The organism is Marinospirillum minutulum DSM 6287 (genome assembly GCF_000422325.1).
Classification (GTDB): Bacteria; Pseudomonadota; Gammaproteobacteria; order Pseudomonadales; family Halomonadaceae; genus Marinospirillum; species Marinospirillum minutulum.
This window is the reverse complement of the sequence record NZ_AULO01000011.1, coordinates 1-57,671: the sequence shown is the minus strand read 5'-3', so window position 1 is coordinate 57,671 and position 57,671 is coordinate 1. Positions and strand designations below refer to the sequence as shown.

54 protein-coding genes and 2 tRNA genes (1 of these 56 running past the window's edge) are annotated in these 57,671 nt (G+C 43.5%); 18 read left to right on the top strand and 38 right to left on the bottom strand.

Annotated features, from left to right (window positions below; all coding sequences use genetic code 11):
• The 6 genes from H571_RS0105540 to H571_RS16180 all read left to right on the top strand — a co-directional run.
• Nucleotides 1-935, top strand: partial view of an isovaleryl-CoA dehydrogenase gene (locus H571_RS0105540; protein WP_027848445.1) — the 3' portion only. It extends 235 nt beyond the left edge of the window; only the last 935 of its 1,170 coding nucleotides appear in the window; the start codon falls outside the window, past its left edge; the stop codon is at nucleotides 933-935.
• 438 nt (nucleotides 936-1,373) lie between these two features.
• Nucleotides 1,374-2,981, top strand: a complete 1,608-nt coding sequence (locus H571_RS0105535; protein ID WP_027848444.1) for a carboxyl transferase domain-containing protein — start codon at nucleotides 1,374-1,376, stop codon at nucleotides 2,979-2,981.
• A gap of 21 nt (nucleotides 2,982-3,002) precedes the next feature.
• On the top strand, nucleotides 3,003-3,794 hold the full coding sequence (locus H571_RS0105530) for an enoyl-CoA hydratase-related protein (RefSeq protein ID WP_027848443.1): 792 nt from the start codon (nucleotides 3,003-3,005) through the stop codon (nucleotides 3,792-3,794).
• A gap of 182 nt (nucleotides 3,795-3,976) precedes the next feature.
• Nucleotides 3,977-5,998, top strand: a complete 2,022-nt coding sequence (locus H571_RS0105525; RefSeq protein ID WP_027848442.1) for an acetyl/propionyl/methylcrotonyl-CoA carboxylase subunit alpha — start codon at nucleotides 3,977-3,979, stop codon at nucleotides 5,996-5,998.
• Between the two features lie 171 nt (nucleotides 5,999-6,169).
• Nucleotides 6,170-7,069: a hydroxymethylglutaryl-CoA lyase gene (locus H571_RS0105520; RefSeq protein WP_027848441.1), complete on the top strand. Its 900-nt coding sequence runs from the start codon at nucleotides 6,170-6,172 to the stop codon at nucleotides 7,067-7,069.
• 71 nt (nucleotides 7,070-7,140) lie between these two features.
• The gene (locus H571_RS16180; RefSeq protein WP_342664333.1) at nucleotides 7,141-7,305 is read left to right on the top strand and encodes a CopG family antitoxin; all 165 of its coding nucleotides are present in this window, start codon (nucleotides 7,141-7,143) and stop codon (nucleotides 7,303-7,305) included.
• Nucleotides 7,306-7,391: 86 nt separating this feature from the next.
• On the opposite strand, the gene H571_RS0105515 is transcribed toward H571_RS16180, so the two are convergent.
• The 3 genes from H571_RS0105515 to H571_RS15995 form a co-directional block, all read right to left on the bottom strand.
• On the bottom strand, nucleotides 7,392-7,691 hold the full coding sequence (locus H571_RS0105515; protein ID WP_027848440.1) for a CcdB family protein: 300 nt from the start codon (nucleotides 7,689-7,691) through the stop codon (nucleotides 7,392-7,394).
• Nucleotides 7,691-7,903, bottom strand: coding sequence for a type II toxin-antitoxin system CcdA family antitoxin (locus H571_RS0105510; protein ID WP_027848439.1), 213 nt, complete (start codon nucleotides 7,901-7,903; stop codon nucleotides 7,691-7,693). The genes H571_RS0105515 and H571_RS0105510 overlap by 1 nt, the downstream gene beginning before the upstream one ends.
• Nucleotides 7,904-8,082: 179 nt before the next feature.
• A complete protein-coding gene (locus H571_RS15995; RefSeq protein WP_211219762.1) occupies nucleotides 8,083-8,364 on the bottom strand; it encodes a hypothetical protein in 282 nt (93 codons plus the stop codon).
• Between the two features lie 564 nt (nucleotides 8,365-8,928).
• On the opposite strand from H571_RS15995, the gene H571_RS0105495 reads away from it, so the two are divergent.
• The 3 genes from H571_RS0105495 to H571_RS0105480 all read left to right on the top strand — a co-directional run bounded on the left by H571_RS0105495 (nucleotide 8,929) and on the right by H571_RS0105480 (nucleotide 12,909).
• Nucleotides 8,929-10,554 carry a methyl-accepting chemotaxis protein gene (locus tag H571_RS0105495; protein WP_027848438.1) on the top strand — a complete coding sequence of 542 codons (1,626 nt, stop codon included), beginning with the start codon at nucleotides 8,929-8,931 and terminating at the stop codon, nucleotides 10,552-10,554.
• A 171-nt stretch (nucleotides 10,555-10,725) separates the two neighbouring features.
• On the top strand, nucleotides 10,726-11,727 hold the full coding sequence (locus tag H571_RS0105485) for a YecA family protein (RefSeq protein ID WP_027848437.1): 1,002 nt from the start codon (nucleotides 10,726-10,728) through the stop codon (nucleotides 11,725-11,727).
• A 12-nt stretch (nucleotides 11,728-11,739) separates the two neighbouring features.
• Nucleotides 11,740-12,909, top strand: coding sequence for an alpha-hydroxy acid oxidase (locus H571_RS0105480; protein WP_027848436.1), 1,170 nt, complete (start codon nucleotides 11,740-11,742; stop codon nucleotides 12,907-12,909).
• A gap of 3 nt (nucleotides 12,910-12,912) precedes the next feature.
• On the opposite strand, the gene H571_RS0105475 is transcribed toward H571_RS0105480, so the two are convergent.
• Genes H571_RS0105475 through H571_RS0105455 form a run of 5 tightly spaced genes read right to left on the bottom strand, consistent with a single transcriptional unit; the run spans nucleotide 12,913 to nucleotide 16,870 of the window.
• On the bottom strand, nucleotides 12,913-13,227 hold the full coding sequence (locus H571_RS0105475) for an AzlD domain-containing protein (protein WP_027848435.1): 315 nt from the start codon (nucleotides 13,225-13,227) through the stop codon (nucleotides 12,913-12,915).
• On the bottom strand, nucleotides 13,227-13,931 hold the full coding sequence (locus H571_RS0105470) for an AzlC family ABC transporter permease (protein WP_051168170.1): 705 nt from the start codon (nucleotides 13,929-13,931) through the stop codon (nucleotides 13,227-13,229). The genes H571_RS0105475 and H571_RS0105470 overlap by 1 nt, the downstream gene beginning before the upstream one ends.
• Nucleotides 13,924-14,931, bottom strand: coding sequence for a patatin-like phospholipase family protein (locus H571_RS14315; RefSeq protein ID WP_051168169.1), 1,008 nt, complete (start codon nucleotides 14,929-14,931; stop codon nucleotides 13,924-13,926). Before H571_RS14315 ends, H571_RS0105470 begins: the two co-directional genes overlap by 8 nt.
• 31 nt (nucleotides 14,932-14,962) lie before the next feature.
• Nucleotides 14,963-15,901, bottom strand: coding sequence for an alpha/beta fold hydrolase (locus H571_RS0105460; RefSeq protein WP_036217757.1), 939 nt, complete (start codon nucleotides 15,899-15,901; stop codon nucleotides 14,963-14,965).
• A 9-nt stretch (nucleotides 15,902-15,910) separates the two neighbouring features.
• Nucleotides 15,911-16,870: an AEC family transporter gene (locus H571_RS0105455; RefSeq protein WP_027848432.1), complete on the bottom strand. Its 960-nt coding sequence runs from the start codon at nucleotides 16,868-16,870 to the stop codon at nucleotides 15,911-15,913.
• Nucleotides 16,871-17,115: 245 nt separating this feature from the next.
• On the opposite strand from H571_RS0105455, the gene H571_RS0105440 reads away from it, so the two are divergent.
• On the top strand, nucleotides 17,116-17,907 hold the full coding sequence (locus H571_RS0105440) for an alpha/beta fold hydrolase (RefSeq protein ID WP_027848431.1): 792 nt from the start codon (nucleotides 17,116-17,118) through the stop codon (nucleotides 17,905-17,907).
• Here H571_RS0105440 and H571_RS14310 read toward each other — a convergent pair.
• The 9 genes from H571_RS14310 to H571_RS0105395 all read right to left on the bottom strand — a co-directional run bounded on the left by H571_RS14310 (nucleotide 17,890) and on the right by H571_RS0105395 (nucleotide 26,846).
• Complete coding sequence (locus H571_RS14310; RefSeq protein WP_051168168.1) at nucleotides 17,890-18,795, bottom strand: alpha/beta hydrolase; 906 nt, start codon at nucleotides 18,793-18,795, stop codon at nucleotides 17,890-17,892. The two genes, H571_RS0105440 and H571_RS14310, sit on opposite strands and share 18 nt — an antisense overlap.
• 38 nt (nucleotides 18,796-18,833) lie before the next feature.
• Complete coding sequence (locus tag H571_RS0105430) at nucleotides 18,834-19,178, bottom strand: DUF4389 domain-containing protein (RefSeq protein WP_027848429.1); 345 nt, start codon at nucleotides 19,176-19,178, stop codon at nucleotides 18,834-18,836.
• An 18-nt stretch (nucleotides 19,179-19,196) separates the two neighbouring features.
• Nucleotides 19,197-20,261 (bottom strand): NAD(P)H-dependent glycerol-3-phosphate dehydrogenase, encoded by a 1,065-nt coding sequence (locus H571_RS0105425; protein ID WP_027848428.1) that lies wholly within the window; start codon nucleotides 20,259-20,261, stop codon nucleotides 19,197-19,199.
• A gap of 89 nt (nucleotides 20,262-20,350) precedes the next feature.
• Entirely contained in the window at nucleotides 20,351-21,808 is a 1,458-nt protein-coding gene (locus tag H571_RS14305) for a protein adenylyltransferase SelO (protein ID WP_051168167.1), read from the bottom strand.
• Between the two features lie 78 nt (nucleotides 21,809-21,886).
• Entirely contained in the window at nucleotides 21,887-22,729 is an 843-nt protein-coding gene (locus H571_RS0105415) for a glucosaminidase domain-containing protein (RefSeq protein WP_036217756.1), read from the bottom strand.
• 89 nt (nucleotides 22,730-22,818) lie between these two features.
• Complete coding sequence (locus H571_RS0105410; protein WP_027848426.1) at nucleotides 22,819-23,781, bottom strand: D-alanyl-D-alanine carboxypeptidase family protein; 963 nt, start codon at nucleotides 23,779-23,781, stop codon at nucleotides 22,819-22,821.
• Between the two features lie 127 nt (nucleotides 23,782-23,908).
• The gene (htpG, locus tag H571_RS0105405; RefSeq protein WP_156887851.1) at nucleotides 23,909-25,822 is read right to left on the bottom strand and encodes a molecular chaperone HtpG; all 1,914 of its coding nucleotides are present in this window, start codon (nucleotides 25,820-25,822) and stop codon (nucleotides 23,909-23,911) included.
• Nucleotides 25,823-25,914: 92 nt separating this feature from the next.
• Nucleotides 25,915-26,367 (bottom strand): PaaI family thioesterase, encoded by a 453-nt coding sequence (locus H571_RS0105400; RefSeq protein ID WP_027848424.1) that lies wholly within the window; start codon nucleotides 26,365-26,367, stop codon nucleotides 25,915-25,917.
• Nucleotides 26,364-26,846 (bottom strand): PaaI family thioesterase, encoded by a 483-nt coding sequence (locus H571_RS0105395; protein WP_027848423.1) that lies wholly within the window; start codon nucleotides 26,844-26,846, stop codon nucleotides 26,364-26,366. Before H571_RS0105395 ends, H571_RS0105400 begins: the two co-directional genes overlap by 4 nt.
• A 121-nt stretch (nucleotides 26,847-26,967) precedes the next feature.
• Between H571_RS0105395 and H571_RS0105390 the strand changes: the two genes are divergently transcribed.
• Nucleotides 26,968-27,225: a DUF2798 domain-containing protein gene (locus H571_RS0105390; RefSeq protein ID WP_027848422.1), complete on the top strand. Its 258-nt coding sequence runs from the start codon at nucleotides 26,968-26,970 to the stop codon at nucleotides 27,223-27,225.
• A 78-nt stretch (nucleotides 27,226-27,303) separates the two neighbouring features.
• Here H571_RS0105390 and sucD read toward each other — a convergent pair whose 3' ends face one another.
• The 9 genes from sucD to sdhC all read right to left on the bottom strand — a co-directional run bounded on the left by sucD (nucleotide 27,304) and on the right by sdhC (nucleotide 38,573).
• Complete coding sequence (gene sucD / locus H571_RS0105385; RefSeq protein WP_027848421.1) at nucleotides 27,304-28,176, bottom strand: succinate--CoA ligase subunit alpha; 873 nt, start codon at nucleotides 28,174-28,176, stop codon at nucleotides 27,304-27,306.
• The gene (sucC, locus tag H571_RS0105380; RefSeq protein WP_027848420.1) at nucleotides 28,176-29,342 is read right to left on the bottom strand and encodes an ADP-forming succinate--CoA ligase subunit beta; all 1,167 of its coding nucleotides are present in this window, start codon (nucleotides 29,340-29,342) and stop codon (nucleotides 28,176-28,178) included. Before sucC ends, sucD begins: the two co-directional genes overlap by 1 nt.
• 137 nt (nucleotides 29,343-29,479) lie before the next feature.
• Nucleotides 29,480-30,916: a dihydrolipoyl dehydrogenase gene (gene lpdA / locus H571_RS0105375; protein ID WP_027848419.1), complete on the bottom strand. Its 1,437-nt coding sequence runs from the start codon at nucleotides 30,914-30,916 to the stop codon at nucleotides 29,480-29,482.
• Between the two features lie 48 nt (nucleotides 30,917-30,964).
• A complete protein-coding gene (gene odhB, locus H571_RS0105370) occupies nucleotides 30,965-32,164 on the bottom strand; it encodes a 2-oxoglutarate dehydrogenase complex dihydrolipoyllysine-residue succinyltransferase (protein ID WP_027848418.1) in 1,200 nt (399 codons plus the stop codon).
• A 71-nt stretch (nucleotides 32,165-32,235) separates the two neighbouring features.
• Nucleotides 32,236-35,073: a 2-oxoglutarate dehydrogenase E1 component gene (locus H571_RS0105365; protein WP_027848417.1), complete on the bottom strand. Its 2,838-nt coding sequence runs from the start codon at nucleotides 35,071-35,073 to the stop codon at nucleotides 32,236-32,238.
• Nucleotides 35,074-35,331: 258 nt separating this feature from the next.
• Entirely contained in the window at nucleotides 35,332-36,036 is a 705-nt protein-coding gene (locus H571_RS0105360; protein WP_027848416.1) for a succinate dehydrogenase iron-sulfur subunit, read from the bottom strand.
• A 27-nt stretch (nucleotides 36,037-36,063) separates the two neighbouring features.
• Nucleotides 36,064-37,851, bottom strand: coding sequence for a succinate dehydrogenase flavoprotein subunit (sdhA, locus tag H571_RS0105355; protein ID WP_027848415.1), 1,788 nt, complete (start codon nucleotides 37,849-37,851; stop codon nucleotides 36,064-36,066).
• 3 nt (nucleotides 37,852-37,854) lie between these two features.
• Nucleotides 37,855-38,202 carry a succinate dehydrogenase, hydrophobic membrane anchor protein gene (gene sdhD, locus H571_RS0105350; protein ID WP_027848414.1) on the bottom strand — a complete coding sequence of 116 codons (348 nt, stop codon included), beginning with the start codon at nucleotides 38,200-38,202 and terminating at the stop codon, nucleotides 37,855-37,857.
• Entirely contained in the window at nucleotides 38,196-38,573 is a 378-nt protein-coding gene (gene sdhC, locus H571_RS0105345; protein WP_027848413.1) for a succinate dehydrogenase, cytochrome b556 subunit, read from the bottom strand. The genes sdhD and sdhC overlap by 7 nt, the downstream gene beginning before the upstream one ends.
• Nucleotides 38,574-38,941: 368 nt before the next feature.
• Here sdhC and gltA point away from each other — a divergent pair, with 368 nt between their 5' ends.
• The 3 genes from gltA (at nucleotide 38,942) to H571_RS0105330 (ending at nucleotide 43,118) form a co-directional block, all read left to right on the top strand.
• A complete protein-coding gene (gene gltA / locus H571_RS0105340) occupies nucleotides 38,942-40,222 on the top strand; it encodes a citrate synthase (protein ID WP_027848412.1) in 1,281 nt (426 codons plus the stop codon).
• A 60-nt stretch (nucleotides 40,223-40,282) separates the two neighbouring features.
• On the top strand, nucleotides 40,283-41,179 hold the full coding sequence (locus tag H571_RS0105335) for an NAD(P)-dependent oxidoreductase (RefSeq protein ID WP_027848411.1): 897 nt from the start codon (nucleotides 40,283-40,285) through the stop codon (nucleotides 41,177-41,179).
• A 112-nt stretch (nucleotides 41,180-41,291) separates the two neighbouring features.
• Nucleotides 41,292-43,118, top strand: coding sequence for an HD domain-containing phosphohydrolase (locus H571_RS0105330; protein ID WP_156887840.1), 1,827 nt, complete (start codon nucleotides 41,292-41,294; stop codon nucleotides 43,116-43,118).
• Nucleotides 43,119-43,410: 292 nt separating this feature from the next.
• Here the strand turns inward: H571_RS0105330 and H571_RS0105325 are convergent.
• From H571_RS0105325 to gltX, 3 genes are all read right to left on the bottom strand, one after another.
• Nucleotides 43,411-43,486 (bottom strand) — tRNA-Glu (locus H571_RS0105325).
• A gap of 23 nt (nucleotides 43,487-43,509) precedes the next feature.
• Nucleotides 43,510-43,585 (bottom strand) — tRNA-Ala (locus H571_RS0105320).
• 70 nt (nucleotides 43,586-43,655) lie between these two features.
• Nucleotides 43,656-45,170, bottom strand: coding sequence for a glutamate--tRNA ligase (gltX, locus tag H571_RS0105315; protein ID WP_027848409.1), 1,515 nt, complete (start codon nucleotides 45,168-45,170; stop codon nucleotides 43,656-43,658).
• Nucleotides 45,171-45,462: 292 nt separating this feature from the next.
• Between gltX and dusA the strand changes: the two genes are divergently transcribed.
• The 4 genes from dusA to H571_RS0105295 all read left to right on the top strand — a co-directional run bounded on the left by dusA (nucleotide 45,463) and on the right by H571_RS0105295 (nucleotide 49,536).
• Nucleotides 45,463-46,458, top strand: a complete 996-nt coding sequence (gene dusA, locus H571_RS0105310) for a tRNA dihydrouridine(20/20a) synthase DusA (protein ID WP_051168166.1) — start codon at nucleotides 45,463-45,465, stop codon at nucleotides 46,456-46,458.
• Between the two features lie 35 nt (nucleotides 46,459-46,493).
• Complete coding sequence (locus H571_RS0105305) at nucleotides 46,494-48,869, top strand: penicillin acylase family protein (protein ID WP_027848407.1); 2,376 nt, start codon at nucleotides 46,494-46,496, stop codon at nucleotides 48,867-48,869.
• Nucleotides 48,870-48,985: 116 nt separating this feature from the next.
• Nucleotides 48,986-49,228, top strand: a complete 243-nt coding sequence (locus H571_RS0105300) for a type II toxin-antitoxin system Phd/YefM family antitoxin (protein ID WP_027848406.1) — start codon at nucleotides 48,986-48,988, stop codon at nucleotides 49,226-49,228.
• An 8-nt stretch (nucleotides 49,229-49,236) separates the two neighbouring features.
• Nucleotides 49,237-49,536, top strand: coding sequence for a type II toxin-antitoxin system RelE/ParE family toxin (locus H571_RS0105295; protein WP_027848405.1), 300 nt, complete (start codon nucleotides 49,237-49,239; stop codon nucleotides 49,534-49,536).
• A 64-nt stretch (nucleotides 49,537-49,600) separates the two neighbouring features.
• On the opposite strand, the gene H571_RS0105290 is transcribed toward H571_RS0105295, so the two are convergent.
• From H571_RS0105290 to H571_RS0105250, 9 genes are all read right to left on the bottom strand, one after another.
• Complete coding sequence (locus H571_RS0105290) at nucleotides 49,601-50,644, bottom strand: NAD(P)H-dependent flavin oxidoreductase (RefSeq protein WP_027848404.1); 1,044 nt, start codon at nucleotides 50,642-50,644, stop codon at nucleotides 49,601-49,603.
• Nucleotides 50,645-50,883: 239 nt separating this feature from the next.
• Nucleotides 50,884-51,423, bottom strand: coding sequence for a manganese efflux pump MntP (locus H571_RS0105285; RefSeq protein WP_016390346.1), 540 nt, complete (start codon nucleotides 51,421-51,423; stop codon nucleotides 50,884-50,886).
• 117 nt (nucleotides 51,424-51,540) lie between these two features.
• A complete protein-coding gene (locus H571_RS0105280) occupies nucleotides 51,541-51,822 on the bottom strand; it encodes a type II toxin-antitoxin system RelE/ParE family toxin (protein ID WP_027848403.1) in 282 nt (93 codons plus the stop codon).
• Nucleotides 51,819-52,091 (bottom strand): CopG family ribbon-helix-helix protein, encoded by a 273-nt coding sequence (locus H571_RS0105275; RefSeq protein ID WP_027848402.1) that lies wholly within the window; start codon nucleotides 52,089-52,091, stop codon nucleotides 51,819-51,821. The genes H571_RS0105280 and H571_RS0105275 overlap by 4 nt, the downstream gene beginning before the upstream one ends.
• A 98-nt stretch (nucleotides 52,092-52,189) precedes the next feature.
• Nucleotides 52,190-52,681: a GNAT family N-acetyltransferase gene (locus H571_RS0105270; RefSeq protein ID WP_027848401.1), complete on the bottom strand. Its 492-nt coding sequence runs from the start codon at nucleotides 52,679-52,681 to the stop codon at nucleotides 52,190-52,192.
• 109 nt (nucleotides 52,682-52,790) lie between these two features.
• Entirely contained in the window at nucleotides 52,791-54,347 is a 1,557-nt protein-coding gene (locus H571_RS15475; protein ID WP_169445759.1) for a DNA polymerase, read from the bottom strand.
• The gene (locus H571_RS0105260; protein ID WP_211219761.1) at nucleotides 54,340-55,992 is read right to left on the bottom strand and encodes an RNA-directed DNA polymerase; all 1,653 of its coding nucleotides are present in this window, start codon (nucleotides 55,990-55,992) and stop codon (nucleotides 54,340-54,342) included. The genes H571_RS15475 and H571_RS0105260 overlap by 8 nt, the downstream gene beginning before the upstream one ends.
• 147 nt (nucleotides 55,993-56,139) lie before the next feature.
• Nucleotides 56,140-56,937 carry a DODA-type extradiol aromatic ring-opening family dioxygenase gene (locus tag H571_RS0105255; RefSeq protein ID WP_027848398.1) on the bottom strand — a complete coding sequence of 266 codons (798 nt, stop codon included), beginning with the start codon at nucleotides 56,935-56,937 and terminating at the stop codon, nucleotides 56,140-56,142.
• A 217-nt stretch (nucleotides 56,938-57,154) separates the two neighbouring features.
• On the bottom strand, nucleotides 57,155-57,671 hold a 517-nt coding region (locus H571_RS0105250), incomplete at its 5' end, for a transposase (protein WP_027848397.1).

Below are 57,671 nucleotides of genomic sequence, written 5' to 3'. Positions count from 1 at the left end.
CAGTTGAAGAAATTTCTCGTGCCTCTGCTTCTGTAGGCCTGTCTTACGGTGCGCACTCTAACCTTTGTGTTAACCAAATTAAAATTAATGGCACCCAAGCGCAAAAAGAAAAATACTTACCTAAGCTTTGCTCTGGCGAACACATTGGCGCTTTAGCCATGTCAGAACCAAACGCCGGTTCAGACGTAGTAAGCATGAAGCTACGTGCCGACAAAAAAGGTGATAAGTACGTTCTTAATGGTAACAAAATGTGGATCACTAATGGTCCTGATGCTCACACCTTTGTTATCTACGCTAAAACCGATACCTCTGCAGGCTCTAAAGGCATTACCGCTTTTATCGTTGAAGGCGATTCCCCAGGTTTTTCACGCCACCAAAAATTAGACAAGCTAGGTATGCGTGGTTCTAACACTTGTGAGTTGGTTTTCCAAGACTGTGAAGTGCCTGAAGAAAACGTACTGGGTGAAGTAGGTAAAGGGGTTCGCGTGCTTATGAGCGGCCTAGATTTTGAGCGTACTGTTTTAGCTGCTGGCCCTATCGGCATTATGCAGGCGGCAATGGATATCGTGGTTCCTTATATTCACGAGCGTAAGCAGTTTGATCAGTCCATAGGTGAATTCCAGCTAGTACAAGGCAAAATTGCTGATATGTACACCACCATGTCTGCTTGCCGTGCTTATTTATATGCTGTTGCGGCAGGTTGCGACCGTGGCGAAGTCAGCCGTAAAGATGCTGCTGGCGTTATTCTTTACTGTGCTGAAAAAGCCACTCAGGTTGCTTTAGATTCCATTCAGCTGCTAGGCGGTAATGGTTACACCAATGAATATGCTACTGGCCGCTTACTGCGTGATGCCAAGCTCTACGAAATTGGCGCAGGTACCAGCGAAGTACGACGCATGTTGATTGGGCGTGAGATTTTTAACGAATCTCGCTAGGAGCTTATCGTTCTAGCCTAGTTATTATTTCTTGGGTCGTTGTGAATACGTCTGACCGCCAAGGATGGCGGAAATGCAGTTTTTGCAGGAGCAAAAAACTGCCCTGTAAACTCAACTGCAACATCCATGTTGCAGAAGCCCAAGAAACAACAAGCTAGGCTAACGAATATCGAACTACTGAGTTTAAATCGCCACCAAACAATAAAAGCAGCTAGGTTAACTCGATATTAAAAAACACCGTTAGCTGATGAGTTATGTGCTTGGCGTGGGCTGTTATTCATCGGGCTTCTGCTGCAGGACGCAGCAGTAGAGCATACATGGACGTACTTGCTGCGCCCCGATGTAATAACACCTACGCCATAAAGCACCTGCTAATACGCAAATAAAAGCACTAGCGATACCACCCAGCTGCACTATTACAATAAAAGGATCACTGAAATGACTGTGATTAAAACGCAGGTAAATACTCGAGCGCCGCAGTTTGCTGAAAACGAAGCAGCGATGCGTGAAGTTATTGCCGATCTGCACAAAAAATTAGACGAAGTGAAACAAGGTGGCGGTGCTAAAGCGCAAGAACGTCACCTAAGTCGTGGCAAGCTTCTGCCCCGTGAACGTATTGAACGCCTACTCGACCAAGGCGCACCTTTTTTAGAATTCTCACAACTTGCCGCCCTTGATGTTTACGATGATTTTGTACCCAGCGCTGGCATTATTACCGGCATTGGCCGTGTCTCCGGTGTGGAATGCATTATTGTTGCCAACGATGCCACCACCAAAGGCGGTACTTATTATCCGCTCACGGTTAAAAAGCACTTGCGAGCGCAAGAAATTGCCCGTAAAAATCGCCTTCCCTGTATTTACCTAGTCGATTCCGGCGGTGCTAACCTACCTAACCAAGATGAAGTCTTCCCCGACCGTGATCACTTTGGTCGTATTTTCTACAACCAAGCCACCATGTCTAGCGAAGGCATTCCCCAAATTGCTTCAGTTATGGGCTCTTGTACTGCCGGTGGTGCTTATGTACCTGCCATGGCCGATGAATCTATTATCGTTAAAGAACAAGGCACTATTTTTCTAGCAGGCCCACCCTTAGTTAAAGCCGCCACAGGTGAAGTGGTCACGGCTGAAGACCTAGGCGGTGCCGATGTTCACGCACGTATTTCTGGTGTGGTTGACCATTACGCACTCAGCGATGAACATGCCCTACAACTGGTGCGCCGTGCGGTTAGTCGCTTGAACTGGAAAAAACTGGGTGAACTCGACATTCAACCTTCACGCCCACCCCTTTACGATCCAGAAGAAATCTACGGCATTGTGGGTACTGATTTACGCAAGCCCTACGATGTGCGTGAAGTAATTGCCCGTGTGGTTGATGGCTCTGAATTTGATGAATTTAAACGCTGGTACGGTGAAACGCTAGTCACTGGCTTTGCCCGTATTCATGGCTATCCAGTCGGTATTTTGGCCAACAATGGCGTACTTTTTTCTGAATCCGCTCAAAAAGGCGCTCACTTTATCGAGCTTTGTGCCCAGCGTGGCATTCCTCTTGTGTTCCTACAAAATATCACCGGCTTTATGGTGGGTTCTCGTTACGAGCATGAAGGTATCGCCAAACACGGTGCCAAAATGGTCACCGCTGTTGCCTGTGCTCAAGTGCCTAAATTCACCATTCTAATTGGTGGTAGTTTTGGTGCCGGTAACTACGGTATGTGTGGCCGTGCTTACGACCCTAACTTTATGTGGATGTGGCCGAATGCTCGTATTTCTGTCATGGGTGGCGAACAAGCTGCCAACGTACTGGCACAAGTTAAGCGTGAGCAGCACGAACGCAACGGTACTGACTGGTCAGCAGCAGAAGAAGAAGCTTTCAAAAAGCCCACTCGTGAAATGTACGAGCACCAAGGCCACCCTTATTTTGCCAGTGCACGTTTATGGGATGACGGTATTCTTGACCCCATTCAAACCCGTGACACCCTAGGTTTAGCCATTTCAGCCTCATTAAATGCCGCCAATAAGCCGACACGTTTTGGCGTGTTCCGCATGTAAGCGCTGCTTAAGGAGAAGAAAATGACGACCACTAATCAAACCGTTCTGCTAACTATCGACCAACGTGGTGTGGCTTACCTAACGCTTAACCGTCCTGAAGTTCACAACGCTTTTGATGATCTTTTAATAGCAGAAATACTCAACAAGCTAGCCACAGTGCGTGATGCCAAAGCCCGAGTGTTAGTTTTTGGATCAGAAGGCAAAAGCTTTTCTGCCGGTGCCGACCTAGGTTGGATGAAACGCATGGCCGAATACAGCCAAGCCGAAAACAAAAAAGATGCCCAAGAACTCGCCAGATTAATGCACGAACTCGACACCCTACCCTGCCCGACTATTTGCCGTGTGCAAGGTGCTGCCTATGGTGGTGCTGTTGGTTTAGCGGCTTGCTGCGACCTAGTGGTAGCGACTGGCAAAGCACGTTTTTGCTTATCTGAAGTGAAAATTGGCTTATCACCCGCCGTTATTAGCCCCTATGTGGTTAGAGCTTTAGGTGTGCGTGCCATGCGCCGCTATGCCTTAACCGCTGAAGTAATAGACGTAGAAAAAGCCCAGCAGCTAGGTTTGGTTGATGAAGTGGTTGCCGAAGAAGCGTTAGATACTGAAATAGAACAACTGGTAAAAGTTTTGCTCGCCAATAGCCCGCAAGCCGTCGCCCACACCAAAGCGTTAGTTCACTTGGTTGCCGACCGCCCAGCCGACTTAACAACGCAAGACTACACCACCGATTTAATTGCCAAAATCCGTGTATCCGCCGAAGGCCAAGAAGGACTGAGCGCCTTCTTTGAAAAGCGAGCGGCTAATTGGCAGAAGTAAACACCTATACAGTTTAAATAAACAGGCTTAAGAAACCACGGCAGCCTTCTTCTGCGACAAGTGAAGCAGGGACTGCGCAACGCGGTGTTTGAGGCAAGGACAGCCGAATACACCGAAAGCAGATGGGCTGCAACAGTGGTTTCTTAAAAACAAATTAAACAATATAAAAAGAGGAACTGACCATGTTCCGTAAGATACTCATTGCCAACCGTGGTGAAATTGCTTGCCGCGTTATTCGTACCGCCCACCAAATGGGCATTCGCTGCGTTGCTGTTTATTCCGATGCAGACCGAGACTCCCTACACGTAAAAATGGCCGATGAAGCCGTTTATCTAGGTGCAGCGCCAGCCAGAGACAGCTACCTACAAATCGACAAGGTAATCGCTGCCGCCAAACAAACCGGCGCTGAAGCCATTCACCCAGGTTATGGCTTTTTAGCTGAAAACAGCCAGTTTGTAGCCGCCTGTGATGCCGCTGGTTTAGTGTTTATCGGCCCACCCATTAAAGCCATTGAAGCCATGGGTTCTAAATCTGCCGCTAAAATCATTATGGAAAACGCTGGCGTACCGCTAGTGCCTGGCTACCACGGTGCCGATCAATCGCCCGAACTAATCAAAGCAGAAGCCGAAAAAATTGGCTACCCAGTACTCCTTAAAGCCACGGCTGGCGGTGGTGGTAAGGGTATGCGTATTGTTGAAAAGTCCAGCGAATTTGATGAAGCCCTAGCCGCAGCCAAGCGTGAAGCCATGAATGGTTTTGGCGACGACACCATGCTGGTAGAAAAATACCTAGTAAAACCTCGTCACGTTGAATTTCAGGTGTTCTGTGATTCACAAGGCCAAGGTGTTTACTTGTTCGAGCGTGACTGTTCGGTACAGCGTCGCCACCAAAAAGTCATTGAAGAAGCACCCGCCCCAGGCATGACCGAAGAACTGCGTGCCAAAATGGGTGATGCTGCCCTTAAAGCCGCACAAGCCATAGGTTATGTAAATGCGGGAACCGTAGAGTTTCTGCTTGATGCCGATGGCAGCTTCTTCTTTATGGAAATGAACACCCGCTTACAGGTTGAGCACCCCATCACCGAAATGATTACCGGTGAAGACCTAGTGGAATGGCAGTTAAAAATTGCTGCAGGTTTACCCTTACCCAAACAGCAAAATGAACTAGAAATTCATGGTCACGCCTTTGAAGCCCGTATTTATGCCGAAGACCCAGACCAAGACTTCTTACCGGCAACTGGCACCTTAAGCTATGTTCGCACCCCTGCCGAAACTCGCCATGTACGAGTCGATACAGGTGTGCTTGAAGGCGATGAAGTCAGCATTTATTACGACCCCATGATTGCCAAGCTAATTGTTTGGGATACCAACCGAGAAGCAGCACTAAGCCGCATGGCACAAGCTTTAGGTGAATACCGCATTGCTGGCGTTAAAACCAATACCCGCTTTTTAAAGCGTTTAGCCGAAGCAGCACCTTTTCAAAACTTTGACGTTGATACCAGCTTTATTGAGCGCTATGAAGACCTACTCTTCAGCAAAAAAGGCGGTAGCTACAGCCCTAACCTGCTGGCTTTAGCTTCACTTTATGCACTACTTAAACTAGACCAAGAACGCCAAGCAGAAGCCAAGCATTCTAGCGACCCCTACTCACCTTGGCATGGCTTTGGCGGCTGGCGAATGAACACCGACCCTAGCCTAAACCTACGCTTTGCCGTAGAAGGCCAAGAAGAGCCGATTGCTATTCGTGTGATTGCTAAAAGTAACAGCGCCAAACACTTCTGGACTGTTTTTGTGGGTGAACACAAACTATTGGTGGAAGGCAGCCTAACCAAAGATCGCCTTGATGCCGTGGTTAATGGCCATCACCGCACCATTCATGTCGCCGACTTAAATAATAACCTAACCCTCTTCACCCAAGACGAACACTTCGCCTGCCAGTGGTTACGCCCAGACCTAGACAGCCACGAGCTTGAAGAAGCCACCGCTAGCCTAACCGCACCTATGAACGGTTCAGTAGTTACCCTGCTAGTTGAAGCCGGTGCAGAAGTTAAAAAAGGTGATTCCTTAATCGTGATAGAAGCCATGAAAATGGAACACACCCTAAGCGCACCCGCTGACGGTAAAGTTGCAGAGTTCTTCTACGCTGCCGGAGATTTGGTTTCGCAAGGTGCAGAGTTGCTGAAGTTTGAAGCCAACGAAGAATAAGGCTAGTAGCAGGCTGGTCTGCTTAAACATAAATATGTAATAACGTAATCGAGGACGCTAGTACAAGGCAAAAATCTGTGAGAAAGCGCAGTTTACGTATTTGTAAATGAGCATTTTGAGCAGATTTTTAACGCAGTAATAGCTACGTAGATAGTTATTAGGAGAAAATGAATGGCTTTTCCAGAATATGTACGATTAGTCGAGGTGGGTGCTAGAGATGGCCTTCAAAACGAAGCCAATCCCGTTAGCACCGCTATTAAGCTAGAACTGATCGACCGCTTAGGTGATGCTGGCCTTAGCTACATAGAAGCCGCCAGCTTTGTATCACCTAAATGGGTGCCACAAATGGGCGATGCACGTGAAGTAATGACTGGTATTCAACGCCGCTCAGGCATTACCTATGCAGCCTTAACGCCCAACCTAAAAGGTTTAGAAAGTGCTTTAGAGTGTGGTGTTCAAGAAGTGGCGGTATTTGGTGCGGCTTCAGAAAGCTTCACCCAAAAAAATATCAACTGTAGCATTGCTGAATCACTGGAACGCTTTGCACCTGTTATAGAACTGGCGAAAAAATCCAACATTCCAGTGCGTGGTTATGTTTCAACCGTGATGGGCTGCCCTTACGAAGGCGACATAGCACCTAGCAAAGTCGCTGAAGTAAGTAAAACCTTGTTTGATATGGGCTGCTATGAAATCTCCCTTGGCGATACCGTAGGTGTAGGCACACCACTTAAAGCCAAGCGTATGTTAGAAGCAGTTAACCAACATATTCCCATGAACAAGCTAGCCGCCCACTTTCACGACACCTACGGCCAAGCCCTAGCCAACCTTTACGCTGTATTAGAAGAAGGCATAGCAGTCATTGATAGCTCGGTGGCTGGCTTAGGTGGCTGTCCCTACGCCAAAGGCGCAGCCGGTAATGTCGCCAGTGAAGATGTGGTTTACCTATTAAACGGCCTAGGTATAAAAAGCGGCATCAACCTAACCAAACTAGCCGCCACCGGCGATTGGATAACCCGCACCATCAACCGCCCCAACCGCTCAAAAGTAGGCATAGCCATGATGGCTGGGTAATTGCTTGTATTTTTAAGCAGCAAGGAAGCTGCACATCACTTATACATTGCGTTCTTCTGAGACTTTAATTCGTGTTATATCTGCACGTGATATGCACCAAAAAGAGAGGAATATTTATAAACAAATCTAAGCAAATACCCAACTTTAAGACTGAAGCTGAAGAAAGGCAGTTTTGGGAAAAGCATGACTCAACAGATTATCTTGACTGGAAGCAAGCTAAAGCAGTGATTAGATAACCCGCACCATTAATCGCCCCAACCGTTCTCAAGTAGAAGTAACCATTATGGTTGGCTAGGCAGTATCTAGCGGAAGTGCTTTTAGGTTAAAAGCCTAGAAATAGCATATCTAAAGCTATGGATATTTCATCCTGCTGTTCAGCAAGGCTGCCTACACCTAAACGTAATTCACTTGCTAATATACTAGCCATATACTGAGTAACCATTACCACCTCTTGGCCTTCAATATTAAATACAGGATTTAATCTATGAGCAGGGGAAGGCGCCAAAGCTTTAGGCAACAGTGGAACAACAACTCGGCTATTCAAGCCACCAAGAAGATCTGACTGAACATCCAGTAAAAAACCGGCTCCACCTTTATTTTCAAAAACATCAAATCGAGCCATTAGAATTGGCGATACTTTGCAAGAGGTAATCCGTTAGCTTCAACATAGGTATTAGAGCTTGCGATAGCCTCGGCATTATCTTTCAACCAGTTTTCTTGTTTATGCAGCTTCACAGCCTCTGTAATCCCTTCTTCTGCTGAATGCACGACATTAACTCCTAAACGCTCTGCCTCCTTAAGAAGGACGCTATTCAGTGATAGGTTTGTTTGCATGACTCACCTCTCGTCTTTTTGTTTAGCTTGACACTAATCTCTATACTAAGTGATTGTACTTTATATTAGCTCCCTCAACCCCAATAAACCACTTGGGCTGCATGGCTTCGAAGTCTTGTCTTATGTTCTCTGGCAGCTAAGCTGCTGAGTCTAGAACCACTGGCTTGCCATCAATGCGTTTAAATACCACCCAGTGCCAAAAGCTCTTTCCGTCTTTTTGGTGGTGTTTTATGGCTAACAAAGCAAGGTCGGGTAAGGCATCCCAAGTTTTGAAAGGTATTTCTGTATCGGTAGTTTTTAAGCCTGCATCTAAAAGCATCCTGAGTTAACCCAGTCGCTTTGCGAATATTTTTGACCGCAAAAGCATCAACATGAAAATCGCGGGCTGCTACACGCTCGCCTTTAACAATTTCATCCATCTGTTGTACGCTTTCCAGTAGCTCATCAAAAAATGTACTCATAGTGTTATTACCTCCACCGTTCAACAATTTGTTTCAATGCCTTACATTCAGCAAGTGTCAGGTCATCCTTTTCACTCTTGGGGTAAATCAGCAACAGTGCAATCTGTGCTGCTGCCAAAAAATGATAATAAATAACCCTCGAAACCTCAAAGAACATCCATTATTCAACCCCAATAACAACTTAGGCTACATGGTTCAAAGCCTTGCCTTCTAGTAGAAATGCCCATTATGCTTGGGTAGTTTTAGTGAGGGTGACTTGAAGATAGAGTACCCTAAGATTAGAGCTTCAACGCTTGGGTGCTTAAAATTCAAAAAGTAGCACATTTCTGCAGCAAAATAGCTTCAAAGCCTAGCTAGCGATTTAGCACTTCTTGGGGTTGCAGTGGTCAAAGCACTAGCAGAAAAGTTTATTGAATGCCTAAGATTGCAGATTACCAACCAACAACTAGGCTAGACAGGGCTTTAACTTCTTTGTAATAAAGCGTAACCTTCTCGCCATATTTGGTAGTCAAGCAAGCTAGCGTAATTTTTTAGCAATCAACAGGTTAAAAGTTAGGAATAAGCATGAAAATCATTAATCGTATTTATTTTGGCTTTGCAGTTCTTTTATTAATAATGCTAGCAATAACTTTGTTCGGCTTATATAAAATTAATATTGCAGACAATAGCTTAACGCAACTGTCCCAACAAACAGCAGTTGAACAACGGCAAGCTATTAACTTTAGAGGTAGTGTACACGACCGTGCTATAGCCATACGTGATGCAGTTCTGGTGGCTGATATTCAAGCTTCCTCAAAGCACCAAAATAATATTCAAGCACTAGATAAGTTTTATCAAGAATCAGCTCGTGTACTTGATACTATGTTTGCAAAGCTTAAGCATTCACCAACTGAAGAAAAAATGCTTAAAGATATTAAAGCTATTGAAAAAAGCACCTTAATCATTACAGATAAGCTTCTTGAACTAATTAATAGTAATCAGTTTGAATTAGCTAATGACTATTTACTTAACGAGGCCTCTCCTGCTTATACTGAATGGCTTGCGCGTATTAACCTACTAATAGATTATCAAGAAGCTTCTATTCAAAGCCTTGTAGCTACCGCAGTTAGTGAAACAACCAGTTTCCAAAAAACAATGCTTATTACTACCCTTCTTGCATTAATAATAATTGTTTTAGTTGCGCTTAGTGTTGTTAGAAATTTAAAAGAAATTATTGGTGGCGAGCCTGAAGATGCTGCTTTAATTATTAATACTATTGCATCTGGTGACTTAACTGTGGACGTTAAAGCAAATAAAAATAGTATTCTCAGTGCCGTAGAAGACTTAAGAAGTTATTTAACAGACATTACAAAAAATTCAATAAATACAGCGAACAAACTAAGCTTAGCGTCTAAACACCTTCTGCTAACTGCACAACACAACGAAGAGTTAATTAGCAACCAAAAAGAATCGACCCAACGTGGTGCTACCGCTATTGCTGAAATGTCTGATGCTGTTGCGGAAGTGGCAAGCCATACCAGTGAAGCAGCTTCGCTGGCACAGACAGCCATGACAGAATTTACAGCAGGTCAAGCCGAAGTAAACAAAACACAGTTAAATATTAACGATTTAGCCAGTAAAGTTGTTGAGGCAGCCCAAGTTATTCACCACCTATCTGAAGATAGCAAAGAAATTAGCCGTGTAATGGAAGTAATTGAAAGTATTGCAGAGCAAACCAACCTGCTTGCATTAAACGCAGCTATTGAAGCAGCCAGAGCAGGTGATCAAGGCCGTGGCTTTGCTGTAGTAGCAGATGAAGTACGCAACCTGGCTTTAAGAACCCAAGATTCAACGCGTGAAATTCATCAAGTTATTGAGAAAATGCAATCCAGCTCAGACAAAGCGGTTGTTGTTATGAATCAAGGTCAAGAACAAGCAACCTTAAGCGTAAATCAAGCAAAACTGGCTGGTGATGCACTTAACGCAATTAATGCATCTGTTACACGAATTACAGATATGAACCACCAAATAGCTGCAACAACAGATCAACAGTCTGCAGGAGCGGTTGAAATAAGTGAGAATTTTAATCAAATTACTAGTTCTGCACTAGAGGCCGAAGAAGAAGCGACCAAGATAACAACAGCAAGTAGAGAGCTTGAAGAACTAGCCAAGGTATTAGAGCTAAATGTTAAGCAGTTTAAAACTAAATAAATTACGCAGTATTTCTGCTGGCTTAGAAAAAAGCAAAGGTAAGCTGTCGGTTAGGTGCCAAGTTTTTTTCAGCAGACCTCTTTGCGTGATATTTTTAAGTTTCACCTGAACGTCTTAGCTTTGGTGGTGTTTATCTGGCAATAGCAAAAAAGTAATAGAGAGTATTTTAATATGAAAGTTGGCCGTAACGACCCTTGCCCCTGCGACAGTGGCAAAAAGTACAAACACTGTTGTATTCACACTGCTTCAGAGCAGCACCTTGCACTACGCGATGAGCTAGCAGCAGTTTTGGCTATGAACCCAGATTTAACCTTTGATGAGCTTAATTTAGTTGCTGAGAAGCATGTAAATAAAAGTAATAATCAAGGCCACCCTGACTTTTGTGGTCTTTCACCTAATCAAATGCTCAACTGGCTTCATGCTCCTTTTAAAGAGCTAGATTGGGTAAGTATCAGCACCCCTAGCGATTTATCCTCTTGCCCAGTTATGCGTTATTTAGAATTAATCTTAGATGAAGCAATGCAGCAGGGTGGCTCTTTTAAAGCAACAACTAGAGGCAACTTGCCAGCCAAGTTAGCAAAAAATGCTAGTGCGTTACTGCCAGAGTTTGCTCTAGCCAAACATAATACAAATATTACTATTAGTGATTATATGGGCAGTAGTGAAGGTAAAATAAACGCCCTTCACTATGCCCGTGTTTTAGCAGAAATTGCAGGTATTATATATTTAAGAAGTGGTCGTTTTCATATTAAAAAAACGGCACAAAAACAGTATGAAAAAGCAGGTATTCAAGCTTTCTTCTTACCTATGTTAGAAGCAGTAACTACTCAATATAACTGGCGCTACCTAGATGGCTGGGAAGATAGTGTAGATTTACGTGAATTTTGGCTATTTATGCTTTGGCGATTACAAAGTCATGCTTCAGTCGATAAGTTAGGTGAAGAAGTGGCAGTTGCCTTTCCCCAGTTGCTTGGTCAACTACCTGAAAGCATTTATTCTAGCTCAGAACAAATGCTTACTCGTATTATTGAGGTACGTTTTATAACTCGCTTTTTAGAGTATTGGGGTTTCCTTATTGCCAGTCCCCTACGCTTTACAGAAACAGGTAAGCTTTTACCCACCCACATTGAAATCCAGCCGCTACTAAACCAAACTTTTCAGTTCAAAATTTAAAGGAACAGGCTTGTGTTAAGAAGTCTTTACTCTGGTTCTAACCTTAATCGCGCCCAAAACTTAGATGACTTGCGTGCTCGTGCATTTAAAAGGCTACCTAATTTTTGTAGGGAGTACCTTGAAGGGGGTGCTGATGATGAACTAACGCTTAAACACAATCGCCAAGTTTATGACAAGATTCTTTTTAAGCCTAGAATGCTGGTAGACATTACACAGCGGGATTTGTCTACCCAAGTTTTTGGTGAGTCTATTAACTTTCCTTTTGCTATTTCACCCACGGGCTTTAATGGTTTGCTTAGCCATGAGGGGGATTTAAAACTTGCTTTGGCGGCTAAAAAAGCCGGTATCCCCTTTATTCAAAGCATGGTGTCTACAGTTTCTTTAGAGCGTATTGCCGCAACGGGTGTGCGCCATTGGATGCAGTTATACCTATTTAAAAACAGAGATAACCTAAAAGGTATTATTGCACGTGCTGAAAAAGCGGGCTGTGAAGCTTTGGTGCTAACGGTAGATACTTCAATTATTGGCAACCGCACTTGGGATAAACGCAACTATAAAGCACCTATGAAGCTAAACTTGCCTAACCTATTTCACCTAGCTACTCGCCCTGCTTGGATTTGGGATATTTTAGTGCCTAAAGGTATGCCTAAATTTAGTAACTTAGGTGATTTTTTACCGCCTGAAAAAGCCAGCGCTAAAAATGCGGCCAGTTTTTTAACCGAAGAAATGTCGGCATCTTTAAGTTGGCAAGATGTTACTTGGTTGCGTGAAATTTGGCCGGGTAAGTTAATTATTAAAGGTATTCTAGCCAGTGAAGATGCGCTTCAAGCTAAAGCCTTGGGGGTAGATGGTATTATTATTTCTAACCACGGTGGTCGCCAATTAGACTCTGTGCCTAGCCCTATGGATGTGTTACCAGAAATTCGCCAAGCCGTTGGGCAAGATTTCTTACTAATCGTTGATGGTGGTGTACGCCGTGGTAGCGATCTTATTAAAGCCCTTTGCTTAGGTGCAAATTTAGTAACCAGCGGTAGAGCACCCCTTTATGGCTTGGCTGCTGGTGGCCAAGCGGGTGCAGATAAAGCACTGGAAATAATTCAAACGGAAGCCGATAGAACTCTTGCACTTCTTGGTTGTACCGAGGTCAAACAGCTGGGTAAAGGCTGTTTATTTAAGCATTAAGAACTAACCCACAAAATAACGCCAAGCGGCCGTTACTAATAACCCTGCGGCTATGGCTGGCAATGGTTTTTTAAGCCATAGCACCATTATTAAACTGGTTAACAAGGCTAGGCGAGCTGCTGTATCACCTTCTACTGCCATAGGCACTATTAAAGCAACCAGTACCGAGCCAGACATACCATTAATAAACCCTTCTACTCGGCGGTTTAAGGGCACAAAACTCATTATAAAAACACCACCATAACGGGTAACAAGTGTTACTAACGTCATGGCTGCTATAACAATATAAGTGGCAGAGGCTGTATTACTTAAGTCCATTATTTTGCCTCCTTCACTTGGGTTGTTGGTAACCAAAAAGCACCCACTAAGCCACCTGCTAAAGCTCCGGCTATTACATGGCTATTCGGTGGTAAAAACTTGAGTGCGATTAAAGCAACTAAAGCTGCTGTTGCCCAAATCACTAAAACCCTTAAATCTTTTTTTCCACCTACTGCCATAGTCAGCAAAAAACAGCCTAGCACCATGTCTAAGCCTAAAGCCTGAGGGTCTGGAATTCCCTGCGTAAGCACTAAGCCCAACCAGGTTCCTAGCACCCAAGCCAACCATAGTGCTAAACCACCGCCTAAAATAATGCCTAGGTTACGCTCGCCTTGTTGGTAATCTTGAGCGGCTATAGCCCAATTAGCATCACTAATAAAAGTAAGAATGCCATAGCGTTTTGCAGTGGGTATTTCCTTCAACCAAGGGTAAAGCGATGCGCCCATTAATAAATGGCGAGCGTTAATGGCAAAAGTAGTAATCATAATTGCTAACAGTGGTATTTCTTCGCGCATTAGTTCTAATACGGCAAACTGTGAAGCACCAGCAAAAACTAGGCCACTCATTAGCATTGCTTCTAGTTTAGTCATTTCTGCTTGAGCGGCCGCCAAACCAAAAGCTAAACCAAAAGCAATAACAAACATGGATAAAGGCAGAAGGCGTTTAAAACCCAGCCAAGTACCTTTAATATCCAGTTTAACCATCTAAATCACCGCTAAAAACAGGTTGGCTAGCTTCCCATTTATCCAGCTGTTTTTTGGCAATTTTTTGTCCTAGTTTAATAAGCTGTTCTGCTCGGTGAAAATCAAAACTTTTACAGACACTGCGGGGCACGTCGATTAAAACATCGGGAGGATAACCAGCAACTTTGTACTGGGCTAAAGCAGCTTGGGTTGTTTCAAAAGATTGCACCATAATATTCAGTTTTCCCCAAGTTCCTTCAGTGCTTTCACTTGAGCTTTCTGAGTTGCTTACATCGCCCTCTAAAAAGCTAAAACGCTCCAATAGGCCGCCGGTTCTACCACGCACTTTATGCATCCACTCACCCACTGCAGTGGGTTCTGAATCTTTTTTATGGCGTTTCTTTTTGATAGGAACTAATTCATCTAGTGTTTCCCCAGACCTTTGTGAAGTAACGTTCACTGCAACAATTAAATCAGCATGCCAAGCAACGGCTGGGGTAATTGGCAAAGGGTTTAATAGGCCGCCATCAACTAGGGTGCGCCCTCGGTCTTGTACGGGTGTAATAATGCCTGGCACAGCGACTGAGGCACGAATGGCTTTTTCTAAGGAGCCTTCTTGAAACCAGACTTCTTTTTGGCTGACAAGATCGGTAGCAACGGCAGTGAAAGGAATGGGTAAGGATTCAATAGTACGACCATTTAACATACTGGTGATCACTTCCATCACTTTTTCGCCTTTAATGGCACCCATGGAACTCCAAGTAACATCCACTAGGCGAAATAAGTCAAAATAGTTAAGTCCTGTCACCCATTTCTTATATTCTTTTAACTTGCCAGCAGCATAAAGCCCACCAATTAGAGCGCCCATGGAGCAGCCAGAAATACCGACAATTTCATAACCTCTGGCTTCTAGTTCTTCTATTACACCTATATGAGCAAACCCTCTAGCTCCACCAGAACCTAATACAAGTGCAACACGTTTATTGTGGGAAGAGCGAATACTTAACGAATTACGCACCATGCTTTTCTTACCCCTTGAACTAACCCAAGAATTAACTCAGAAACTTTATAATTTCTGCTGTGGTAGCTTCACAACTGGCTTCTTCTAAGTGCAAATGATGACCACCAGCAAGTAATAATTTTTGCGCATTTTTAATGGTTTGCACACGAGTCGCAATTTCCGGACGCTTTACCATAAGCCCCTTATCACCTTCTAACATCAAGGTTGGCGCTTCAATTGCTGCCATAAAAGATAAGTTTTGTGCTTCTGTTAAACGAAAAGCAGAAGGGTGGCGTAAACGTGAGTCACTGCGCCAAAACCAGCCAGTTGATGCATCTGCTGGGTCGGCCGCTTGTAAAGCGCGTTGGCAAAGGTGTAAGGCAGCTGGGTAATCTACTGCACCAACGCCTAACATGCGTGCTTTAGCTGCTAATTCTATACTAGGATAAATTTTGCCAGAGAAAGAAGATAAAACATCTTTTTCTCGGTTTTTTTCTTGGTGGCCTATCCAACGTGCCATAGCTTGCCCTAGTTGGTCAGCCGCATCTTTATCTGCTGTGGTTAAAGTGCCTATACCATCTATTAGCACTAGTTTTTCTATACCTTTAGGGTGAGCGCCAGCAAGTAAAGAAGCCACACCTGCCCCCATGGAGTGTCCAATGAGTGTAAAGTTTTTCCACCCCAAGGCCATAACAGCTGCTTGCACATCAAAGCAATTATCTAATAACAGGTAGGTTTGCCCAGCGGGTCGCCAGTCTGAAAAACCATGCCCAGCAAAATCTAAGGCGACGACACGGTAGCCCGCTGCTGCCAGGGCAGGTGCTAGTTTTACAAAAGTCATGGCATTATCTAACCAACCATGCAGTGCTAATAATGGCTTACCTTCTTCAGGGTCACCCCAAGCCAAAGCGGCTAATTCTAAATGAGGTAATTTTAAACGTATTTCTTCTGCGCCTTCAGGAACGGCTGACAGGGTTTGATTCAAAGACATTTATAAACCTTAACTTAATCCAAACCAATGCAAGGCAAATACGCCAATACTAATGGTTAGAGTGCCAAATAAAGTAGTTAACGCAACAATATTTGCTGCAAGTACCGCATTACCGCCCATAGCCCGTGCCATAACATAACTAGCCGCTGCGGTTGGACAGCTAAAAACTAAAAATAACACACCCAAAGTCATGCCTTCATAGCCTAATAACCAAGCACCCAAAACCATAGGAATGGGCAAAAGCAATAATTTATATGCCGTTGCTTTAAGTGCTAGGCTGCTGGTGGCACGTAAGGCTTTTAAATCCAGCGCTGCACCAATACATAAAAGTGCTAGGGGAAGTGTCATGCTGGCAAAGTAATTACCCACTTTTAAAGCTAAATCTGGCAGGGGCAATTCAAAAAGTGAGGTGGGTATGGCTAAAACAACAGCAATAATCAGTGGGTTTTTTACAATATCAATTAAAATGCGCCGCCAGTTTACGCCCTGCCCTTCTTGGGTATCTCGCCATAAATTTAACGCCACTACAGAAAGTAAGTTATAAATGATAATGAGTAGCGCCAAGAGTATAGAGGTGAGTGCTAAACCGGCATCACCGTATTGGTTACCTGCTAAAGCTAAACCCAAAATGCCTAGGTTGCCACGAAAACCACCCTGTACAAACACGCCCTTATCTTCATTGGCTGGAATTAAACGCGCACGCCAAACAAGCACAGCAAAGCCCATAAGGGTAACTAAACCAGCATAAAGGAGTAGATCTAGGGCAAAAACTTGCGTTAAGTCGGTATTTAAGAGGGTTAAAAAAACCAGCGTAGGCAGGGTAACGTTAAAGACTAAACGAGAAGCTACTCGGTTAAATTCATCATTAACCAGTCCAATGCGTGCAAAAAATAACCCTAAGAAAACCAGTATAAAAACTGGAGCAGTAACATTAAGCGTAAAGCTTAACGTACTTAGGAAAAGATCCATTACTGACTAGCCAAGGCGTAAATAATACCTAGGAGAACAACGGCTAAAAATACTAAATTGCGAATTGCGGTTTTACGCTTAGGTTTATTATTGTGCATAGCTGGCTACTCTTAACAGATTAGATTGGTTACTAGGGTAAATTTGACTGGCTAGTCCAAGTTTACATTCTAACAGGCTTAGCAGGTCTTGCATTTAATTCAAACAGGCGTTCTACTATTGGCTTATTTCGACTATAAGGGTTACGCATGAGTCAGCCTCTTTTGCATTTTGCACACGCTAACGGTTTTCCAGGACAAAGTTATCGTATTTTATTAGAGCCAATGCAAAATCAGTGGCAAATTAAAGTACTTGATCGTTTAGGCCACCAACCTAACTTTCCGGTTAATAATAACTGGCAAGCTTTAGTTGATGAGCTATTAAACCACCTAGATAAAACCTGTGGTAATCAACCAGTGGTTGGCTTAGGGCATTCGCTTGGTGGTGTTGTCACTTATATGGCAGCACTCAAAGCACCAGAACGCTTTTCAAAAATTATTTTATTAGACCCACCGCTGATGACTGGCATAGACAGCTTGGGTTTAAAGCTAGGTAAGCGTTTTGGTTTTATAGATAAAATAACGCCTGCTGGTATTACTAAAGGTCGCCGCAGTCACTTTCCTGATCAAGCGAGTGCAGTAAACTACTTTGCAAGTAAAGGCTTGTTTAAAAACTTTCACCCCCAAGCCTTACAGGATTACGTTGAATTTGGAACCGAACCGCGTGCCACGGGGGGTATTCAGTTACGTTTTAGTCCAGCAGTTGAGCTAGCCATTTTCCGTAATTTAGCGGATAACCTAACAGGCAGTCACCGTAAACTAAAAGTACCTGCTAGCATTATTCGTGGTGAATCAAGCGATTTAATTACTAATCAACGCGAACAGCGCTTACGTAAAATGGGTTTTGAAATTTACCAAGTTCCGGGCGGTCATATGTTTCCACTTGAGTACCCAGAACAAACCCGCCTCTGCTTAGAAAAAATTCTAGCCAGCAGTCAGTAGTTTAATAAAGCGTGACGCTTGGCGCACACTAGCAGCCGCTTGAGGCAAATAGCGGTAAAGCAGTTGCCAAACATGTGGCATCCAAGGGGTTTCAATAATTTCTGCTCGTCCGCCCTGCTTTTGAATGGCTTGTACTAATCGACGCGCATCATCACGCAGTAACTCTTGTGAGCTAACTTGAATATGCAAGGGTGCTAGGCCATAAAGGTCACCAAATAAGGGAGAAATTTCTGGACTCGCTAAAGGCATTTTATTGGCATAAAGCTCTGCAAAAGCATGCATTTGTACTCGGTTTAAGAGCGGGTCAGTTGCTGCGTTCAAATCCATTGACTCACTTGAACAAGATAGATCAACCCAAGGCGATAAAAGCACGCAAGCAGCTGGCTGGCTTAGCTTTTTTTGGCTTAACTTTTGCAAAAGTGAAACGGCTAAACCACCACCAGCAGAGTCTCCACAAAGCGCAATTCGATCAGGTGTAACACCTTGATCTATTAACCACTGATAAGCAGCATAGGAATCGTCTAAGCCTGCGGGCCAGGGGTAATCAGGTGCTAAACGGTAGTCTATAGCTAAAACTCTAGCATCAGAATGACGTGCAAAAGCGGTCACTAGGTCACGGTGAGTGTCTAAAGAACCCAATGCAAAACCACCACCATGCAAATAGAGTACATAACGCTGGGTAGCACTGCCTTTTGGACTAATTAATTCAGCATCACGCCCCTTAATTTGAAAGGTGGTGACTTCCATATCGTGAGGCAAACGTCCACCCGCTTTAAATTCGTCTAGGTAATCACGTAACAAACGGCACTGGTTAGCCAGCATTTGACGGTTTACTAGATCAACGCCCTGCTGCATAGCAGCCAGAGGCCAAAGCATATTATTCCACATGTAAAGTTTTTCCAAAGCAGGTAAAACTGCTATTAATTTTATTCAGGTGTTGTTTCAGTCATTTCTGCTGAATCTTTTGGTACGTAAGGGTTGTTATCAGCCGCCTCAGCCTTGGGCCAATCAGCAAAAGGAAAGGGCTTAGCTTCTGAGTTAAACGTTAAGTAACGGAAAGTTTGATAACTAAAACAGGTTAGCTGAGAGCCTAGCTGAAGTAGCTGCTCTTGTGGTTCGCCTTTAAATAAGCGAAAAACAACTTGTACAAAAATTACGCCTAGCAAAACTAGCTCTGCTAGTCGCCATGCAAAGAAAAACAGCAGCATAAAAGGTAGGCGCAACCAAAAGTTTTCATCTTTTAATCGTTCTTTGATTGTCGGTTCAGTCATTTCGATTTATCTCCCTAATTAGGACGTTATACGGGTAATTTTTTGAGCTGACTTAAGCATTTCATCGTGCGGTAAAACAAATTCAACATCGGTACTTTGCTCACGCCCCATCAATGAACTTGCCATTTCTTTGGGGTTATGGCCTTCAAATAAAACTAAATATAAAGCTTGTACTAGCGGCATATAAATACCTAGTTTATCTGCTTGTGCTTTTACAAGCCTCACGGTGTTGACGCCTTCGGCTACTTGACCTAAAGCAGCGACTATTTCATCTAAACTTTTGCCTTCACCTAGGGCATAACCTACTCGGTAGTTACGTGACAAGGGGGAGGAGCAGGTAACAATTAAATCGCCTACGCCAGAAAGCCCTAAAAAAGTCATGGGGTTAGCGCCAAGGCTAACAGCAAAGCGGCTCATTTCAGCCAGCGCTCGGGTCATTAACATGCTTTTGGTATTTTCACCCATACCCAAAGCTACTGCCATGCCAACAGCTATTGCATAAATGTTTTTTAAAGCGCCACCAAGTTCTGCACCATACATATCGGTATTGGCGTAGACACGAAAATAATGATTACCCAAAACTTCTTGAACCGTAATTCTTGTTAAGTCGTCAGGGCTAGCTATTACTGTAGCGGTAAGGTGTTTTTTAGCGACTTCACTAGCCAGATTAGGGCCAGACAAAATACCTAGGTGTTGAAAACCGGTGGTTTCTTGCAGAATTTGGCTCATTAACTTAAAGCCTTTTTCTTCAAAGCCCTTGGTGGTGCTCACAATAATTTGTTCAGGCTTCATAAAAGGCAGGGCTTGTTCTAATACTTGAGCAAACCCCTTGCTAGGAATGGCCATAAAAACTAAGCCAGCACCCTCTAAAGCACTTTCTAAAATGCTAGTGGCTTGAATACTGGCAGGTAGTTCTAAGTCTGATAAATAACGTGGGTTGCGGTGTTGTTCATTAATTTGTTCAGCTAAAGCAGCATCACGCACCCATAGACGGGTAGTAAAACCATTGTTAGCAGCGATAGATGACAGGGCAGTACCAAAACTTCCACCACCCAACACAGTGACAATAAGACCTTTAGCCATGAAATTCCTTTCTAATACCAATTAAAACTAATTAAGGCTTATTGTAACCTACTCAAGCCTGCTTAGCAGGGTATAGATGCTGGGAATTTTTAAGATGAACAGGATAAAGTGAATTCTTCTGCCCAGCTAGGCGCAGAAGCCATATCTTCTGGCTGTTTTCCTTGCCGAGTAAAGGGGTGACGAAAAACAGCCAATAAGCGATTAACTTCGGTAAAGTCACCGGCTTCTGCTTGCTGAATGGCTTGTTGCAGCAAATGTGTTCTGGGTAACACACAAGGGTTAACTTGAGTTAAAGCTTCAATTACTGCTTTTTGGCTAGAAAAAAGTTTAGCTAGGCACTCCTGCCACTCTTCTAGCCATACCTGCCAACCTGCTGGTTCTTGATTCGCTTTGTTTTGCATTAAAGCACTGGCTTCTTTTAGCTCGCCTTCAGCTAGCGCACGTAACACACGCGTCCAGTCGCAAGTGGTTGCTTCACAAAAATTTAGAAAGCGTTCTACTAATATCCAATCATTGACAGGGTGAACACCCAACCTAGCTGCCATTGTTTGTCGGTAATGCTGGTCATAACTAGCAGCAAAACTATCTAAAACTTGGCGGATTGCCTGCTCATTACTTAAAGGCAACAAGGCTTGACCTAAACAGATTAAATTCCAATGCACGATAGAAGGTTGGCGATTAAACGCATAACGCCCTTGGTCATCGCTGTGATTACCAACAAAGCTAGGCTGGTAGGTATCTAAAAACGCATAGGGACCAAAATCGAAGGTTTCACCTAGAATCGACATATTGTCGGTATTCAGCACACCATGACAAAAACCATAAGCTTGCCACCTAGCCACTAGCAAGGCGCTACGTTCTAGCACTTGGGCTAATAAAGCTGCTGCTGGATCTGGGCTGGTTTTTAATGCAGGAAAGTGGTGCTCTATAACGAAGTTAACTAACAATTTCAGGCCTTCTAAATCGTTAGAATAATAGAGGTGCTCAAAGTGCCCAAAACGTATATGGCTAGCCGTTAAGCGTAACAAGGTTGTTGCTGCTTCTATTCTTTCACGTCTTACTGGCTCACTACTGGTAACTAGGGCTAAAGCGCGGGTGGTGGGAATACCTAAATGAAAAAGTGCTTCACTGCCTAAAAACTCACGAATGGACGAACGCAAAACGGCTCGTCCATCGGCAAAACGTGACCAGGCCGTTTGTCCTGCGCCTTTTAAGTGCAAGTCCCAACACTCACCTTGTTTATTACGCACTTCACCTAACAACAAACCTCGTCCATCGCCTAGGTCGGGGTTATAAAAACCAAACTGATGACCCGCATACTTCATGGCAAGGGGTTGGGTATTTTTTGGTAGCCAACGCCCTGCTAAAAAGTCTATCAGTTGTTGCTGGTCTTGTTCACAGAGGTTTAAATCTATAAGTTGCGCAGCATCGGCACTCACTGCAACTAGGGCTAGCTGCCCACGCAAAGGGGTAGGCTGTTTTAACTGGTAAAAACGCTTAGGAAGGTGGGTAAAGCGTTTAACAAATTCAAGCGTGTGTAACTGCATACTAATCCCCAAGGTGTATAACCAAGCATATTACTCAACTATAGCCCTTGGGTGATTATTTATAAAGCTAGAAACAAATTATTGCTGATCTAAAAAAGGTTGCCCAACTTCCTGCATGGCTGCATCAACGTAGGTTGCATTGCTATTTATCATTTCAATTAGCTCATCAACGTAGGCTTGGCGGCGTTCAGAATAACTTATTAAACCCGGTGCTAAATCGACTCCGCCTACCTCTTCACCTGCCTTGGCAAGCTGCTGCCTTAGCGCACGTAGTTGGCGATAAGCACGGTGCGTATTGATATTACGCATATAGGCTTGAACGCTTTCTAAAATAGTAGCGAACTTGCGTACTTCATGGTTTTTACCCGCTTCACGCCCAGAAGGTACCAAGCCACAACCTTTGCTAAAGCACCACTGACCAAAAAGGTTGTTACCTTCACGTGCAAATCGTGAGGTTCCCCAAGCAGATTCATTGGCTGCTTGCATTAAAACTAAATCTGCTGGTACTTGGTGTACACGCCTGTCTAAAGTAGCCCATTCTTTTGCTGTTAACGGCCATTCCAAACCATAGTAGCGAACAATTTTAGTAATGGTTTGCAAGTCTTTACCAGCTAACGTCTGTCCTTGATCAATCAGCTGCTTGGCTGCCATAAGTTGTTCACGCTGCCAGCTTATGCGTTCATTTTCATAAAGCACTAGGGGTAGCAAAGTTTTAAAGAAAATATCTTTGCGCCAAGGCACATGCGTAATATCACTATAATCTGGCATTGAAGTCAGTGGATTTTCTAACACTAGGGTAAATGGCTTTAACTGTGGCTTAGGCTCTAACCATTCATTTATTAGTGCAAAAAGCCCAATCAATAAAGAAAGTGCAATTAATAAATGAAAAACAATGGGGGGTTTAGTACGAACTACTTGCATTCAAACATTCCTTTTACTTATTACATTTTATACTTAGGACAAAAAAAACCGGCCCCATCGGCCGGAATTTTGTTATAGCAAACTTTGGGTTAACTGACTTGTATATGCCAAGGCTCGTAACGCACACCAAAGTTGTTATCTGTGGTGTAACGTATTTCAACAAAGCCTAAATCTTGTAAGCGCTTATAAACATCGGTTTCAGCAAAATCATCACTAAAGTTGCGGTAACCAAAGCCAACCTTACCTACATCAAAGTCGCCCACAGCATGGTAAGAATAGCCTGGGGGTGCTAAAGAACGAGAGGCTTTTGACATATTGCCAGCTGATTGCTCTGCTTTAGCCAGAAAGAGGTGCATCTGCTTAACCATGCTACGCACACCTGAAGTAAGCACTAGGTCATCACCCACTTTACTAAGCAGGCGATCATAAAACACACTCGACTTGCCTTTAAACAGGTAGTGACCGGTACGCCCTACACTTTGAACATCGTCTTTGTTCACTTTACTGGTCAAAGTGTCTAAAACACGGTCACCATAAAAGCCATACAAGCGTGCATCAATATGGTAAAGCTCGTCTAAAAAATCCATTTCAGCTTGGGTAAAGTTGCCTATATCTGGATAATTGCGAGCAAACCTGAGTGCTTCATCAAAAGATAAAAGGTTGAAGTTGCCGTGACCTACAAAGGATTGCAAACGGTCCAAACGCTGATAAGCCAAAAGCATGGTGGCGCGTTTTTCTTCTGGCAAGAAGTAGTCGTCATCAAACACACTTTCAAAATAGCGTGTACGAGTTTCTGCATTAGTTGAGCCAGCCGCCACCGCTTGAGCAGCCGCTTCTTGGTGAGCGACAGACAAAGCTTCACTAAGCTGAGTAGGCAGAATGTCTTCCATGCCATGCTGCAGGTTAGTAGCTGCCCATTGCCCTTGTAATGCACCCATGCCAAAGCTTTTTTGTAATTTATCGGTCAGGTTAACTTGACGCAATACTGAGCCACTACCTAAGGCAACAAAACCAGAGAGTGACAAGGCTTTTAAAAGTGTTCTGCGATCCACTACCCGCTCCATCCTAACTAATCATTATGATGTGTAATAGGTGAACTTTACCGACAGATAGCAAGTGTGTCCAGAATAACTACAAAAAAGCCCGGTTATTAGGCCGGGCTTAGGTAGTTTAAGCTATTTACTTGCCAGCTAACTCTAACAGCAAGCGGTTAAGTCGTTGCACAAACTGACCTGGGTCTTCAAGGCTTTCACCTGCCGCCAGTGCTGCTTGATCACAAAGCAAGCTGGCTAAGTCGGTAAAGTTAGCCTCTTGTGCTTCAGCTTCTAAACGCTCAACCAGAGGGTGGTTAGGGTTAATTTCTAGAATGGGCTTGCTATCAGGTACCTGCTGTCCAGAAGCTTCTAGAATTTTACGCATTTGTAAACCTAAATCACCTGCACCTATAACTAAAACTGCGGGTGAATCGGTTAAACGGGTTGAAACACGTACTTCACTAACCCGCTCTTCTAGTGATTTTTTAATGCGTTCCAGCAGGTCTTTTTTGGTTTCTGTTGCTTCTTCTTGCGCTTTTTTGTCTTCTTCTGTGTCGAGTGAGCCTAGGTCTAAATCACCACGGGCAACATCCACTAAAGCTTTACCATCAAACTCATTCAAGTGGCTCATTAACCATTCATCAATACGATCGGTTAAGAGTAATACTTCTATGCCTTTTTTGCGGAAGACTTCTAGGTGTGGGCTAGATTTAACCTGAGCTAAGCTTTCACCAATTAGGTAGTAAATTTTATCTTGGCCTTCTTTCATACGGCTAACGTAATCCGCTAGGCTTACACGTTGCTCGCTTTGTTCTGTTGAACTAAAGCGTAGCAAGCCAGCTATACGTTCACGGTTAGCAAAGTCTTCACCTGGGCCTTCTTTAAGCACCTGACCAAACTCTTTCCAAAACTCATAGTACTTGTCTTGGTCGTCAGTCATTTTATCTAACAAGCTTAGTACACGCTTAGTAAGCGCTGACTTCATGCTGTCTATTTGTGGGTTTTGTTGCAATATTTCACGTGAAATATTGAGTGGTAGGTCAGATGAATCAACCACACCTTTAATAAAGCGTAAATAAAGCGGCAAGAATTGTTCTGCATTATCTAGTATAAAGACACGCTGCACATAGAGCTTTAAGCCACGGGGCACTTCACGCTGATAAAGATCAAAAGGTGCACGCTTAGGAATATAAAGTAATGAAGTGTATTCCTGCTTACCTTCAACCTTGTTATGGCTCCAAGCTAAAGGGTCTTCAAAGTCGTGAGCTACGTGCTTATAAAACTCTTGGTACTCTTCGTCTTTAATTTCATTTTTACTGCGTGTCCAAAGTGCATTGGCTTTATTGATGGTTTCCCACTCAACCGCCGTCGCTTGGTCTGCTGCTTCAGCTTCATCACCCTCCACGTCTACATCTTTTTGTAGCTGAATAGGTAAGCCAATATGGTCTGAATACTTTTGGATAATATTACGTAGACGGTAGCCATTAGCGTATTCTTTGGCATCGTCTTTTAGGGTTAAGGTAATTTGAGTACCACGGCCTGGCTTATTGATGGTTTCTACCGTAAATTCGCCATCACCTTTTGAAGTCCAACGCACGCCTTCTTCTGCCGTTAAACCAGCTTTGCGTGTTTCAACGGTTACTTCATCTGCCACAATAAAAGCCGAGTAGAAACCTACCCCAAACTGACCAATTAAGCCTGAATCTTTTTTCTGATCCCCTGTTAGCTGCTGTAGAAACTCAGCTGTACCAGAACGTGCAATAGTACCTAGATTAGCTATAACGTCATCACGGTTCATACCTATGCCGTTATCTTCTAGCGTTAAGCTGTTGGCTTGTTCGTCATAACTGATTTTTACTTTTAGATCTGGGTCTTCTTCTAAAAGTGCAGGCTTGGCTATTGCTTCAAAACGCAACTTGTCACAAGCATCTGAGGCGTTAGAGATTAGCTCACGCAAGAAGATTTCACGGTTGGAGTAAAGCGCATGCACCATTAAGTGAAGCAGTTGCTTAACTTCTGTTTGGAAACCGAGTGTTTGTTTTTCTGCCTGACTCATTATCAGCGAACTCCTGAGCATCAAGGTTAATGTATTAAAGTGATGTTCAGTGTAATGGGGTCTAGGCAAAATATTTCAAGGTATAATTTTTATAACTAGCTTTCAGGCCAAATTAAGTGAGCGCGTGCTAAAGCTATGGGTTCTGCTTCTCTATTGCCCTGCCAAGCAGTTACAGAAACATTAACCACTCGCTTACCTAAACGACCTAACTCACAACGTGCATAGGTAATTTCTGTGCGTGCAGAACGTAGGTAATCAATTGAAAAATCAATTACTTTAGGAATGCGTTTGCCTTGGGTATAGGCCATTACATTTAAAATAGCGGCTGTTTCCAAATAGGCGGCAACCACGCCACCATGTAAAGCAGGAAGCAAAGGGTTGCCAATATTGGTTGATTTAGGTTGAAGCGTAAAAATTAGATTTTCGCCTCTGTCTTCTGCCTCTACACCTATAAGTTGTGCGTAGGGTATTAGCGCCAACCAAAGGTTAACTTCTTTAGCTGCTAGGTGTTTGCCAAGTTTTCCTGGCTGCAAATCACTTTCATTCATGCTTTTTTCTCCTGAGCAGCACCAAAAATATGCTCAGCAAAACCTTTAGGTGTTCGCTCAGCTCCTAGGCGCATAAAAGTGCCTGTACCTTTACAAATAGGTTTGTCTTCGTCTTGCCAAATTAAGCCTTCAGTAAAAACAATTTGCCTTGCTAGGTGAGTTACCTCTGCACGGCAATAGATTTTTTTACCTACCTTGGCTGCTCGGTAATGATCCATTCTTAAATCAACCGTTGGGCACACTTCTGGTTCTGGTGAAGCAATAACAGCTGCAGAACCACAGGCGCTATCCATTAGTACACTTAAAACACCACCATGAATTAAGCCTTCTTCTTTATTCCCCAGAAAACGCTCATCACCCTCTATGGAAAGCACTAGGTGAGTTTCACAAACAGATTCAACCTGCATGTTTAGCTGTTTACAGTGAGGGATTAAACCCATAAAGCGGCTTATCCCTTGCTTGAGTTGGTCGTTAGTCATTTTTTATACCAGCTAAGGTGGTTACAAGAGTGGCTATTGATTGCATAGCAGAAATGCATTGTACAAGCTTGAATTTTATTAGGTAAAATAAGCAAAAACTAAATTAATCTAGGAGAATAAAATGATTTTCCCTGCACGTTATGCACGTTATGTGTTTTCTACTGTTATGTCTATCTATATGGTTACCATTATGACCTGCGTAATAACCTTAGTGAACACTGGCCATGAGGGTGACTTTTTAATGCGCTGGTGGCGTGCCTTTTACATTGCTTGGCCCATTGCTTTTGTACTTATTTTAATTGGCGCACCACGCCTTCAGACTTTTGCAGCACGTTTAATTAAAAAACCTGCTCTTGCTCCTGCTGCTAACAAACAATAAGCACTGTTTATTAGCTGAAAAAAAACCGCCTGCTATTAAGCAGGCGGTTGGTATAACTTAAAACAACTTAGCTAGGAATTACCAGCCAGTCACTTCTTTTAATGCAGCACCAATATCGGCTAAAGAACGCACAGTTTTAACACCGGCATCTTCAAGAGCAGCAAATTTTTCATCTGCAGTACCCTTACCACCAGAAATGATCGCACCAGCATGCCCCATGCGCTTACCTGGAGGTGCTGTAACACCTGCAATGTAAGAAACAACAGGCTTGGTTACGTTAGCTTTAATGTAAGCAGCCGCTTCTTCTTCAGCAGAACCGCCAATTTCACCGATCATTACAATCGCTTCAGTTTTAGGATCTTCTTGGAAAAGCTTAAGAATATCGATAAAGCTTGAACCTGGGATAGGGTCACCACCAATACCTACACAAGTTGACTGACCAAAACCGTGGTCGGTCGTTTGCTTAACGGCTTCATAAGTTAGTGTACCTGAACGCGATACAATACCTACTTTACCTGGCTGGTGAATTTGTGCTGGCATAATACCGATCTTACATTCGCCGGGTGTAATAACACCTGGGCAGTTAGGACCGATAAGAACAACGCCTAGCTCATCACACTTAACTTTACACTCAAGCATGTCTAAGGTAGGTATGCCTTCAGTAATAGCTACAATTAGCTTAATACCAGCGTTAGCAGCTTCTAGGATAGAGTCTTTACAGAAAGGTGCTGGAACGTAGATAACAGAAGCGTCAGCGCCTGTTGCTTCTACTGCATCTTTTACAGTGTTAAAAACAGGTAGACCTAGGTGCGTTGTACCACCTTTACCTGGCGTTACACCGCCAACCATTTTTGTACCATAAGCAATGGCTTGTTCTGAGTGGAAAGTACCCTGACCACCAGTGAAACCCTGACAAATTACCTTGGTATCTTTATTAATTAATACGCTCATTATTTGCCCTCCGCCGCTTTAACAACTTGCTGAGCTGCATCCGTTAGGCTAGTGGCCGCGATGATGTTTAGACCGCTTTCAGCCAATTTTTTGGAACCCAGTTCTGCGTTGTTACCTTCAAGGCGGACAACAACAGGTACTTTAACGCCAACCTGTTCTACAGCACCAATAATACCTTCAGCAATCATGTCACAACGTACAATACCACCGAAGATGTTAACTAGAACTGCTTTTACATTCTCGTCTGAAAGAATGATTTTGAATGCTTCTGCAACGCGTTCTTTAGTAGCACCGCCACCTACGTCTAGGAAGTTAGCAGGCTGACCACCGTGGATATTTACGATATCCATAGTACCCATAGCAAGACCAGCACCGTTAACCATGCAACCGATGTTACCATCAAGTGCTACGTAGTTAAGCTCCCACTTAGCAGCGGTTGCTTCGCGTTCGTCTTCTTGGCTAGGGTCACGCATTTCTTGTAGGTCTTTATGACGATACAAGGCGTTACCATCAATAACTAACTTAGCATCTAGGCAGTGCAAGTTGCCTTCATCAGTAATTACTAGCGGGTTGATTTCTAGTAGTGCCAAATCTTTATCAGTGAACAACTGGGCAAGACCTAAGAAAATCTTAGTGAACTGCTTAATTTGCTCAGGGTTTAGACCTAGCTTAAATGCTAACTCACGTGCCTGGTAAGGTTGTGCGCCAACTAGAGGATCGATGATTGCTTTAAGAATTTTTTCTGGGGTTTCTTCTGCAACCTTCTCAATTTCCACGCCACCTTCTGTTGATGCCATGAAAACAACACGACGTGTTGCACGGTCAAGAACAGCACCTAGATAAAGCTCATTAGCGATGTCTGTACAGCTCTCAACTAGAATTTTGCTAACAGGCTGACCATTTTTGTCAGTCTGGTAGGTTACTAGATTTTTACCTAGCCACTGTTTGGCAAACTCACCTGCTTCTTCAGCAGATTTGATTAGCTTTACGCCGCCAGCTTTACCGCGTCCACCAGCGTGAACTTGAGCCTTAACGACCCACATGTTGCCGCCAATTTTCTTACAAGCTTCAATTGCTTCTTCCGGTGTATCTACAGCATAACCGGTGGAAACTGGAAGACCGTAATCGGCGAACAGTTTTTTACCCTGATATTCGTGCAGGTTCATATTTATAATGCCGTTGTTTGTTTGTTACTTGTGATCTTGATACACCTAACTAAACACCAGTGGTAACTAGCAACTAAGTTAGGTGTATCCCCCGTAGGTTACCTGGTTAAGCAACCTACAAACTTTTTGCTGATAAATCAGCGCTTCTTACGATTAGCCATGTGTATGGCATGACCATCCACGGCCAGTGCAGCTTCATGCACAGCTTCAGACAAGGTTGGGTGTGCAAAGCACATCAAGGCCAAATCTTCTGCTGAGGATGCAAATTCAAGCGCAATAACGCCCGTGTGAATTAATTCACCTGCGTGTTGGCCAAAAATATGCATACCTAACACACGGTCAGTTTCAGCGTGAGCTAAAATTTTAACCATGCCTTCAGTAGAGCCATTAGTCATAGCACGACCTGCTGCTGCAAAGGGGAATACACCCGTTTTATAGGCAACATTGGACGCTTTTAATTCTTCTTCAGTTTTACCTACAGCGGCAACTTCTGGGAAGGTATAAATAACGCTAGGAATAGCATCATAATTCACTTCTGCTTTGCGACCAGCAATTAGGTCAGCAACCGCAACGCCTTCATCCGATGCTTTGTGTGCCAACATAGGGCCACGCACTGCATCGCCTATAGCATAAACACCGGGTACTGAAGTACGGCAGTTGTCGTCTACAAAGATAAATCCACGCTCATCTAGGGTAACGCCTGAGTCATCGGCTAAAACACCTTGGGTGTAAGGCTTGCGGCCCACACAAACAATGAGTTTATCAAATACTTTTTTGTGTTCGCCCTTGGCATCAGCAAAGGTAACTTCAACTTCTTTACCTTTAATTTCAGTTGCTGTAACACGAGCACCTAGTTCAATTTGTAGGCCTTGCTTAGTCAGTGATTTTTTCACTTCTTTAGCAATTTGCTGGTCTACAGAGGCAAGGAAAGTATCCATTGCTTCAAATACGGTCACTTCAGAACCTAAGCGGCTCCAAACAGAACCTAGTTCTAGGCCAATAACACCACCACCAATAACACCTAAACGCTTAGGTGTTTCAGTGAAGTCTAAAGCACCAGTTGAATCGACAATTAGGCCTTCAGTTAAAGGTGCAGGTGGAATTTCTACCGGTACTGAACCAGAAGCAACAATAATATTTTCTGCTTCTAAAACTTGTGTTTCACCGTTATGACCAACCACCTCAACTTTTTTACCTGCTAAAAGCTTACCGGTACCTTCAAAAGAGGTAACACCGTTGGCTTTAAACAGCATGGCAATACCGCCAGTTAGCTGATTAACGATCTTGTCTTTACGGCCGACCATTTTTTTAACATCCATGGTGACGCCCTTGGTTTGAATACCAAAGTCATCAAAATCATGGGTCGCTTCATGAAACTTGTGAGATGCTTCTAGCAGTGCTTTAGAAGGAATACAGCCTACGTTTAAGCAAGTACCACCCAGTACACTTTTGCCTTCTTTGTTAACCCACTTTTCAATACAAGCGGTTTTTAGGCCGAGCTGTGCAGCGCGAATAGCAGCAACATAACCGCCAGGCCCTGCACCGATTACTACAACATCAAATTTATTAGACATCTTTCTGTTCCTGTTTCAGAGTAGCAGGATTAATACGCTTCCAGACCTTTATACATCCAGCAGAATACGTGCTGGGTCTTCCAAGAGTTCTTTAATGGTAACAAGGAATTGTACAGCATCTTTACCATCAATCATGCGGTGATCGTAAGAAAGCGCCAAGTACATCATTGGACGAATAACAACTTCACCATTAATAGCCATAGGTCGCTCTTGAATCTTGTGCATACCTAAAATAGCTGTTTGTGGTGGGTTGATGATAGGTGTGGACATTAACGAACCAAAAACGCCACCGTTAGTAATGGTGAAAGTACCGCCTTGCAAATCATCTATACCAATTTTGCCTTCACGACCACGCTTACCAAAGTCTGCAATGGTGCCTTCGATATCAGCTAAGTTCATGGAATCGCAATCACGCAATACAGGTACCATTAAACCGCGAGCGGTTGAAACGGCAACACCGATGTCTTGGTAACCGTGGTAAACGATGTCTGTACCATCAATAGAAGCGTTAACATCTGGGAAGCGTTTAAGTGCTTCAGTTGCCGCTTTAACAAAGAAAGACATAAAGCCTAGACGAACACCATCATGACGCTTTTCAAACAGGTCTTTGTACTGTTTGCGCATTTCCATAATGGGTTTCATATCAACTTCATTGTAAGTCGTTAACATGGCAGCTGTTTGCTGTGCATGAACTAGACGCTTAGCAATGGTTTGACGCATACGGCTCATAGGCACGCGTTTTTCAATACGCTCGCCTGGCGCCACATTCACTTGTACCGGTGAAGCAGCAGACTTAGCGGCAGGTGCGCTAGGTGCGTTCATTACGTCTTCTTTAGTAATTAAACCACCTTTGCCACTACCTTTAATGCTGGCAAGGTCTAGGCCTTTTTCTGCAGCTAGTTTACGTGCTGCTGGCGCAACGCGTAAATCACCAACTACTTCAGCTTCTTCTGTTGCAGCAGTAGGTGCTGCTTCGGTTTCTGCTTTAGCCGCAGGTGCAGCAGCAACTGCACCTTCTTTAATACGTGCTAAAAGTTGCTCAGAAACAACCGTTTCACCTTCCTGTGCTAAAATTTCTTCTAGCACGCCATCAACAGGTGCAGGTACTTCTAAAACAACTTTATCTGTTTCTATATCAACCAGAATTTCATCGCGACTAATCGCTTCACCTGGTTGCTTGTGCCAAGTTGCAACACTGCCCTCAGCCACTGACTCAGGGAAAGTTGGAGCTTTAATATCAATAGCCATGTTATACCCTATCCTACTTATTCTTGTATTCTGGGCCTAAATTAGACCCAGAAGCTGAAGTTTATTTGCTGTTATGCCTCAAAGGCGTCAGCAACCAAGCGATTTTGCTGTTCTACGTGCACACTAACATAACCTGATGCTGGTGCTGCAGAAGCAGGACGACCAGCAAAGCTAAACTTCTGATTAAGTTCAGGCTTAATTAGATTAAGTACATTGCGCATGTGGTGTTGACTAGAGTACCAAGCACCTTGGTTTTGTGGTTCTTCTTGACACCAAACCACGCTTTCAAGGTTAGTAAACTGAGCCAACTCGACTTCTAAGTCTTTTTCTGGGAAGGGGTAAAGTTGTTCAATACGTACAATAGCCGTGTCTTCACAACCTAACTCTTCACGTTTAGCAACCAAGTCATAATAAACTTTACCACCACACAGGATAACTTTCTTAACCTTCTTCGCTTCTAGGTTTCCTTTGTCACCTATAATGCATTCAAAGCGACCATTAGCTAAGTCTTCTAGTGTTGAAGTAGCATCTTTATGACGCAGTAAGCTTTTTGGTGACATAACCACTAAAGGTTTACGTAGTGGGCGTAGTGCCTGACGACGTAGAAGGTGGAAAATTTGTGCGGGGGTGGTAGGCGTACAAACCTGCATATTGTGCTCAGCACATAACTGTAAGTAGCGCTCTAGACGTGCAGAAGAGTGTTCTGGCCCTTGCCCTTCATAACCATGAGGTAACAACATGGTTAAACCACACAAACGACCCCATTTAGTTTCGCCAGAAGAGATAAACTGATCGATAACTACCTGAGCACCGTTAGCAAAGTCACCAAACTGTGCTTCCCAAATAACTAAAGCATCGGGCTTAGTTGTTGCATAGCCATACTCAAAAGCTAGTACGGCTTCTTCAGATAAGAAGGAGTCATGAATAATGAATTTACGCTGATTAGGCTTTATGTTTTGTAGCGGAACAAACACACGGCCGTCATTGAAGTCATGTAGAACCGCATGACGGTGCGAGAAAGTACCCCGCCCAACATCTTGACCGGTAATACGAATCGGCAGGTCTGCATCTATTAGAGTTGCATAGGCCAAAACTTCAGCAAAGCCCCAGTTAATAGCCATAGCACCGGCTTGCATCTTACGGCGGTCTTCGTAGATTTTTGAAACCTGACGCTGCATTTGAAAACCTTCAGGAACTTCGCACATTTTACCAGCAAGTTCTTGAAGCTTTTTCATTTCGACACTGGTGTCGTATTCAGCTGTCCATTCATGACCTAGGTAAGGTGTCCAATCAACAAATAAAGCTTTATTGGGTTCTTTTACCAAAGCGTTAGCAACGTGCTGACCGTTATCTAAAGCATCACGGTAGTCATCACTTAGCTTTTTATCTTCTTCAGCAGTAATTAAACCTTCTGCCACCAGTTTTTTACCGTAGATAGTACGGGTTGTTGGGTGCTTGGCAATTTTTTGGTACATCAAAGGCTGAGTACCTGATGGCTCATCCGCTTCGTTATGACCACGGCGACGGTAACAAACAAGGTTAATGACCACATCACGTTTAAACTGCATACGGTAGTCAACAGCAACCTGAGTTACATGTAGCACTGCTTCTGGGTCATCACCATTAACGTGGAAAATGGGTGCAGAAACCATTTTTGCTACATCGGTACAGTATTCAGATGAACGTGTATCTTCAGGTTTTGCCGTAGTAAAGCCAACCTGGTTATTGATAACAACATGAATAGTACCGCCAGTCTTGTAGGCGCGGGTTTGGGACATTTGGAAAGTCTCCATAACCACACCCTGACCAGAGAAAGCCGAGTCACCATGAATTGAAATAGGTAGCACTAGCTGGCCTTCTGTGTCGTCACGACGATCTTGGCGTGCTCTTACCGAACCTTCAATTACGGGTGAAACAATTTCTAGGTGAGAAGGGTTAAAAGCCATGGCTAGGTGAACTTCGCCACCGGGTGTCATCACGTTAGATGAGAAGCCTTGGTGGTACTTAACGTCACCAGAACCTGACTCAACAACAATTTTACCGTCAAATTCTTCAAATAGCTCAGCGGGGCTTTTACCTAAAATATTAATTAGAGTGTTTAAGCGACCACGGTGTGCCATGCCTATAACAACTTCCTTCACGCCATAAGAACCTGAGCGCTGGATAATTTCATCCATTAAAGGAATATAGGATTCACCACCTTCCAAACCAAAACGTTTAGTGCCTGGGTATTTAGAGGCCAGATAATTTTCTAGACCTTCAGCAGCGACTAAACGCTCTAATAAGTGCTCACGCACTTCAGGGCTATAGTTTGGTTTAGAACGAACGGATTCAAAGCGTTGCTGCAACCAGCGCTTTTCTTCTGTATCTACTATGTGCATAAATTCTGCACCGATAGTGCCACAGTAAGTTTGGCTGATTGCTTCATGAATTTCACGCAGAGTTGCTTTTTCTTCTTTACCTATAAAAAGCGAACCTGTCTGGAATTCCTGATCTAGATCATCGTTACTCAACTGATGATAGCTTAGTTCTAGATCAGCAATTGCCTTGCGCTGCATTAAGCCTAGTGGATCTAGGTTAGCTTGTTGGTGACCACGAAAACGGTAGGCATTGATCAGCTGTAGCACTTTAACCTGTTTTTTATCGCTCAGGTTATCGCTGCTACCACTGGCAGTGCGTGTAATTCGTTGACGGGCCAAACGGGAGAAGTGATCGCGAACAGGCGCTAAAGGAAGATCCTGCGCTGATGCGCCTTCCGGACGGGGGAGCTTATTGAAATACTCACGCCATTGCTCCGGTACGGCGTTAGGGTCGTTAAGATACTCTTCGTAGAGTTCTTCGATATAGTGGATGTTGCCCCCATAAGTATGAGAGGAATTCCACATCAACTCCATGCTGCCTTCTTGCATTCTGTTATCACCCTGCATGAAGGGGAGTCCATTCGCTTTGACCACTGAATCAAATAAACACTCAGTTCCCCTGGCCGCTGCGAACAAACGGGGAAAACCCGTATCCCCTGATGGTTACTAAATTATAGTCAGAAGCCAGTGACCTGCACTGGCTTCGTCTTGGGTATTGTACCTCACTGACAAAAAAACAGACAGTAGGAGATACAGGGTTTTATTCAAGACTTTCGGCTTAGAAAGTCTTTTTACTTTTTTTACAACTTAAGTAGCGTTATTCAACAACATGCTACGAATATTACCTATAGCACGTGTTGGATTTAGACCCTTAGGACAAACCGCTACACAGTTCATAATACCGTGGCAACGGAAAACACTGAAAGGATCATCTAATTCTGCTAAACGCTCTTTTGTTGCAGTATCGCGACTATCAATTAGGAAGCGGTAAGCTTGTAGCAAGCCTGATGGGCCAACAAACTTATCGGGATTCCACCAGAAAGATGGGCAAGCCGTTGAACAACATGCACAAAGAATACACTCGTACAGGCCGTCTAACTTCTCACGCTCTTCTGGTGATTGTAGGCGTTCAATTGCAGGTTCTGGCGTATCGTTAATTAAGAAAGGTTTAATGCGCTCGTACTGCTTGTAGAAAAGCGTCATATCAACCACTAGATCACGAATTACCGGCAAACCTGGTAAAGGGCGAATGATTAACTTATTGTTTTTTACCACCTCAGACACAGGTGTAATACAAGCCAAACCATTCTTACCATTCATGTTCAAACCGTCAGAACCGCACACGCCTTCACGGCAAGAACGACGGTAAGACATACCATTGTCTTTTTCTTTAACTAGATGCAGCACATCTAACACCATTATATCTTTACCCTTGGTGTCGATTTCAAAGTCCTGCATGTAGGGCTTTTTATCCGTTTCCGGATTGTAACGATAAACTGATACCTGAAGCATCTTTACTCTCCCAACATCTAATTCTGATTAGTAAGTACGCACTTTTGGCTCAAAATGCTTCAACATCTCGCCCTGAATCATCTTAGGAGCACGGTTAACTTCGCGCTTACTCAGAGTTTTAGTTGCAGGCGAATAAACTGAGTGCATCAACCAGTTTTCATCATCACGTTCAGTAAAGTCATTACGGCTGTGGGCACCACGACTTTCACGGCGCTCATAAGCAGAAATAGCTGTCGCTTCAGCAACTTCAAGAAGGTTATCTAGCTCTAGCGCTTCAATACGACCGGTATTGAATGCCTGACTCTTATCTTCTAGGTGGGCTTTGCTAATACGCTCACGTAAATCTTTTAACTGCTCAATACCTTTTTCCATGAACTCACCGTCACGGAATACACCAAAGTAATTCTGCATGCAGTTTTGTAGCTCTGTACGCAGCGCATGAACAGATTCACCACCTTTGGATTCATTCCAACGATTCATACGCGCTAAAGCTGACTCAATGTCTGATTCAGAAGCATCGTCATACTGAATACCTTGGTCTAATGCTTGCTCAATGTATAAGCCTACAGCACGACCGAACACGACTAAGTCGAGTAGCGAGTTACCACCTAAACGGTTAGCACCGTGTACTGATACACAAGCCACTTCACCACAAGCAAACAAGCCATTCACGATATGATCATTACCATTTTCATCAACAGTAATTGCCTGACCATGAACGTTAGTTGGAATACCACCCATCATGTAGTGACAAGTAGGTACAACAGGAATTGGCGCTTTAACTGGGTCAACATGCGCAAAGGTTTTAGAAAGCTCACAGATACCCGGTAGGCGCTTATTCAACACCTCTTCACCTAGGTGATCTAGTTTCAAGAAGACGTGATCACCATGCTCACCCGCACCACGACCTTCTAGAATTTCCATAACCATGGAGCGAGCAACAACATCACGACCTGCCAAATCTTTAGCATTAGGTGCGTAACGCTCCATAAAACGCTCGCCATCTTTATTGATTAGGTAGCCACCTTCACCACGGCAACCTTCAGTCACCAAAGTACCTGCACCATAAATACCCGTTGGGTGGAACTGCCACATTTCCATATCTTGCATAGCAAAACCAGCACGTAGCGCCATACCCACACCGTCACCGGTATTAATAAGGGCGTTTGTGGTAGATGCATAAATACGACCTGCACCACCTGTTGCCATAACCGTTGCTTTAGCTTTAATGAAAATGGTTTCGCCGTTTTCAATACAAATAGCAATACAACCAACCACATCGCCTTTAGCATTTTTTACTAGATCAACGGCATACCATTCATTTAGGAAGGTTGCTTCGTTTTTCAAGTTGCCCTGATAAAGCGTATGCAAAAGTGCATGACCAGTACGGTCAGCAGCAGCACAAGTTCTCGCAGCCTGGCCACCTTTACCAAAATCTTTTGACTGACCACCAAAAGGACGCTGGTAAATACGACCTTGCTCAGTACGTGAGAAGGGTAAACCCATGTGCTCTAGCTCAAATACCGCTTTAGGGCCTTCACTACACATGTATTCGATAGCGTCTTGGTCACCGATATAATCAGAACCTTTAACGGTATCGTACATGTGCCAGCGCCAATCATCGTTAGGATCATCAGAGGCAATAGCACAAGTAATACCACCCTGTGCAGACACGGTATGTGAACGCGTAGGGAAAACTTTAGAAATAACAGCTGTTTTACGACCAGACTGAGCTAACTGCAGTGCAGCACGCAGACCTGCACCACCACCACCAACAATGATGGCATCAAACTCTAGTGTACGAAGTGTTGACATGGATTAAGCTCCCCACAAAACTTGAACGCCCCAAACTACATAGGCAAAAAGGGCTAGAATGACAACCAAATGAAAAGCTACACGAAGACCCGTTGGCTTAATGTAGTCGGTTGCAACAGTCCACAAACCTATCCACGCATGAGCAGCAATTGAAAGCAGTGCTAACAAACTGAAAATACGCATTGCAGTACCTTGAAACAAAAGCTTCCAGGTTACAAAGTCAAGATCGCCATTCATTAAGAAAAAACCTAACAAAAACAAAGTGTAAGCCAGCATAATAACTGCTGTTACACGTTGTATTAACCAATCAGCCAAACCGCTGCGGCCAAAATTTGTGATATTGGTTACCATACCCAGACTCCTGCCAACACAGCTAATACAGCTGCTAGGATAAATACAACTTGCGACATGGTGTGACCGTTTTCAAGGTTCACGCCTATATCGAAATCCATAATGATGTGCTTAACACCTGCTAGGCAGTGATAACCTAGAGCGGTCAGCATTCCCCAAAGCACAAACTTCGCAAGGAAGTTATCTTGCAGGGTGGTTTTGACACTTTCAAAACCATCTGGAGAAGATAAAGACACATCAAATGCCCAGAACATAAAAATCAGGCCAACAAATAAAATAACGCCGCTAATGCGGTGAGTTATCGATGCCAACGCTGATAAAGGAAATTTTATCGTCGATAAATCGAGATTTACAGGTCTATTGCTTTTCACGGCTTTACACACTCTTTTATAGTGCTTGCACAGGTTTCCCCGGCAACAAGCGATTATATTTAAAAGCACTCGCCAGAAAAATGCTTAAATTTCTAAGCATTTTTCTGCTGCAGCACTCATCCCCCAAGTGCAGGTCACTGATTATATGAACCAACAAATAGTTACGCAATCTATCCAAAGGTTGTGCACTGCATTAAAATAAGCGAATCTAATACCAAGCCTTGAACTTAAGGCGTGGCGCATTCTAGCAAGCTGAACATCAAATACTCTACACATTTAGCGTAATTGACAGGAGAATTTTCGCTTCTATAGTAGTGCCACCTTCATTTTCAAACTGCAAGTGTGATCAAAACTAATAAGGAGGCCTTATGGCTGATAAGAAAGCAGTACTTACGATCGATGGCATTGAACAGACCGTCGAACTTCCTATTCTTACAGGTACCCTTGGCCCAGATGTAATTGATGTACGTAGCTTAGGTTCAACAGGCGTATTCACTTACGACCCTGGCTTTATGGCTACCGCATCCTGTGAATCAAAAATAACGTTCATTGATGGTGGCAAAGGTGTACTACTCCACCGTGGTTATCCTATTGATCAACTAGCAGCTAAGTCTGATTACCTTGAACTTTGCTTCTTACTGCTCAACGGTGAACTACCGACCACAGAAGAACGCAAAAAGTTTGAAGCAACCATTAGCCGCCACACTATGGTGCATGAGCAGCTAACCCAGTTCTTCAAAGGCTTCCGTCGTGATGCTCACCCCATGGCAGTTATGTGTGGTGTTGTTGGTGCACTATCTGCGTTCTACCATGATGCAATGGATATCAGTGATGCTTATCATCGCGAGGTTTCTGCACACCGCTTAATCGCTAAAATGCCAACCATTGCTGCCATGTGTTACAAATATTCAACTGGTCAGCCTTTTGTTTACCCACGCAATGATCTTTCTTACGCTGAAAATTTCTTACACATGATGTTTGCTACACCCTGTGAAGAATATAAAATCAGCCCCGTGTTTGCTAAAGCAATGGATCGTATTTTCATGCTGCACGCAGATCACGAACAAAATGCTTCCACTTCAACCGTTCGTTTAGCTGGCTCTACGGGTGCTAACCCCTTCGCTTGTATAGCGGCTGGTATTGCTGCACTTTGGGGTCCTGCGCACGGTGGTGCTAACGAAGCTGTACTCACCATGCTAGATGAAATAGGTGATGAATCACGCATTGAAGAGTTTGTAGCCCGCGCTAAAGACAAAGATGATCCTTTCAAGCTAATGGGTTTTGGTCACCGTGTTTACCGTAACTTTGACCCCCGCGCTAAAGTTATGAAAGAAACTTGTGACGAAGTACTAGCTGAACTAGGTTTGTCTGATGATCCACAGCTAAAAATTGCTAAGCGCCTAGAACAAATTGCGCTAGAAGATGAATACTTTGTAGAACGTCAACTTTATCCCAACGTAGATTTCTATTCAGGTATTATTCTTAAAGCCATAGGCATTCCTACCAATATGTTCACTGTTATCTTTGCCATGAGCCGTACTATTGGCTGGATTTCACATTGGAACGAAATGATTAGCAACGATTACAAAATAGGTCGCCCACGTCAGCTTTATACTGGCGCACCTCAGCGTGATCTACCTAATCGCTAAGTAACACTTGTTCTATAAAGGCTGCTAAAGGCAGCCTTTTTTATTGTTTGGAGCAGAAAAATGAGCACACCTAAAAAAATTGCTTTTATTGGTCTAGGCGTAATGGGCGGCCCTATGGCTGGCCACCTTGCTAAAGCAGGGCATCAGCTTACAGTTTTTAATCGCACACCAGCCAAAGCAGCGCAATGGGTTGCAAACCACCCCAACCATAACTCTGCGACAACACCGGCAGAAGCAGCTGCCAAGGCAGACTTGGTATTTTTATGTGTTGGTAAAGATGAAGATGTTCGTGAAGTAGTAACAGGCGAGCAGGGCATTTTAAAAACGCTAAAAGCTGGCAGTCTAATCATTGACCACACAACGGCCTCTGCTACCCTTGCTAAAGAAATGGCAACAGCTTGCCTAAAGCAACAAATACACTTTTTAGATGCACCCGTATCAGGTGGAGAACAGGGCGCTATTAATGGCCAGCTAACTGTCATGGTGGGTGGTGATGAAACGGCTTATAATGCGGCTGAACCTTTAATGCAGTTATTTGCAAAAGCAGTTACCTACATGGGTGAAGCGGGTGCAGGTCAAATGACTAAAATGGTTAACCAAATTTGTATTGGTGGTTTAGTTCAAGCCTTGGCTGAAGGCCTTAACTTTGCCGATAAAGCAGGCCTAGACCAACAAAAGGTTATTGATGTAATCAGTTTAGGTGCGGCAGGTTCTTGGCAAATGAATAACCGTCACAAAACCATGATTTCCGATGAATATGAACACGGTTTTGCTGTAGACTGGATGCGTAAAGATTTTGCTATCTGCCTAGACCAAGCACGTGCTCTTGATGCACAGTTACCCGTTACCGCCTTGGTCGATCAATTTTATGCCGAAGTTCAGCAACAAGGTGGTGGGCGCTGGGATACTTCCAGCCTTTTAAGAAGAATGAGAGCATTCAAGCCCAACCTTAAGTAAGCGCATTGATTTTGCAGATAGTTTCAGCAGTTCTTGATTTTTAATAGCTGAACAGGTATTAAGCTTTATTGGTTAATGAGAACCCAAGCATTCAGGATTTAATTTTGTGGGCATGACACACAGCAATAACGGAACAGGTTCAGAAGAACCAAAGGAAGAAGGCCAACTCATTAAGTCACGCGAGGGTATTTACCGCCTGATGCGTCGACTACAGGTTAAGCACACGCCGTTAAAACTACGTTTCGATTCCGTAGCAGATCACTATACCAGTATGGTGCTCGCCGTTAACTTCAAAGAAGGCTACATTTTGCTAGATGAAGTCACCCCTAAATGGGGTGATGAACTCATGGCAAAGGCTATCCCTTTTCATTTTGATAGCTACCATGACGGCTGTAAAATAAGTGCTGAAAAACTTCAAGCCGTGGGTCGTGCCGTTAAGGAAGACAGCCCAGTTTATAAAGTCCCCTTCCCCGCTGAATTACATTTTTTACAGCGCCGACAATTCTACCGTGCGCCTGTACGTCTATCTTTAAACATCAATGTTCGGCTGGGCGTTAGTGTTCCTCCAATCAAAAGAGATGAGTACGACAACATTATTCCTCAAAGCCCTACTTGGGAGCATGAAGGTTTATTGCGTGACTTATCTGCTCAGGGTTGCCAAATAGAAGCCAAGGGTGATTTACGCGAAACCCTACCTAAAAATACCGAGTACTCTTGCTGCCATATTATTTTTCCTAACGGCCACCTTCTCGATTTAGGCATAGCAATACGTCACGTAGGTTATGACGAAAAACGAGACATTAGCAGTCTAGGTTGCCAGCTTATTAATATGGATCCCAAGCTTGATCGTAAAATTTCTTTTATTGTTAACGAACTCCAAAGAGATAACGCTCGCTCTAGCTCAGGCAATAGCTCTGCACCCATATCAGAACTCTTTCTAGACGCCCTAGGAAAAGAAAATAACAAAGACGCTATTTCTGAAGCAGAAGAAGAAGCAGAAGAGTTAGAGAAGTTCACCACAGAAGAAGTGCACCACAAGGCTGTTCGCTGCGTACAAATGCTTGTTAATAGCCTACGCGAAAAAACAGCCTTACCCATTGCCCAAACTTGGGAAGTCACTGACCTACTGTTAGATAAACTACAGAAAGATCGTCAGCAGCTTATTTTAGTTACCCGCATACGCACACCAGCCAACTACCTTTATGAGCACTCAGTTAGCCTTGCTGTCTTGCTAGCTGATCAAACTATGTTTAATCAGAACAACCCTAAGTCGCGTGATTTAGACTACCTGCGCAACATTATCTTTGCTGGTTTATGTCACGATCTAGGTAAAGGCCTAATACCTGATCGAATTGTTAGTAAGTCTGGTGTACTTAGCGAACAAGAAGCCAAGGTAATGCACAAGCATTCCTTACTTACCCGTGAAATTCTTTCCAGACAACAGGGTATGCCAGACTTAGCACTCACCATAGCTACGCAAAACTGTGAACGCTTAGATGGCAGCGGACACCCAGAACACTTAAAAAGCATTTCTATTAGCCCTATAGGTAAGCTAGCTGCCGTTATTGATGTGTTTGATGCTATGACCAATGGTCGTAGCTACCGTGCTGGTTTGCCTCATGCTTTAGCCTACAAGCGCCTTTTAGCTATGCGTGACAAACTAGACTTAGCTTCTATTCAACAGCTAATTAAGCGCCAAGGGCTTTACCCTCTAGGCTCTTTAGTAGCCTTTGAGAATGGTGACCTAGGTTTTGTAAAGCGGCAGGACCAAAACAGCCACCCTTCTATTGTTCGCTTAGTATTTAATAAACTGACTAACCAACCTTTAGAGCACAAAGACTTAAAGCTCTCTACTCTACCTGACAGCAAGAAAAAACTACTGCCTGAAGACCCTGCCAAGTACCAGCTATTTAACGACCTACTACTTAATGACCTCTAAGCCTTATCCACAAGATCTGTGGATAAGGTAGTGGACAACACCTTAATAATTAGGCCTAGGCCAACAGGCATAACCCCCACCTTAAAAAGCTCATTTTTTAATCAGGCCTAACTAGATAAACAGCACAAGCCAGTATTCATCAGCAATAGAAGCCAAGCTGCAATAACCAGCTAGCAGAATTTATTATAAAAATTAAAACAAGAAAAATCAGAATCTAAGTCTGATTAATAGGTTGGTTAATTTGTGGATAAATAGCAAAAATGAACAACTTGAAAAGGTGCTGCTGTAAAATTGGCGTCCCATAGGGGGTTCGAACCCCTGTTACCGCCGTGAAAGGGCGGTGTCCTGGACCACTAGACGAATGGGACGTTGATACTTTTACTGCATTTGTTGGTGGAGATATGCGGGATCGAACCGCAGACCTCTTGCATGCCATGCAAGCGCTCTCCCAGCTGAGCTATACCCCCACGATGTCCTGAAGACGGTGCGTATAATAGGCTGCACCCTACGCACCGTCAAGCTTTATTTTAAATTATTTTAATTAGATGCATTTTTAGTTACCAAAAAGGCTTGATAAGCCTTTTCAAGCTTCTTAATCTGCTTTTTAGAAGGCCCTTGCCCATTGGTTAGCAGATTTAAAGCAAAGCGCAAACGTGCACGACTCATGTCTGGCCCTAGAATAACCATGGCATCTAAGACTGACGTTGAAGTAGTGCTGCCGCTAATGGCTACAAAAACTGGCTGCAAATAGCCTTTCATTTTTAAGCCAGCATTATCAGCCAAGGCTTTAACCGTATTTAAAATGGCATCTTTGTTCCAGTCGGTTAGGCTATCCATTTCCCAAACTAACAACTGAAATAACTCAACCAGGTCGGCTTCTTCTATACCTAGGTCTAAATAGTCAGCTTTAGTTACCTTAGGCATACCGCTAAAGAAAAAGCTCGCCAAAGGCGCTATATCAGACAGCATTTCAATGCGCGGACGCAGCTGCGGCATAATTTGCTTAACGTAATCGCTATTAAATGCCCACTTAACCAGTTCGGCAATTAACTCTTCGTCGTTATAATCTTCACGCAAATACAAGCCATTCAGCCAGCTCAGTTTTTCAACATCAAATACCGGACCACCTAAAGAAACCCTTGCAATATCAAAGTTAGCAACCATTTCTTCTAGGCTGAATTTTTCTTGCTCGTTAGGCATAGACCAGCCCATACGACCTAAATAGTTAAGCAAGGCTTGAGGGAAGTAACCCATGCGCTGGTAAAAATTAATCGAGGTAGGGTTCTTACGTTTAGACAGCTTGGATTTATCTGGGTTACGTAAAAGCGGTAAGTGACAAAGCACCGGCATTTCCCAACCAAAATATTCATACAACAATTTATGCTTAGGTGCCGAGTTAATCCATTCTTCACCCCGCAAAACGTGGGTTATCTGCATTAAATGATCATCGACCACGTTAGCTAAATGGTAGGTGGGCATACCGTCTGATTTTAAAAGAATCTGTGCATCCACCATGCTCCAGTCCAATTCAATTTTGCCACGCAGCAAATCATCTATCTCACAGGCACCTTCACCCTCAGGCACTAGCATACGCACCACAAAAGGCGCATTAGCCGCACTACGCCTAGCCACTTCTTCCTCAGGTAAATATAAGTCTGAAGGTTTTAAAGCCGTTGAATGCCCCGCTAGCTGACGCTCACGGCGCAATTCATCTAGTTCTTCAGGTGTACGATAGCATTTAAACGCCTTGCCTTTATCCAGCAGCTCTTGCGCATATTTACCATAAATATCACGGCGCTCGCTTTGGCGATAAGGGCCAAATTCACCGCCTACATCCGGCCCCTCATCCCAATCCAAACCTAACCAGCGTAAGGAATCAAAAATCTTTTGTTCAGATGCAGCAGTTGAACGCTGTTGATCAGTGTCTTCAATCCGCAGAATAAACTTACCCTGATGTTGACGGGCAAAACATAAGTTAAACAACGCGATATAAGCGGTACCAACGTGGGGATCACCGGTGGGTGATGGAGCAATACGAGTGCGCACAGTCATGCTTGTTCATCCTGCTGACAAAGAAAATAAAAATAAAACCCAAGCTCTAAGTATAAGAGATTCCAGCACTGAGTGCATTGCCAACACTTTCTGCGACATTAAGCCACCTTCACAAACATCAATTTTTATAAAATAATTACCTACTTGTTCTGTATAAATTTCCTGTTATCACCCTAAACTGCATACTTGCAATGCCTCGGCGACCTTACCTCCCCCCCCCCTGTAAGAGTCGCCATTTTATTTTTCTAAGGTTACACTTGCTAGTCTTTTAGTTAGCTAGTGACCTTAATATATGCCTTTACAGCTTTGGGGTAACCAACCCTACCCTCGTTTTTCTTTAGCCCCCATGCTGGACGTTACCAACCGCCATTTTCGGTATTTTTTACGCCTATTAAGTAATAAAACCCTGCTTTATACAGAAATGATTACCACCGGTGCTCTTTTGCATGGCAAAGATCCACAAAGGTTTTTAGATTTTTCAGCCGAAGAACAGCCAGTTGCTTTACAGCTAGGTGGTAGCAACCCTACAGACCTAGCACTTTGCACAAAAATGGCTACCGAGTGGGGCTATAACGAAGTTAACCTGAATGTGGGTTGCCCAAGCGATAGAGTACAAAACAACTTAATGGGCGCTTGCTTAATGGCACACCCTCAACTGGTTAGCGATTGCTTTCAAGCCATGCAAGCCGCCACTCACCTGCCGGTTACCATTAAGTGCCGCATTGGTATTGATGACCAAGATGAAGACGAAGATTTAGAAGCCTTTATTGAACAGATCAAAGCCGCTGGTTGTAAGATTTTTATTCTGCATGCCAGAAAAGCTTGGTTACAAGGTTTATCGCCCAAACAAAACCGTGAAGTGCCACCCCTTAATTACGCCCGTGTGGAACGCTTAAAAGCCCAACACCCAGATTTAGTCATTGCTATAAATGGCGGCATTAATACCCTAGAAGAATGCAAAACCCACTTAGAAAAAGTTGACTCTGTGATGCTAGGGCGAGCCCTTTGGAACAACCCTTGGCTGGTTGCCCAAGTAGACCAACAACTTTATGGTGAAGCAGATAATGGCTTAACCCAGCATCAGGCTATTCGTAATTACCTACCCTATGTAGAAGAAAGACTGATTGCTGGTGATCGCCTTAATCCCTTAATGCGCCCCTTACTAGGCGTTTTTCAAGGCGTACCAGGCGCTAGACGCTTTCGCCGAATATTAAGCGAAGGCGCACATATAACCGGCGCAGGTGTTGAGTTATTAGAAGAAGCTTTGGCACAAGTACCAGAAATGTGAAGTTTTTAAGGGCTTAACTAAAAAAGGATATTTTGATGAAACGCTTAGCTATTTTTATTCTAGTTTTACTAATAACACTTACCCTAGGTGGCTATGGGTTTATCCAACAAAAGCTACCCCAGCGGAGTGGTGAAATAAAACTAGAGCAGCTAAGCGAAGCGGTGAGTGTTCGTTACGATGAACGCGGTGTGCCGCACATTCAAGCCGCAACCGAGCTAGATGCTTACCGTGCGCTGGGTTATGTGCACGCCCAAGACCGTTTATTTCAAATGGAAATGGTACGTCGCTTAGCCCAAGGCCAGCTTTCTGAAGTGCTAGGCGAAAAAACCGTTAAAATCGACCGGCTGTTTCGTACCCTGCGCCTTCACCAACACGCCAAAAGCTATTTAACAACGCTAGACCCTAGCAGCCCATCCATGCAAAGCTTAAATGCATATTTAGATGGCATTAACCAATACCAAGCCACCCGCGCTAAACCCCTAGAGTTCGATTTATTAGGCATTACCCCTCGCCCTTTTACAGCCGAAGATACCATCAGCGTGGCCGGTTATTTAGCCTACAGCTTTGCCGCCGCTTTTCGTACCGAGCCAGTGCTCACCTATATTCGTGATGAATTAGGCGAAGACTATTTACGCATTTTTGATTTAAACACCCCCAGCCAAGGCGATGTTATCTATCCTGAAACGCCACACACCAATTCACCAAGCAGCAGTAAACTTACCGCAAAAGATTGGCAGGGTTTAAATGCTTTGGCAGAAGTTAGCCAAGCGGCTCTTTTTGAACCTAACCTTCCTCAGTTTGAAGGCAGCAATGCTTGGGTCATGGCAGGCAGTAAAACCCAAAGCGGCAAGCCCCTGTTGGCTGGCGACCCGCATATCGGTTTTTCTGTACCGGCCGTTTGGTATGAAGCGCATCTACAAACACCCAGTTTTGAATTGTATGGGCATTTTCAAGCCTTGAACCCTTTTGCACTCTTAGGCCATAACCAAGCATTTGGCTGGTCACTAACCATGTTTCAAAATGATGACTTAGACCTAATCGCCCTGCCACCTAACTGGGATAATTTAACCAGTCATACCGAGCTAATCGCCATAAAAGGCCAGCCAGCTGAAGAGCTAACCCTTTATAGCTCAGACTTTGGCCCCATTATTAACGCAGCGCTAGGTGAAGAAATACCCGACACGCCCATTGCACTCTGGTGGGCTTTTTTAGAAACCGAAAACCCCATTCTAGAAGCTTTTTACGACTTCAACCGTGCTAACACACTAGAAAAAGCCCGTGCAGCAGCCAGTAAAATTCATGCCCCTGGGTTAAATTTGGTTTGGGCTAATGCTGAAGGCGACATTGCTTGGTGGGCTGCAGGTAAAATGCCAATTCGTGATACCAGCACTCAGCCTGCTTTTATACTCGACAGCCAAACAGCCCAAGCTAAAAAATACGGCTTCTACCCTTTTAGCGATAACCCGCAAGAAGAAAACCCCAAACGAGGTTATATCGTTTCTGCAAACTACCTGCCGGCTTCACCTAATCAAGTACCACTGCCTGGCTATTACAACCTAGCCGACCGTGGCGAGCAGCTAATCAAAGAACTTAGTCAGCCCAACAAACAATGGAATACCCAAAACAGCCAAGCCGTACAGCTAGGCGAACAAAGTGGCTATGCACCACGCCTGCTAAAACCCTTATTAGGCGATTTATACGCCAGCGCCAGCAGTAAAGAAGAAACCCTACTGATTAACCAGTTAGCAAAATGGCCAGGCAACTTCCCAACTAACAGCTATTTACCAACAGTGTTTACGGAATTTACCTACCAGCTATTAATAGCCACTTTTTTAGATGAATTAGGCGAAGCAACCTTTAATAACCTGCTTAGCACACGGATTATTGACAGCGCCCTACCCTTACTAGCTGCCGACCCTGCTTCGCCTTGGTGGAATAACCAACAAGCCGGTACCAACCAAGCTCGCCAAGTGGTCGTTGGCCAAGCTTGGCAGGCAACTTTAAAGCACCTTAATAAAACACTTGGCCCTAAGCTAGACGATTGGCAATGGGGCAAAGCGCATACGCTTACGCACAATCACCCTTTAGGCGCACAAAAACCTTTAGACAAGCTATTTAATGTAGGTGGTTTTGCAGTACCAGGTGGCCATGAGCTACCTAATAATTTATCAACCAGTTACAGCAGCGCACCTTGGGCAGTGGAATACGGCCCATCAACCCGCCGGTTAATTGATTTTGCTGCGCCCGAACAAGCCTTAGGTATTAACCCAGTAGGGCAAAGCGGCGTGAAGTTTGATAAACACTATTCAGACCAAGCCAAGGCTTATAGTGAAGGGCGCTACTACCCACAACACTTAGCAGAAAAAGATATCGAGCAGAATACCCGAAGCAAATTAAAGCTAGTGCCTTAGCTAAATATCAGAGAAGACTTGTCAGCTTATTTTAAGGAATCGCACGATTTAATTAATTTGATCTTTTTGTGCTAACGCCTACAATCTAACTAATAACACGGTTTTGGAGCTAGAACATGCACACGCTAACAGCAAATGACGCTAAACGTAATTTTGGCGAACTACTTCTGAGTGCTCAACGAGCGCCAGTGAAGATCAGCAAAAACAACAAAGACACTGCCGTTGTTATGTCAATTAAAGACTTCGAAGAACTTGAAGTGATGAAAGCGGATTACATTAAACATTGCTTTGAGTCTGCAAAAGAAGACTTAGCACAAGGCAAGCTAGTCGATGGTGAAACATTCCTAAAGAGTTTGTAACCTAAAGCATGGCTGCCAAAAAATATAAACTGAGTAAGTTGGCGCAAAGCCACCTATACAAGATCAGAAACTACACCGTTGCAAACTTCTCAGAAGCGCAATGGAACACCTACAGGGACAAGCTACTTACTGTTTTTCAAATGCTTGCAGACAACCCTGCAGTTGGAAGAAGCTGTGATGAACTTTACACTAATGGCTTCTACTTCCCAGTTGGAAAGCACATTACCTACTTTACCAACGAAGATGGCTTTATTCTGATTGTTGCGGTTCTTAGCCAATCACAATTACCTCAAAATCATTTGAAGTAATATTAACAGCCAAGCAGCAACCTCCGCTCCAGCAATAGTTTTCCTGATTTATCAAGTCTGGTGATCAAAATCCTGCTAACTGCTTGGTTAATTCACTCGCTGAAATTTCTTTACAGCCAGATGGGTTTTGACCCGACCAAAGCGATGAAAATTCTGCGGAATTGTTCTTTTCAGCAGCAGCACGCAACTTACCCATTTCAATCGAAGCATAAGGAAAAGCTGGCGCTTCTTTACTAATATAACCCAGCTCTTTAATGGCTCGATTCACTATGCCTCTAGCTGGCTTACCCGTAAAAATAGTCGTTAAAGCCGTGTGTTCAGCTTGAGTGCTTTTTAACGCCGCACGGTGCAGCTGACTGGTGTTAGCTTCATTACACAGCAAGTAAGCAGTACCTACTTGCACTGCTGTCGCACCCAGCAATAAAGCAGCCTGTACACCTTTCGCATCGGCAAGGCCACCGGCTGCAATTACCGGCACTTTCACTTGGCTGACAATTTGCGGCACTAAAGCAGCCAAACCAACTTGCGTGGTTATATCCGCCGATAAAAACATCCCTCTATGCCCACCGGCTTCTAAGCCCTGAGCAATAATGGCATCAACACCCTTAGCTTCTAACCACAAAGCTTCTTTAAGTGTTGTAGCAGTAGAAATGATTTTAGTACCCCAACCTTTAATACGTGCCATTAGCTCTTTATTGGGCAGGCCAAAATGAAAGCTAATAATTTCTGGTTTATAGGCTTCAAGTAAATCTGCCGTAGTAGGATTAAAAGGTGTGCGGCTAGCACCAGCAGGTAAGCTATCTGAATCTATGTCCAGCTCATCAAAATAAGGTTTAAGCCTTACTTGCCAAGCCGCTTGCTTCTTTTCATCAAAGGCAGGCATTTCATGACAGAAAAAATTAAAATTAACAGGTTTGGCTGTGGCAGCTTTAATGCGGTTAATTTCAGCAATCAACTGTTCAGGACTTAACATAGCGCAGGGTAAAGAACCTAAACCACCCGCCTCGCTTACCGCAACAGCCAAAGCACTGCCCTGAACACCCGCCATAGGGGCTTGAATAATAGGCAAGTCAGTACCTAAAAGCTGTTTAAAGTCTTGATTACCCATAAATTCAACCCTAGTTTTTAATTACTCTAGATTCAACTCTCTAGTGCAATAGCCTTTAGTTCTTCTAATATTACTAGATTCGATATTTTGTGAGGCATACCTTCTCCATGATTTGCAAGCCTAGCCTTTAACACTTAACGCCCGCAGCACGCGCGGCTTTGTAGTGGAGGCGAAGCCGCAACGAAAAAGCCGTCGCTGTGACTGCGATTGTTATGTGTTTTTGGCTTCACTGCAGAGTCTCAAAATACCAGAAACTTCAACCCAATTATAATGAGTATTATACCGCCCAAAAGCTCTGCCTTGCTTTCTAGCCATGTCCCACTTCTAGCACCAATAAACACACCAACCAAGCTGAATATAAATGTCGTAACACCAATGATTCCGCAAGCAACTATCGGGTTGACTTCGAGTAGATTTAATGTAAACCCAGCAGCCATTGCATCTATACTCGTAGCAATAGCTAAAATAAGCATCACTTTATGAGTGATTTGTGCAATATCTTCTTCAACACCCTCGCTAATGGCTTCATAAATCATTTTTCCTCCAACTGTTATAAGAAGGAAGAATGCAATCCAATGTGCATAATTCTCAACCCAGCCGAGCACACCTTTTCCACCAAAGTAGCCTATAAATGGCATTAGCGCTTGGAATAACCCGAAATATATTGCAGCAATTATAGCTAGCGACTTTGTCTTCTTGACACGCTTTGATCCAAGCCCTATAGAAACCGCAAATGCGTCCATGCTCAGTGCTACTGCCAAAATTAAGACTTCAATCATTAAAATATCTCACAAATATACTCGGGTGTTTATTGCTGACGAAACTTAACGCCGCGCTCTGTGGCAAGTTTGAAGCGCAGCGGAAAACTTGTCTAGCAGCAGCGCCTTGTTAAATTATTACCGCTCACCTTCCAAGCTATGCCACACCCTAAGAATAATAATGGCACTGGTATGAACCGAATAGCGAACAACGTATTTTCCAAAAACCATATCTCGAATGGAGTCAGGCACCGGCGCCATTTCAACTGGTGTGCCCATTTTGGGGAATTCTGGAAGTAATTCGATTTTGCCAACCAGTTCGGTGGCAATCCTGGCTGCCGCCGACGGGTTGTACATCGCAACGAACTCCCTGAGGCGTTTCAAATCATCAATGGCCTCATCCGTGTAAGCCAGCTTCACTTACTTGACCTTGGCGCATCCTGCTCGTTTTCGGTTCCCCAGCTATTAAGCCAACTGTGAACCTCGCTGGCATCAACAACCTTGCCTTGGGCAGCAGCCTCCATTGCCTCTAACGTTTGTTTCCAACGCTCTTGCTCAAGCTGCTGCTTTTCTATGTATTCCGACAGTGCCTGGTTGATCACCCAGCTTTTGCTACGGTGCAGCCTGCTGGCGATTGCTTCCAAACGCTGTTCAACTTCTGCCTGAAGGCGAACCGTGGTGACGCTCATGACTATGCCCCCCTCATACCTAGTGACTACAACGTATTACAGCATGGTCTGCGAGGTTAGGCAAAAAATTTAACGCCGTGCTCAACGGCAGCACCTTGTTATGTTTTAGCTAGCCATTTGAACATTACCAAAGCATCTACGTAGCCTTTTGTTGGATGATTAAATGCACTAGGCAAGCGCCCCACAGTTTCAAAACCAAGTTTATTCCACAACCGAACAGCGCCTTCATTGCTTGAAGCAACAAAATTAAACTGCATTGCTTTATAACCCAACTTTAAAGCCATTTCTTGTGAGTGCTCACACATGGTTGTAGCCAAACCCCGACCTCGGGCAATTGAGGAAACCATATAGCCACAATTGCACACATGATTACCGGGGCCAGCCTGGTTTGTTTTTATGTAATAAGTTCCATAAATTTTTCCATTTTCTTCGGCCACAAATGTTTTTCTGGGAGCGTCTAGCCAAATTTTTTCCGCTTGGTCTTTGGTTGTTTCAGTTTCGTATGCGTAGGTTTCTCCGGCTTTTACAACCTCATTAAAGATTGGCCAAATTAAGTCCCAATCTTTTCTTTCAGCCTCTCTAATGTTCATTCAGAAATCTCCAGAAACATAACGCCGCGCTCTGCGGCAAATTTGGAGCGCAGCGTAAAATTTGTCCGCCAGCAGCGCCTTGTTATATCGTCTCTCGACTTGCATGTGCTCAATTACTTATCTTATAAAATGGTTCAATAGACGCCTTGCCGACTACCTTTCCGGACAGCTCCCTAGTCATTACATCTTCAAAGATTTTAACCACTGAATGAGGTTCTACTTGTTTTGTATGCTGAAATAAAGCAGCATCATGCATTGGTATTAGTATTTGAACTCCTTCAAGATCAGAAAGTTCTAACAGCGCTCTCTTAAAAATATATGTGGCAGTACCTTGAATAACATGATTGACGGAGATTCTTTTCTCTTTATCAGTTAACTCAGAATCTGAGTATCTATTTAAATAATTAGCTGCGATAGTCGAAACCCTGCCATTTTTCAAGAACTCATTATTTACCGATTCTTTCCAAGCCTCAAACACAGAAAAACCAGAGAAATAATCGCGAGCATTTTTTTGATTCCCTCCCAACCCTGTAACAGCGCTGGCAATGTTTTCGAGGGACATTCCATACACATAAGAAAGAAACAATATTTTAGCCGTTTTCCTCATTTCTTCATCATTAAATACGCGAACAGAAAAATCGTTATAGGCGTCTCCATTATTATATATATCTTTCATTTTTGGATCAGATGAAATGGCTGCCATAATGCCAACTTCAAACTGGTCATAATCCACGTAACAAAGAGACATCCCTTCATCAGGGATAAAAATGTTCCGATATTTTTTGGATATGTTCTGAAGGTTTGGCGACTTATGGTATATTCTTGATGTTGATGTCCAGTGAGATTCAACGATCGGTTTCAGTCGATTAGAACCAGACGAAATTGAATTAAATATCCTATACGTTTTATTCGTCTTTCGAAGGCTTCGCAGGTCATCGGAATAGCCATCATGCGAAGGCAAAAAATCAAGCAAAAACTCAAGACTATAATCCTGAACGTTATAGCCTAGCTTGAACAATTTCTCCCTGACATCCCCATCGCTGGGGATTTCGTAAAGCACTTGATGCTTATCAGCGAACAACTTAAGCTGCCGATAGAAATCCAATTTAAGATTTTCTTTGTGTTCTCTAACAACACTATTGTCTACTCGAATACCTCTGCAAGCTGAAAACGTTAGCTTGTTAAAAACAGGGAGCTCCAAACTATAAAATCTTTCCATTTCTCCTGAGTTTAACGCCAAGATTGATAATTTCTCGAAGTATTCAGCAAGCTTGTGAGAAAAAAGCATGTATACATCATAAACCAATTCTTTACGCCGATAATACATATCCATATAACTATCAAAGTCATCACTAACCTGGAATAGTGGTTTAATAGTTTTGGATACATCCCACGGCTGAACATCTCCGTCTACCGATTTAACTCCAATCGCTATCTTTGACAGCAGAACAACATCTATAACTTTTGAGGGCAAGCTATTATGCTTTTTAAATAACGAGCTCGAAATCAACCAGAAATCATGAGTCACAACGAAACAATCAAGTGCAACAACATTTTCTGAAGAAACTTCGGTGAAAGCTTCACCATCATATATAAAATATCGATCCCTACCACTTTCAGAAAAATCTTTCTGGTACGTGAAATATACAGTCCTTCCCTTACTCATACGGAGATATCTCATCATATATTTCATCGATAAGTGTCGTATTGAAATCCCTTAAATACACCGTATCTCCTTGAAAACTTTTATTCCCCTGCAGTCTATTCACAGTCCCCCGTAGACGATATCCGACCTTACCGAACATGGGCTTCAGTTTTTCCTTTGGTGTATTCTGAAGCGCAATTAAAAAGTATCTCTGGTGCTGATAAGGCCAAGTTTCCTTAAAATCCTCAATGAATTCTTCAACTGCACTTTCAAGCCCGATAGATGCAAGGTATATAAAACACGCAGGGACCTCGGGGCAATGAACATCTTGTCTAATCAGAGCTTTACAGTATTCCACTAGGTCAGCAGCTTTGAATTTCTTATATGCCAGAAGTAAAAGAAGGTGATAATTTTGCCAACCATGTATGGCGATATCTTTATTCATTATGAAATCTGCAATTGATTGATTTTGAGCATTAGATAAATCCAAATCCATCAACAATTTACAAAACTGATCAGTAGACACTGGCTGCCTATCAAATTCTCGAATTAGGGTATCTGCAATCTCACTGGCCAAAATCGATTTAGAATCAAAAAGGTTTGAAGAAATCAATGTTTTAAATCGATTTATGCAGTAACGAAAAGGGCGGCTCTGTGTCTCTCCCTCATCTAATTGTTTCTGTAGAAACTCAAATAACACCGGTATCGACCGAGCGATCACTTTCCTACTCTTAGACCTCCACATGGTATCTATAAGAGTCATAGTGTCATCTGAACTTGGAAAGAACTCTTGGATATTTTCACTATCCTTATCAAGAATTACAGTTTTCTTTGAGTTTATATTTAGACCAAGCTTTCTTAATTCAAAAATTAGATCATTAAGCGCTCTTTTAGCTTGATGTTCGTCAGAGCATATGATTCTAATATCATCGACATAGCGAAAATAATCATACCCCTTGGCAACCATACTTTTATCAACCGCATCAAGTACCACATTCGCAATAAATGAAGATGCATCGCGATTTTGTGGCAAACCATGTCTCTCACTGTAACACCACTTTTCCAGCAATACCTTCAACGTGCTTACTGCGCTTCGTATTTTATTTTTATCGGACCCACTTGCTTGAATTTCAGATATCATTTCAACAAATGCATTCTCAATAGCATCTATTGATATCTGCTCAAAATAATTGAGTAGATCAGTTACCAAAAGGGTTTTATCATCGACTAACGCAAGATAGCTAATGTTCTCGAACGAATTCCACAGTTCAATTCGATGCTTAAAAAGATACTTCTCTTTACCATACTTATTGTATCGATGGCTAAATACACGATTTGATAAAAGTGGATCGAAATATGGAATTAGGTAGCTACAAATCGCTTGGTATAGGAACCTGTCATAAAAGTCCAATTCCAATGTATACCGTAGCCCTAGCGCTCTCTTGGGAACATCATATATAGCCTTATGACCAGACTTATATTCACCATGATTTAACTCAAGATTTTGCGAAAGAATCTCGTGAAGGTTCTTGCCATTTGATAGAAGATCTTCATACCGCACAGCATCATAGAACCAATCATCCCTCATATCTTGACGAAGATGCTTTAGTGTGGCCCCAATGTTGATTGGAAACGCTAGAAGATTTTCACCCAGATCACGTGTCACACAATACCTATAATCATTTGTAGCCAAAAAATCCAAAATGCCGAAGAACTCATTGCGATATAACGACGCGCTAAACGGCGCGAAAGAAGTGAGCGTCCGAGGCCACGTATTTTGTGGCCGATTTTGAGCGCCTTGTTAGCATTCTGCTTACCATAGGTACATACTTGACTTCTTATTGAGAATCTTCAGCTCGAACGATTCTGCACATGCGCCGCCTGCTAAGCCGTAGCAGACATGCAAAGGCAATAGGTGCTCTTCTCGAGGGTGGCAAAACCGAGCACCCGGCGCTTTTACCCATTCACACAATCTTTGTTTTCTTTCTTCTTCAGAGATATTTGTGTTTGAACAGGTATCCAATAACCAAGACTCAAATGCTTCATTCAAATCTTTTGACTCCGTAGTTTCTGGAGTAAAAAAGGCCTTCATATTGTGAAAAGAAAATCCTGACCCTATTAAAAGTAAATTTTCATAGTCTAAGCCCTGTAGCGCCTGACCAATACTAATATGCTCGGCAGGACTTAAGTTATTCATAAGCGACAACTGAATACAAGGAATATCAGCATCTGGGTACATTATTTTTAGTGGTATGAACAAACCGTGATCAAAGCCCCTTTGTTTATCGAGATTGCAAGCAATGCCAGCACGCTCTAGCTTTTCGCGGATTTTATTTGCAAGCAGTGCCTCGCCCTTGCAGGGATAGGTAATACTGTAAGACTCTTCTGGAAATCCATAATAATCATATATAAGCGATGGGCTCTCGCCAGCAGTAATTGTTGGCAATTTCTCTTCCCAATGTGCACTCACAACCACAATGGCCGATGGTTTACGTAATAAAGATGTTATGCTTTTCAAGCAATCAACCATTTCTGTATGCCCAGCATCGCCCAAAAGAGGCATTGGCCCGCCGCCATGCGACAAGAACAATATTTGAGGTTTAGAGCTCATAATGACTTCCTTATTTGGTAAATGCTAACGAGGCTGTAGAAAAACCTGTTTTCAGCCAGCTTTCCCACCAATAGCTCGTTTTCTGTAATTTATATTTTGTTGCCCATTTTAGCTGGCAACTTATTTGTTCAGTGTATTTCTAGCTTTTTGTTGCTGGCTTCTAATAACTTTCTATTTATACGTGATTTTAATGCGTTTTATGGGCTAATCATCCTTTTCATTGGTTCAGTTTGCCATAACGGGCTAGCTTCTCAACATTGTGCACTAAGCAAAAGAGTTGCCACTGGCCTTGCACCTTAGTTTTACCCCTCAGGCTAAAGCGGTTCAACCGTTTATTGGTACCGATATTGCCAAACACTGGCTCAACAACCGACATGCGGTGCGCATAAACGGCTTTTCCTAGGGGGTTATCCACACGGTGTTTCATCCAGTCAGTGTAGTTGGCTGCTCTTTTTCCATTTAATGGGAAGCTGACTTGTCGGCCTGCACCTTTGCGGTGGTTGGCTGCGGAAGGTGTTTTCATGCATTGGTGTTTTTTAGGGCAGTGCCTACATTGCAGTAATCGCCCTTCAAAATAGGCAGTCGGTTGACCTTGGGGATTGTTTCGGGTGCCTCGGCTACTAATAGTCTGTCCTGCTGGGCAAATGCAGGTCATTGTGATTGGGTCAAACTGAAATTCGCTGGCAGGAATGAGTTGTTTGGCTTTAGGTTTACCAGGTGCTTGGTGACGTTTG

Bases quoted from the DNA above. Each gene is read 5' to 3' on its own strand.
- H571_RS0105495 (WP_027848438.1), top strand. From the start codon at position 8,929: ATGAAAATCATTAATCGTATTTATTTTGGCTTTGCAGTTCTTTTATTA.
- sdhD (WP_027848414.1), bottom strand. From the start codon at position 38,202: ATGGTAACCAATATCACAAATTTTGGCCGCAGCGGTTTGGCTGATTGG.
- odhB (WP_027848418.1), bottom strand. From the start codon at position 32,164: ATGGCTATTGATATTAAAGCTCCAACTTTCCCTGAGTCAGTGGCTGAG.
- H571_RS0105305 (WP_027848407.1), top strand. From the start codon at position 46,494: ATGAAACGCTTAGCTATTTTTATTCTAGTTTTACTAATAACACTTACC.
- H571_RS0105530 (WP_027848443.1), top strand. From the start codon at position 3,003: ATGACGACCACTAATCAAACCGTTCTGCTAACTATCGACCAACGTGGT.
- sucC (WP_027848420.1), bottom strand. From the start codon at position 29,342: ATGAACCTGCACGAATATCAGGGTAAAAAACTGTTCGCCGATTACGGT.
- H571_RS0105255 (WP_027848398.1), bottom strand. From the start codon at position 56,937: ATGAGCTCTAAACCTCAAATATTGTTCTTGTCGCATGGCGGCGGGCCA.
- H571_RS0105510 (WP_027848439.1), bottom strand. From the start codon at position 7,903: ATGCAAACAAACCTATCACTGAATAGCGTCCTTCTTAAGGAGGCAGAG.
- H571_RS0105440 (WP_027848431.1), top strand. From the start codon at position 17,116: ATGAGTCAGCCTCTTTTGCATTTTGCACACGCTAACGGTTTTCCAGGA.
- sdhA (WP_027848415.1), bottom strand. From the start codon at position 37,851: ATGTCAACACTTCGTACACTAGAGTTTGATGCCATCATTGTTGGTGGT.
- dusA (WP_051168166.1), top strand. From the start codon at position 45,463: ATGCCTTTACAGCTTTGGGGTAACCAACCCTACCCTCGTTTTTCTTTA.
- gltX (WP_027848409.1), bottom strand. From the start codon at position 45,170: ATGACTGTGCGCACTCGTATTGCTCCATCACCCACCGGTGATCCCCAC.
- H571_RS0105295 (WP_027848405.1), top strand. From the start codon at position 49,237: ATGGCTGCCAAAAAATATAAACTGAGTAAGTTGGCGCAAAGCCACCTA.
- H571_RS14310 (WP_051168168.1), bottom strand. From the start codon at position 18,795: ATGTGGAATAATATGCTTTGGCCTCTGGCTGCTATGCAGCAGGGCGTT.
- H571_RS0105415 (WP_036217756.1), bottom strand. From the start codon at position 22,729: ATGCAAGTAGTTCGTACTAAACCCCCCATTGTTTTTCATTTATTAATT.
- H571_RS14305 (WP_051168167.1), bottom strand. From the start codon at position 21,808: ATGCAGTTACACACGCTTGAATTTGTTAAACGCTTTACCCACCTTCCT.
- H571_RS0105275 (WP_027848402.1), bottom strand. From the start codon at position 52,091: ATGAGCGTCACCACGGTTCGCCTTCAGGCAGAAGTTGAACAGCGTTTG.
- H571_RS0105455 (WP_027848432.1), bottom strand. From the start codon at position 16,870: ATGGATCTTTTCCTAAGTACGTTAAGCTTTACGCTTAATGTTACTGCT.
- H571_RS0105430 (WP_027848429.1), bottom strand. From the start codon at position 19,178: ATGACTGAACCGACAATCAAAGAACGATTAAAAGATGAAAACTTTTGG.
- H571_RS0105290 (WP_027848404.1), bottom strand. From the start codon at position 50,644: ATGGGTAATCAAGACTTTAAACAGCTTTTAGGTACTGACTTGCCTATT.
- H571_RS0105470 (WP_051168170.1), bottom strand. From the start codon at position 13,931: ATGGTTAAACTGGATATTAAAGGTACTTGGCTGGGTTTTAAACGCCTT.
- lpdA (WP_027848419.1), bottom strand. From the start codon at position 30,916: ATGTCTAATAAATTTGATGTTGTAGTAATCGGTGCAGGGCCTGGCGGT.
- H571_RS0105300 (WP_027848406.1), top strand. From the start codon at position 48,986: ATGCACACGCTAACAGCAAATGACGCTAAACGTAATTTTGGCGAACTA.
- sucD (WP_027848421.1), bottom strand. From the start codon at position 28,176: ATGAGCGTATTAATTAATAAAGATACCAAGGTAATTTGTCAGGGTTTC.
- H571_RS0105285 (WP_016390346.1), bottom strand. From the start codon at position 51,423: ATGATTGAAGTCTTAATTTTGGCAGTAGCACTGAGCATGGACGCATTT.
- H571_RS0105395 (WP_027848423.1), bottom strand. From the start codon at position 26,846: ATGACTAACGACCAACTCAAGCAAGGGATAAGCCGCTTTATGGGTTTA.
- H571_RS0105515 (WP_027848440.1), bottom strand. From the start codon at position 7,691: ATGGCTCGATTTGATGTTTTTGAAAATAAAGGTGGAGCCGGTTTTTTA.
- H571_RS14315 (WP_051168169.1), bottom strand. From the start codon at position 14,931: ATGGTGCGTAATTCGTTAAGTATTCGCTCTTCCCACAATAAACGTGTT.
- H571_RS15475 (WP_169445759.1), bottom strand. From the start codon at position 54,347: ATGAGTAAGGGAAGGACTGTATATTTCACGTACCAGAAAGATTTTTCT.
- H571_RS0105485 (WP_027848437.1), top strand. From the start codon at position 10,726: ATGAAAGTTGGCCGTAACGACCCTTGCCCCTGCGACAGTGGCAAAAAG.
- H571_RS0105390 (WP_027848422.1), top strand. From the start codon at position 26,968: ATGATTTTCCCTGCACGTTATGCACGTTATGTGTTTTCTACTGTTATG.
- H571_RS0105535 (WP_027848444.1), top strand. From the start codon at position 1,374: ATGACTGTGATTAAAACGCAGGTAAATACTCGAGCGCCGCAGTTTGCT.
- gltA (WP_027848412.1), top strand. From the start codon at position 38,942: ATGGCTGATAAGAAAGCAGTACTTACGATCGATGGCATTGAACAGACC.
- H571_RS0105335 (WP_027848411.1), top strand. From the start codon at position 40,283: ATGAGCACACCTAAAAAAATTGCTTTTATTGGTCTAGGCGTAATGGGC.
- H571_RS15995 (WP_211219762.1), bottom strand. From the start codon at position 8,364: ATGAGTACATTTTTTGATGAGCTACTGGAAAGCGTACAACAGATGGAT.
- H571_RS0105330 (WP_156887840.1), top strand. From the start codon at position 41,292: ATGACACACAGCAATAACGGAACAGGTTCAGAAGAACCAAAGGAAGAA.
- H571_RS0105400 (WP_027848424.1), bottom strand. From the start codon at position 26,367: ATGAATGAAAGTGATTTGCAGCCAGGAAAACTTGGCAAACACCTAGCA.
- H571_RS0105520 (WP_027848441.1), top strand. From the start codon at position 6,170: ATGGCTTTTCCAGAATATGTACGATTAGTCGAGGTGGGTGCTAGAGAT.
- H571_RS0105475 (WP_027848435.1), bottom strand. From the start codon at position 13,227: ATGGACTTAAGTAATACAGCCTCTGCCACTTATATTGTTATAGCAGCC.
- H571_RS0105525 (WP_027848442.1), top strand. From the start codon at position 3,977: ATGTTCCGTAAGATACTCATTGCCAACCGTGGTGAAATTGCTTGCCGC.
- H571_RS0105360 (WP_027848416.1), bottom strand. From the start codon at position 36,036: ATGCTTCAGGTATCAGTTTATCGTTACAATCCGGAAACGGATAAAAAG.
- H571_RS0105270 (WP_027848401.1), bottom strand. From the start codon at position 52,681: ATGAACATTAGAGAGGCTGAAAGAAAAGATTGGGACTTAATTTGGCCA.
- H571_RS0105460 (WP_036217757.1), bottom strand. From the start codon at position 15,901: ATGTCTTTGAATCAAACCCTGTCAGCCGTTCCTGAAGGCGCAGAAGAA.
- H571_RS0105365 (WP_027848417.1), bottom strand. From the start codon at position 35,073: ATGCAAGAAGGCAGCATGGAGTTGATGTGGAATTCCTCTCATACTTAT.
- H571_RS0105425 (WP_027848428.1), bottom strand. From the start codon at position 20,261: ATGGCTAAAGGTCTTATTGTCACTGTGTTGGGTGGTGGAAGTTTTGGT.